At 60.1% G+C, this 41,931-nt stretch carries 43 protein-coding genes and 4 pseudogenes; 28 read left to right on the top strand and 19 right to left on the bottom strand.

All coding sequences use genetic code 11. The annotated features are described in order from the left end of the window. Nucleotides 1–144: 144 nt before the first annotated feature. On the bottom strand, nt 145–1,122 hold the full coding sequence (locus V2B23_RS28460) for a hypothetical protein (RefSeq protein WP_430953320.1): 978 nt from the start codon (nt 1,120–1,122) through the stop codon (nt 145–147). Nucleotides 1,123–1,295: 173 nt separating this feature from the next. On the opposite strand from V2B23_RS28460, the gene V2B23_RS28455 reads away from it, so the two are divergent. After that, entirely contained in the window at nt 1,296–1,484 is a 189-nt protein-coding gene (locus V2B23_RS28455) for a hypothetical protein (protein ID WP_430953319.1), read from the top strand. Nucleotides 1,485–1,927: 443 nt separating this feature from the next. On the opposite strand, the gene V2B23_RS28450 is transcribed toward V2B23_RS28455, so the two are convergent. From V2B23_RS28450 to V2B23_RS28440, 3 genes are all read right to left on the bottom strand, one after another. Then, entirely contained in the window at nt 1,928–2,092 is a 165-nt protein-coding gene (locus V2B23_RS28450) for a hypothetical protein (protein ID WP_430953318.1), read from the bottom strand. A 510-nt stretch (nt 2,093–2,602) separates the two neighbouring features. Next, nucleotides 2,603–3,511, bottom strand: a complete 909-nt coding sequence (ligD, locus tag V2B23_RS28445; protein WP_430953317.1) for a non-homologous end-joining DNA ligase — start codon at nt 3,509–3,511, stop codon at nt 2,603–2,605. Nucleotides 3,512–3,539: 28 nt separating this feature from the next. Continuing rightward, nucleotides 3,540–4,274 carry an alpha/beta fold hydrolase gene (locus V2B23_RS28440; RefSeq protein WP_430953316.1) on the bottom strand — a complete coding sequence of 245 codons (735 nt, stop codon included), beginning with the start codon at nt 4,272–4,274 and terminating at the stop codon, nt 3,540–3,542. A 502-nt stretch (nt 4,275–4,776) separates the two neighbouring features. On the opposite strand from V2B23_RS28440, the gene V2B23_RS28435 reads away from it, so the two are divergent. From V2B23_RS28435 to V2B23_RS28425, 3 genes are all read left to right on the top strand, one after another. After that, nucleotides 4,777–4,899, top strand: coding sequence for a hypothetical protein (locus V2B23_RS28435; protein WP_430953315.1), 123 nt, complete (start codon nt 4,777–4,779; stop codon nt 4,897–4,899). Nucleotides 4,900–5,388: 489 nt separating this feature from the next. Further along, nucleotides 5,389–5,922, top strand: coding sequence for a hypothetical protein (locus V2B23_RS28430; protein WP_430953314.1), 534 nt, complete (start codon nt 5,389–5,391; stop codon nt 5,920–5,922). A gap of 508 nt (nt 5,923–6,430) precedes the next feature. Further along, nucleotides 6,431–7,471: a DNA cytosine methyltransferase gene (locus tag V2B23_RS28425; protein WP_430953313.1), complete on the top strand. Its 1,041-nt coding sequence runs from the start codon at nt 6,431–6,433 to the stop codon at nt 7,469–7,471. Here the strand turns inward: V2B23_RS28425 and V2B23_RS28420 are convergent. Both V2B23_RS28420 and V2B23_RS28415 read right to left on the bottom strand, forming a co-directional pair. Continuing rightward, entirely contained in the window at nt 7,455–8,162 is a 708-nt protein-coding gene (locus V2B23_RS28420) for an MAE_28990/MAE_18760 family HEPN-like nuclease (RefSeq protein ID WP_430953312.1), read from the bottom strand. The two genes, V2B23_RS28425 and V2B23_RS28420, sit on opposite strands and share 17 nt — an antisense overlap. Further along, nucleotides 8,159–9,256: a DUF262 domain-containing protein gene (locus V2B23_RS28415; protein WP_430953311.1), complete on the bottom strand. Its 1,098-nt coding sequence runs from the start codon at nt 9,254–9,256 to the stop codon at nt 8,159–8,161. Before V2B23_RS28415 ends, V2B23_RS28420 begins: the two co-directional genes overlap by 4 nt. A gap of 1,164 nt (nt 9,257–10,420) precedes the next feature. Between V2B23_RS28415 and V2B23_RS28410 the strand changes: the two are divergent. From V2B23_RS28410 to V2B23_RS28395, 4 genes and pseudogenes are all read left to right on the top strand, one after another. Further along, nucleotides 10,421–11,007 (top strand): annotated as a pseudogene (locus V2B23_RS28410) (helix-turn-helix transcriptional regulator). Nucleotides 11,008–11,113: 106 nt separating this feature from the next. Then, nucleotides 11,114–12,205, top strand: a complete 1,092-nt coding sequence (locus tag V2B23_RS28405) for a sensor histidine kinase (protein ID WP_430953310.1) — start codon at nt 11,114–11,116, stop codon at nt 12,203–12,205. After that, entirely contained in the window at nt 12,202–13,236 is a 1,035-nt protein-coding gene (locus V2B23_RS28400; protein ID WP_430953309.1) for a hypothetical protein, read from the top strand. Before V2B23_RS28405 ends, V2B23_RS28400 begins: the two co-directional genes overlap by 4 nt. Nucleotides 13,237–13,763: 527 nt before the next feature. Further along, nucleotides 13,764–15,581, top strand: coding sequence for a cutinase family protein (locus V2B23_RS28395; RefSeq protein WP_430953308.1), 1,818 nt, complete (start codon nt 13,764–13,766; stop codon nt 15,579–15,581). A gap of 980 nt (nt 15,582–16,561) precedes the next feature. Here V2B23_RS28395 and V2B23_RS28390 read toward each other — a convergent pair. Further along, nucleotides 16,562–16,834, bottom strand: a complete 273-nt coding sequence (locus V2B23_RS28390; RefSeq protein WP_430953307.1) for a cyclic-phosphate processing receiver domain-containing protein — start codon at nt 16,832–16,834, stop codon at nt 16,562–16,564. A 490-nt stretch (nt 16,835–17,324) separates the two neighbouring features. Between V2B23_RS28390 and V2B23_RS28385 the strand changes: the two genes are divergently transcribed. From V2B23_RS28385 to V2B23_RS28375, 3 genes are all read left to right on the top strand, one after another. Beyond that, nucleotides 17,325–17,522 (top strand): hypothetical protein, encoded by a 198-nt coding sequence (locus V2B23_RS28385; RefSeq protein ID WP_430953306.1) that lies wholly within the window; start codon nt 17,325–17,327, stop codon nt 17,520–17,522. 653 nt (nt 17,523–18,175) lie between these two features. Beyond that, nucleotides 18,176–18,424 (top strand): hypothetical protein, encoded by a 249-nt coding sequence (locus tag V2B23_RS28380; RefSeq protein WP_430953305.1) that lies wholly within the window; start codon nt 18,176–18,178, stop codon nt 18,422–18,424. A 192-nt stretch (nt 18,425–18,616) separates the two neighbouring features. Beyond that, the gene (locus V2B23_RS28375; RefSeq protein ID WP_430953304.1) at nt 18,617–18,937 is read left to right on the top strand and encodes a hypothetical protein; all 321 of its coding nucleotides are present in this window, start codon (nt 18,617–18,619) and stop codon (nt 18,935–18,937) included. A gap of 140 nt (nt 18,938–19,077) precedes the next feature. On the opposite strand, the gene V2B23_RS28370 is transcribed toward V2B23_RS28375, so the two are convergent. Then, a complete protein-coding gene (locus tag V2B23_RS28370; protein WP_430953303.1) occupies nt 19,078–19,593 on the bottom strand; it encodes a GNAT family N-acetyltransferase in 516 nt (171 codons plus the stop codon). Between the two features lie 2 nt (nt 19,594–19,595). Between V2B23_RS28370 and V2B23_RS28365 the strand changes: the two genes are divergently transcribed. Beyond that, on the top strand, nt 19,596–19,796 hold the full coding sequence (locus tag V2B23_RS28365) for a hypothetical protein (RefSeq protein WP_430953302.1): 201 nt from the start codon (nt 19,596–19,598) through the stop codon (nt 19,794–19,796). 113 nt (nt 19,797–19,909) lie between these two features. Here the strand turns inward: V2B23_RS28365 and V2B23_RS28360 are convergent, their stop codons facing one another. Then, nucleotides 19,910–20,281: a VOC family protein gene (locus V2B23_RS28360; protein WP_430953301.1), complete on the bottom strand. Its 372-nt coding sequence runs from the start codon at nt 20,279–20,281 to the stop codon at nt 19,910–19,912. A gap of 67 nt (nt 20,282–20,348) precedes the next feature. On the opposite strand from V2B23_RS28360, the gene V2B23_RS28355 reads away from it, so the two are divergent. From V2B23_RS28355 to V2B23_RS28335, 5 genes and pseudogenes are all read left to right on the top strand, one after another. Continuing rightward, the gene (locus V2B23_RS28355; protein WP_430953300.1) at nt 20,349–20,786 is read left to right on the top strand and encodes a MarR family winged helix-turn-helix transcriptional regulator; all 438 of its coding nucleotides are present in this window, start codon (nt 20,349–20,351) and stop codon (nt 20,784–20,786) included. A gap of 236 nt (nt 20,787–21,022) precedes the next feature. Next, a pseudogene (locus tag V2B23_RS28350) lies at nt 21,023–21,151 on the top strand (transposase family protein); the annotation flags it as partial. Nucleotides 21,152–21,341: 190 nt separating this feature from the next. Next, complete coding sequence (locus V2B23_RS28345) at nt 21,342–22,166, top strand: transposase (protein ID WP_430953299.1); 825 nt, start codon at nt 21,342–21,344, stop codon at nt 22,164–22,166. After that, on the top strand, nt 22,141–22,338 hold the full coding sequence (locus V2B23_RS28340; RefSeq protein WP_430953298.1) for a hypothetical protein: 198 nt from the start codon (nt 22,141–22,143) through the stop codon (nt 22,336–22,338). The genes V2B23_RS28345 and V2B23_RS28340 overlap by 26 nt, the downstream gene beginning before the upstream one ends. Nucleotides 22,339–22,353: 15 nt before the next feature. Continuing rightward, complete coding sequence (locus V2B23_RS28335; protein WP_430953297.1) at nt 22,354–22,677, top strand: hypothetical protein; 324 nt, start codon at nt 22,354–22,356, stop codon at nt 22,675–22,677. Here V2B23_RS28335 and V2B23_RS28330 read toward each other — a convergent pair. Next, on the bottom strand, nt 22,646–23,242 hold the full coding sequence (locus V2B23_RS28330) for a TetR/AcrR family transcriptional regulator (protein WP_430953296.1): 597 nt from the start codon (nt 23,240–23,242) through the stop codon (nt 22,646–22,648). The two genes, V2B23_RS28335 and V2B23_RS28330, sit on opposite strands and share 32 nt — an antisense overlap. Nucleotides 23,243–23,313: 71 nt before the next feature. On the opposite strand from V2B23_RS28330, the gene V2B23_RS28325 reads away from it, so the two are divergent. Next, the gene (locus V2B23_RS28325) at nt 23,314–23,730 is read left to right on the top strand and encodes a DUF1707 SHOCT-like domain-containing protein (RefSeq protein WP_430953295.1); all 417 of its coding nucleotides are present in this window, start codon (nt 23,314–23,316) and stop codon (nt 23,728–23,730) included. 189 nt (nt 23,731–23,919) lie between these two features. Here the strand turns inward: V2B23_RS28325 and V2B23_RS28320 are convergent, their stop codons facing one another. From V2B23_RS28320 to V2B23_RS28305, 4 genes and pseudogenes are all read right to left on the bottom strand, one after another. Continuing rightward, a complete protein-coding gene (locus tag V2B23_RS28320) occupies nt 23,920–24,252 on the bottom strand; it encodes a cupin domain-containing protein (protein ID WP_430953294.1) in 333 nt (110 codons plus the stop codon). A 280-nt stretch (nt 24,253–24,532) separates the two neighbouring features. Beyond that, nucleotides 24,533–24,799, bottom strand: coding sequence for a transposase (locus V2B23_RS28315; protein WP_430953293.1), 267 nt, complete (start codon nt 24,797–24,799; stop codon nt 24,533–24,535). A gap of 40 nt (nt 24,800–24,839) precedes the next feature. Then, nucleotides 24,840–25,316, bottom strand: a pseudogene (locus tag V2B23_RS28310) (TetR/AcrR family transcriptional regulator C-terminal domain-containing protein); the annotation flags it as partial. 493 nt (nt 25,317–25,809) lie between these two features. After that, on the bottom strand, nt 25,810–26,028 hold the full coding sequence (locus tag V2B23_RS28305; RefSeq protein ID WP_430953292.1) for a hypothetical protein: 219 nt from the start codon (nt 26,026–26,028) through the stop codon (nt 25,810–25,812). A 644-nt stretch (nt 26,029–26,672) separates the two neighbouring features. On the opposite strand from V2B23_RS28305, the gene V2B23_RS28300 reads away from it, so the two are divergent. Beyond that, a complete protein-coding gene (locus V2B23_RS28300; RefSeq protein WP_430953322.1) occupies nt 26,673–26,810 on the top strand; it encodes a hypothetical protein in 138 nt (45 codons plus the stop codon). Between the two features lie 27 nt (nt 26,811–26,837). On the opposite strand, the gene V2B23_RS28295 is transcribed toward V2B23_RS28300, so the two are convergent. From V2B23_RS28295 to V2B23_RS28285, 3 genes are all read right to left on the bottom strand, one after another. Next, nucleotides 26,838–27,257: a histone-like nucleoid-structuring protein Lsr2 gene (locus V2B23_RS28295; RefSeq protein WP_430953291.1), complete on the bottom strand. Its 420-nt coding sequence runs from the start codon at nt 27,255–27,257 to the stop codon at nt 26,838–26,840. A 229-nt stretch (nt 27,258–27,486) separates the two neighbouring features. After that, nucleotides 27,487–27,834, bottom strand: a complete 348-nt coding sequence (locus V2B23_RS28290; RefSeq protein ID WP_430953290.1) for a DUF3024 domain-containing protein — start codon at nt 27,832–27,834, stop codon at nt 27,487–27,489. Nucleotides 27,835–27,872: 38 nt separating this feature from the next. Beyond that, nucleotides 27,873–29,036, bottom strand: a complete 1,164-nt coding sequence (locus V2B23_RS28285) for an IS30 family transposase (RefSeq protein ID WP_430953289.1) — start codon at nt 29,034–29,036, stop codon at nt 27,873–27,875. Between the two features lie 185 nt (nt 29,037–29,221). Between V2B23_RS28285 and V2B23_RS28280 the strand changes: the two genes are divergently transcribed. After that, nucleotides 29,222–29,770: a recombinase family protein gene (locus V2B23_RS28280; protein WP_430953288.1), complete on the top strand. Its 549-nt coding sequence runs from the start codon at nt 29,222–29,224 to the stop codon at nt 29,768–29,770. A gap of 270 nt (nt 29,771–30,040) precedes the next feature. Here V2B23_RS28280 and V2B23_RS28275 read toward each other — a convergent pair whose 3' ends face one another. Next, nucleotides 30,041–30,634 (bottom strand): DUF1275 family protein, encoded by a 594-nt coding sequence (locus V2B23_RS28275; RefSeq protein WP_430953287.1) that lies wholly within the window; start codon nt 30,632–30,634, stop codon nt 30,041–30,043. A gap of 377 nt (nt 30,635–31,011) precedes the next feature. Between V2B23_RS28275 and V2B23_RS28270 the strand changes: the two genes are divergently transcribed. Beyond that, on the top strand, nt 31,012–32,163 hold the full coding sequence (locus V2B23_RS28270) for an acetyl-CoA C-acetyltransferase (protein WP_430953286.1): 1,152 nt from the start codon (nt 31,012–31,014) through the stop codon (nt 32,161–32,163). Between the two features lie 80 nt (nt 32,164–32,243). On the opposite strand, the gene V2B23_RS28265 is transcribed toward V2B23_RS28270, so the two are convergent. Then, on the bottom strand, nt 32,244–33,401 hold the full coding sequence (locus V2B23_RS28265) for a steroid 3-ketoacyl-CoA thiolase (protein WP_430953285.1): 1,158 nt from the start codon (nt 33,399–33,401) through the stop codon (nt 32,244–32,246). Nucleotides 33,402–33,706: 305 nt separating this feature from the next. Between V2B23_RS28265 and V2B23_RS28260 the strand changes: the two genes are divergently transcribed. The 7 genes and pseudogenes from V2B23_RS28260 to V2B23_RS28230 all read left to right on the top strand — a co-directional run bounded on the left by V2B23_RS28260 (nt 33,707) and on the right by V2B23_RS28230 (nt 41,619). Further along, nucleotides 33,707–34,075: an ArsR/SmtB family transcription factor gene (locus tag V2B23_RS28260; protein WP_233364995.1), complete on the top strand. Its 369-nt coding sequence runs from the start codon at nt 33,707–33,709 to the stop codon at nt 34,073–34,075. A gap of 124 nt (nt 34,076–34,199) precedes the next feature. Then, complete coding sequence (locus V2B23_RS28255; protein ID WP_430953284.1) at nt 34,200–35,060, top strand: hypothetical protein; 861 nt, start codon at nt 34,200–34,202, stop codon at nt 35,058–35,060. A gap of 49 nt (nt 35,061–35,109) precedes the next feature. After that, nucleotides 35,110–37,023 (top strand): phosphoenolpyruvate carboxykinase (GTP), encoded by a 1,914-nt coding sequence (locus tag V2B23_RS28250; RefSeq protein ID WP_430953283.1) that lies wholly within the window; start codon nt 35,110–35,112, stop codon nt 37,021–37,023. A gap of 418 nt (nt 37,024–37,441) precedes the next feature. After that, nucleotides 37,442–39,172, top strand: coding sequence for a SulP family inorganic anion transporter (locus V2B23_RS28245; protein ID WP_430953282.1), 1,731 nt, complete (start codon nt 37,442–37,444; stop codon nt 39,170–39,172). 6 nt (nt 39,173–39,178) lie between these two features. Further along, nucleotides 39,179–39,565 carry a DUF5313 family protein gene (locus tag V2B23_RS28240; protein WP_430953281.1) on the top strand — a complete coding sequence of 129 codons (387 nt, stop codon included), beginning with the start codon at nt 39,179–39,181 and terminating at the stop codon, nt 39,563–39,565. A 246-nt stretch (nt 39,566–39,811) separates the two neighbouring features. Then, nucleotides 39,812–41,029, top strand: a pseudogene (locus tag V2B23_RS28235) (acetyl-CoA C-acetyltransferase). A 242-nt stretch (nt 41,030–41,271) separates the two neighbouring features. Continuing rightward, nucleotides 41,272–41,619, top strand: coding sequence for a zinc ribbon domain-containing protein YjdM (locus V2B23_RS28230; protein WP_430953321.1), 348 nt, complete (start codon nt 41,272–41,274; stop codon nt 41,617–41,619). Nucleotides 41,620–41,931 lie beyond the last annotated feature (312 nt).

The following is a 41,931-nucleotide window of genomic DNA, read 5'->3' as shown; positions in this document are numbered from 1 at the left end:
GTGTCGTCATCTCGGCACCTCCTCGCCGAGCATTCACTCAGCTAGTCGGGCCGAAACACCGTTTTAGAGACAGTCCCTTCCCTTCTCGCCTAACGGGATTCAGCAGGTCTAGAGGATTAGCCCGTGCGCATCTCGCGGACGGTCTTACCCGGCACGTCTGGATTTGCGGTCGTTGCGCCACGGGCCGTGCCACCTCCCGTACATGTCCTCGTGGACCACCTTCTCGCTCAGATCCGTGACCTCGCTCGACAATCCCAGCAGGAGAGGGGTTGCCACGTACTGAACTTTGGGGTTCTTGTTTCGGTGGGGTGCATCTGTTGGCTTACCGCGCCGTTTGATTGCGCATAATCCGACCATCTGCGTGTTCCCAGCGTTGAATTCCGAGTATGCGGTCGAGGTCGTGATGAATGCCGGGTCATAGGGCATGACGATCCGAACTCCCTGCTTCTTGATGTACACGACTGGGTCGACGTTCAGGTCCCCGGTCAGTGTGGGTGTGGCGCCGGGCTCCGGGCAGTTCAGGGTGAATACACGCCTGTCGAACACCAACAGTTGCCCGTTCCTGAGCGACCGCAGGTTGAGATTCTGGGTGAACCGTCGGACAGGGAGTTCGACTTCTCTCATCCGAGTGACAACGGATCCCACTGCCGCGGCAAGAGTGATGATGTTCCGCTGACCGTGCGGTGGGATGTTCGACATATCCGACGGGATTCCGCGGGTTGCCAACAGCGTGTTCAGTCGCGGGACGTTCGCGTAATGCAGAATGTCGATCCTCGGCACGCCCCCGGGTATTGCTTCCTTTCCGGGCTGCGCCGCTGTCACCACGGATCCGCCGGCCAGGCCCTGCCGAGATTGGCTCACATCACGAGCCTGCTGACGCAAACGCTTGAGGTCCGCAGTCGGCGGAGCACCGGACAGGATGAGAACGAGCGTTCCGAACTGCTGGGTGTCGGAAGGGGCTACCGCTCCCTTGAACCACTGACTCAAACTCGATGTACTCAGCTTCACGTTCCGGTTCGCGGCATCCGCGACCAGACTTTTGAGAGTCGGTTTGTGCGCTCGTTCCCAGAGGTCCGTCAGCGCTGCGCCCAGACGCATTTTTGCATCCACCGGCTCGGACATTAGATGTTCCTCTCGAACCTGGTAGTTGTCCGAGTTCCGAGAGTCGGAATTCCGGCGCACCCAATCTGAACAGGCAATTGACAGACTCTAGCGCGGCGGAACATCGCCGGACAGCAGCGTGTGGGAGAGAACTGAAGGCAGCCCGCACACACTGCACCCCAAGGAACCAACTCATGCCACTGCTCGACACCTTCACCCAACTCGGTCACGACGTCATGCCGCACCTGGCGCTCGCATACTTCGCCCTGATCACCGCGATATCCCTGATCGCTGTGTGCGCACGTTCCAAGGAACGCCGTGGCGATGCACTCGCAGTCCTTCGCACACTACTTCTCCGTAACAAACGCAAAGGGCGGCGGTGATGTCCTCGTGTCGTAAAACTGCTCACTGCACAAGCAGGAGCTCGTTCACGCCGCTGAACTGCGAAGACGACACGTCCCCGACCGTTTTCGTATCCGCTGGGGGCGACCTTCCGGCGCAGTGCATGTGTCGACGACAGGAACCACACATGCTCAGAATCGACCTACGGGGTTGTCTGGACAAACAACAGTCACATCACCCCTCTCGCCTAACCTCCGGTACGAGTCGCACAGACATCGAGCCCTTGCCGAAAATAGGCTTTGAACAGGAATGATGACACCTGCTGACCGTTGTGGCGGCCACATTGATACTGGTCGTGATCCACGTAGGGCCAGCAGTGACGCTGGGCATCGCCATCAGCGGCGCGATTGGGCCGCGCACGTGGGCGTGCGGAGAATGTGATCAGATGCCTACGCCAGGCAGTCACGACGCTCGGCGATCACGATCAGCACCGCGACTCGTCTGCCCGGCCAGCCCTGGAGTCGTTGCGTTCATCGAGCACTCGATCAATAACCGACGTCGAGATCGACAAGTCCCGCCCCTCCACCGAGCGGAGGTAGCGGCGGACATCGGTCAACATCGCCAACTCTTCATCGAAACGATCACTCACACAGGCAGTATGCAGCTCGCATCCTCCCAAGAGGTTCACCTGCACTCCCGATACAAAAGTCGGCGATGGCGCATCTCTCCGATCGGCATGTGAAGGGGCAACAAATCGCCCTCTGAGCAGCAGTGACGACACGTCCCCTGACTTCATTTTGGCGTGCTGCTCCCAATCTCGGGCAGAGCGCGGACCGGCGGAATAACCCGGGGCCGGCGTTCGTTGTAGAGGCTGTCGGTGCTGAAGTTCTTTGCCCCGGGTACCACCGAAAGAAATGCCGCTTCGAGCGGCCACTTGCCGAGAGGCGCAAGACTGGCACCGACCCTTTTCAAGCCGCTGGACACCCTCTTCGGGGCCGGCGGCTTCGCCATGTACCAGTCAGAAGGCCAAACGGCACCCCGCACCGCCGAAGTCGCACGGGATTGCTTTCGACAGCGCTATTCGCCATTCCCACGGTAACGGCAGAACCCAGATCCACCCACCTGCGATCATCGGTAATCACTCCTCAAGTTGGACCGATCAGTGACGGCCGGGGAGGTCGACTTCATCGGCGGTCTTGTCGACGCGCAGACCCTTGAATACTGGGTGCCTGAGGCCACCGCCGGTGAACTCCCTGTATTCCACATCGCACACCAAAAGAGGTTCACACCAACGGGCTTCGCGTGCGATTGCTCGTGGTGGCGCGATCGTGAACGGACTGGTGGGGCGTTCAATTTCGAGGAGGCGCTCGCGTAGTTCGCGGCGCTGCCTCGAAGAAAATCCACTGCCGACGGACCCGATATAGATGAGCGCGCCTGAATCGTCGTGGGCGCCGAGGATCAGCGATCCGATGCCTCCGGCCGCACTGCCCGAGCCCTCGACGAATCCTGCCACGATTGCCTCTGCTTTGGCGCGGAGAGGCGTTTTGATCCAGCTAGGAGACCGTTTCCCGGGCTGATACGTCGAGTTGATGCTTTTCGCGAGAATCCCTTCGAGGTGGTGTTTTTTCGCGACCTCGAGCATCGCGGCGCCATCGACGTTGAGCCAAAACGGGGGGACTTTGATGCGTGGGTTCTCGATGCTGAGGCTGGAAAGTGCTTCGCGGCGTTCGAGATACGGCAGTTCGGTGGTCGAGGTGCCGTCGATGTCGAGGACGTCGAAGACGTAGTAGGTGGTCAGGGCATCGTTTCGGAGTTCGGCGGAGGGTGCGCGGACATGCATTCTGCGTTGCAACCGGGCGAACGACGGAACACCCTTGTCGAGGGCGACAATTTCTCCGTCGAGAACGGTTTCGCGGTGACCGAGCACAGCGGCGAGGGCGTCGACGATCTCCGGGAATGACTCGCTGACCCGGTTGCCGTTGCGCGACCACAACGCCGCCGTTTCCTGACCTGTGGTGGCGATCGCCCGCATGCCATCCCATTTTCCCTCCCAGGCCCTTAACTGCACTATCGGTCTTGACCGCCTACCGCGCCGCTTAGTCCCGTCCAGCCTCAACCATCTTCCCCGCGAGAGCAGTGGGGTTAGTGAAAATGACCTCGTGACTTCCGGGCATCTGCACAATTCTGCATAAACCCAACCGACTTGAAAAACGCGGATGCCAGGCGTATTCCCCATGCGGCATTGCGGTGTCTTCAGTGCAGTTCAGATAGGACGCCTTCAAACGGCCGGTGGCGATGAGCTCGTAGAACTTAGTTAACTCCACTTTATCTTCGAGCATTGAAACGGGAGTTGCACATAGGCTTTCGTATGCGCGCCAAGCGGTTTCGTGATCCGCGTCGTTCAGGAATGCCTCGCGCCACACCTCCCAGGGCAACTCGAACATGCCGCCGGAGGACCCGCCCTGCACCATCTCACGGTAGTGCGGCGGAGATTCATCATTGATGCTCTTGCCGCTTTCGAGCACAAACGCATTCCAGAACACGAGTCGTCGAATGCGATCAGGGACCGCCTCGGCGACTTTGGAGACGATAGTGCCTCCAAAACTGTGCCCTACCAGGATGAAGTCCTGGATATCCTTGTCGACGATGTATTGCACGATCGAGTCGACGCCATCCGCGTGCGAGACACTCGGGTCCGACTCACGGAACCCCGCCACGGTCGGCGTGTACACACGATGACCATCCGCTCGAAGACTCTCGGCAACTGGGGCCCAGTGATCTCCTGTATGCCAAGCACCGTGAATTAGTACGAACGTATACGGTTTCGACACCGCCGCCTCCTCGAATTTATGACCACTTCACCGCGACACGGAAAGCCCTTCAATCGCGCTAGGACGGCCACCGAACGAATGGAATGAGTATGTGCGACAAGTCATATTCCCGTCCAATGCGATTGGAGCTGCGAGGTATACCTAGAAGGCATATCTTTCGAGGTTAAACCGCAGTCCATCGCCTACTGGTGAACCTTGCGAGAGTGTTTCCTCAGACGCGGGCAGCCAAGGGACGCCTCACTGCCGAGAGTTGGAGTAGGCGAACACACCAGGCCAGCAACCATGCATTATCAAGAAATCATCCCGCAACACCATTTCCGTGCTCGACCTGCAATGATGCGATCCTCTAGTTCAGTTAAGACGCCAGCGCTCACCGGTCGGGGAATGCCCGAGAGTGGCGAGCATCGGCGGGACCGGCTTTCCGGTCGCGGAGCTCATATATCGAGCGTGCGCGGGTTTAAGCTGGTTTCGCCGGGTTTTCCGCGGTTGAGACAATAGTGGGATGAGCGAGATCGCAGACCCGGACAAGCCCACACGGTGGACGCCCGCCCCGGACAACGGGCAGGCCGGCACCGTTCTACTTCCCCACGGGGATTTGGGCATATCGCTACAAGGGCAGCGATGAGCTGATCCCTCTGAAGAAGCCGGCAGACCTCGAGCCCACTGAGGCCGGCGAGTAACCGACCAGGTCGAATCCAGGCGAGCGAGGCCCTCACCGAGGTGAGGGCCTCGCTCATAGGTGACACAGTCTGGTCGTAAACATGTAAGATGCTCGACTCCATCAGACGAAACATATTGACACACAACAACATTCGAAAACACCCAATAACGAGACTCACAACGCCCCCACCCGACACGCATCACTCCCCCACACCACCGAGCCCGAGCACCCCGCCAGCCCCCACCGCCGGCGCCTAATTCGCCGGCGCCCCACAACACCCACAACAACCACCAGGGACATGTCATCACCCCGAATCACACGCGACCTACACTCGCAATCAGGGCGAAAGAAGACGCTCAACGATCTGATGGCGCAACTCAGACCCGACCTCAGTCGGGAACCGCTCGGCGTCCTCGTCGACTGGCGGAAGGTCAGCAGCGAGGCAGTCCACGCGTGGTCCTGATGTTCGACGTGGAGACCGCCGACGGCATCTCGTTCTGCGGTATCGCAGACGAAGACCTCACGATCACCGAGCTCACCCGACTCGCCCCCGGACAGACGTTGCCCATGCGCTACCTGCCAGCCGTCATGGACCACTACGCCGCCCTCGCCCGAGACGCGGACCCCACCCACGTGCAGGGACTCTACGAGCAGGCGCGGCTGGATCCGGTGTCTTTGGTCAAGGCGACGATCTGGAACGGACGACACCGTCGTGGCTGCTGCCGCGCCGGTCGCCGAGAAGCCTGTGACCCGAAGCTGCTGTTCGTCATCAGTCCCGCAGCCGACGCATGCGATCTGGCGCGACGAAGCCGGAGCGTCAGGCGATACGATTATCGCCCGAATCCGGCAAGGCCGAGGAAGGCAAGGAGTACCGTCGAGGCTGCGAACGTCGATCAACTGGCATCAATGTACGTCGAGACGCTCCGGACCCGTGCACAACTGCGCAGTCGAGATTCGTGGTGTGCATCGAGAAGTCGTAGTCCATGAGAATTTCCTAACGTGTTCGACGACGATGATCAGCAGCCGTCGGTATTCGTGGCCGACCCCTTCAGCGTCGGCGGGCGCATGTACCGGACCTCGTTGCCGCGCCGACTGGGGTGTCGGATTGACCGGTTCGGCGGGTCGCCATCGATTCCGCCCGCGAGTGTGGGCAACTGCAGGCCCAACCGTGACGAGGCCGTCCGTTTCCGTTCACCGCATTGATGAGGGAGTCCTGGAGGTGTTTCGGTCGATGTCCGCTCCCAGGGGCCGCCACCGAATCACTACCAGGCAGTGAAGTGTCCCATTCGCATCTGGATCAACCGATACTGGAATGGGATGTGTACATCTGGGTCTGGCGGTCTACAGGGTGGAGCAGCGGTCGCGGTGCCCTTCCGTCTACATCATTCCCCGGCTTCCGTGTGCCCGTACTGGATGGAGAAACTCGTGATGAGATGATCTATGTCGAAGGTGCGCCCGCGAGTGCACAAATTGTCTAGAGAGACGGAGTACTGATTTGGCCGCCCCTGGTTCAGTAAGAGCCATCGACCTGTTCTGCGGGGCAGGTGGGCTTGCTTGCGGACTACAACGGTCCGGGGTGGACGTCATAGCTGGGATTGACGTCGATCCTGACTGTCAATTTCCGTTTTCGACCAATAATTCAGCCGACTTCTATCTCAGAGACATACGCACTATCAGTGGAGACGAACTTAAAAAAATGTGGGGTCGGGGCGATTCGTTGAAAGTATTGGCTGGATGCGCTCCATGCCAACCATTCTCCAAACTCCGCCAAGCAGGCAAGAAAAGCAAAGACGAAAAGTGGAATCTCCTCCGCGAATTTGGCAGGCTTGTTGACGAAACAAGGCCGGACTTCGTTACGATGGAAAATGTTCCGGGACTTGCAAGTACGGATGTGTTCTCCAACTTTGTCTCCGAATTAATCGCAAACGGATACCACGTCGACCATCGGGTGGTGCATCTTCCCGACTATGGCCTGCCCCAACACCGGAAGCGACTAGTACTTCTCGCTTCGCGTACCGGAGAGATCCAGGTCCCGCGAGGTACCCATAGCGCGGCCGACTATGTCACGGTCAAGGACGCAATCGGCTCAATCGAACCGATCGTCCACGGCCAGCAGAGCCGCTCCGATCCGATGCATCGAACGCAGGCGTTGAGTGAGAAGAATTTACATCGGATTCGCTCATCTAACCCTGGCGGAACTTGGCGTGAGTGGCCCGAAGAACTCCAACTTGCATGCCACAAGAAGGATACTGGGAAATATTATGCCAGTGTATACGGGCGGATGGAATGGGATTCCCCGAGTCCGACAATCACAACTCAGTTTTACAATTACGGCACCGGCCGTTTTGGTCACCCTGAACAAGACCGAGCCATTTCCCTGAGAGAAGGATCGGTTCTTCAGGGGTTCCCACCGGAGTACCAGTTTGTGCCCGCGGGCGAACGAATCACGATCGACAGAATAGGCCGCCTGATCGGGAATGCAGTACCACCGATATTGGGGACCGTAATCGGAAAATCAATTATGCGCGCATTATAGAGCCCAAATAGCCCGAATTATTTATATATTCCTCGAAATGGTTGACAACAACCTCCATATACTCGGCAGCGAGCGTGAATATTTCCCTTAAGTCGGTTACTGTGCTGTCCTGACCGACTTCAGAGAATGCTCGATTCCCGTGAGCCAAATCGTTCCTTACCATGACGAGACCTTCAAGAAGGGTACGATCATTGATCGCTTTCCTCTTGACCCTCGTATGCAACTCAGGAATAATTTCAAACTCGATCCCGACTTTCCGAAGCGCCTTCTCAACATTGGAGTCTGTGCAGTTTCCCGATGGCGCCGAAAAGACAAACTCCGGGATAGAGGTACCACTGGCATCGTTAAGTAGATCCCGGGCAAATACGGCCGCTTTCTCATGGGAACTAGCCATAATTCTATTTCCATACTTTGACACCAGATATAAGTCAAAGATCTCTTGCTTCAAATCTTTAATGGAAGTCGCCGTACCCCTGACTGCAGATGACAGATCCTTTAGACAGACGGACATCGTGGACTCAACCATGTTATATATCATCACGTAGCATGATGCTCTTAATATTCTGAGAGTTTCCCCCTTCGGCGCGTCACCGCTTGCCGCCGTACTTAGCCCCTCTGCCTCCTCAAGATATGCGAGGAGGTTCTCTGCCTCCCCGCACCTTTCCTGGAAAACATCTCTCGCCGCGGTCACGAAACCGATCCCAGCAAACCATCCTTAATAAAGGCAATTCTTTGCCTCAGTCGAGCCCTCGCGTTCGCACCATCGGAACGGACGATCGCACCAAACTCTTCACTATCAAGAAGTTCTTTCAGTTTATTCTTGTCAACCCGAAGGTCGGGGATCTGTTCAAGCGCCTGCTTCGTACCGATCGCGATAGCTTCGTACCGTGTTTTTGGTGTTGCGGCGGCGCGCTCATTTTTCTTGAATCCATAAGGGGTACTCGATGCGATAAACTCCATCGTTCGATTGAATTCCTCTCTCATCGAGTTCGATCGTTCAGGATTTCGAGTTAGTTCTTCGCTCATATTTTTTGCGTATGCAAATAGGTAGTCGGCTACCCTATCTCTGTATCCGTCCAAGTCTCCAGAAAGTGCAAAGAACCGCGAAACGAGCTCTTCCCGGGCCCTGGAGTTCTCTTGCATCTGAGACATCGGGGTCAAGCTCTTGAAGATTTCAGAGCCTGCAAGTTCGGTGACAAGATCCGTGAATGGACCTGGCAGCGCTCCTCGCCGTATCTCGGCCGGATTTGCGCTCTTGCTACCCGTATTGATTCGATCAAAAAGCTCAGCCCGAGCTTGATCATCAGCCTGCTCATCGAGAACAACGCCTCGAATCGTGCGATTCTTCAACTTTCGTTGCCGCGATTCCTTCAGATCATTAAAACAAAATCCACTGACTTTGGTGAGCGATTCCAGTTCGCCAAGACGAAGGTTTCCGTCAAGAAATTCGCTAATCGTTCTGATCCGCTGTGAACCATCTACTATCTCAAGTCGCCCGTCTGCGTTGTTTTCCCAGAAGAATAGAAAAGGAATCGGTAAACCCATCAGAAGGGATTCGATAAATCTGTGCTTGCGATCTTCCTCCCACACATACTCCCTCTGATACTCAGGAATGTAGAAATCATCCGACCGCAGCTTGTCAGCGAGGTACTCGATCGTGTATTCGACAGTGTTGTAGCCAATTTTCCGGGACTCCTCGTCGATCTGCGCTTCAGCAGCCTCTGTGTCGAGGCCAGAAGGTCTCTGACCTGCCGCAATCGTAGTTTGATCAACCTGAGCCGCCATTGATGCCCTCCCAAATCCCGCCAACAAAGCAAGTCCAGCCACTATATGGGTCGGTAGATCCATGCCCGCACGCGAGTGCCGAACCCGACACTTCATTTGGCCACGATCAAATCCTATGAGGCTCCGGACCCAACCTTCAGGAACCTGATGCGGCACTCTCGCACCCCGGAATTCAGGAATCCCACCCGAGGAAAGCGAGAGACAGACCCGCATAGGCGATCTCGAAAAAGTACCTACGCGTTGCAAGAACCCGGAGAAGCCGCGAACCTGACTCTGCGAGCACATCGCACCACTCCAGGACGATCTCGCCTGGCTCACCCAACCCGAACCCGCGGGCCGATGGTGATCCTATGGTCACAATGGCCGAATGACTGTGGGAAATCGTCAGGGAGTACAACCAGTGACGCACGGGCCTCCCCGGATTTCGACGCCCGGCCTGAAAGCACCCACCGCCCCCGGCACTGAGACGACCGAGCACGCACGCCAGCCACGGGCGTCACCCAAGTAGGAAAGCAGCATTCCCGGCGCAAGTAATACAAAACTCAAGTAACAGTTACCGGGCGAAGACTGGCATCCGACACTGAGTGCCATATATGGTTCTTCCGCTCTCGTGACTGCTGAGCCAGTCGCAGGATCGAGCCGTCCCGCCGGCGTGACATCCCCCAGATCGTCGGCGGGACAACATAATCGATAAACGTCGCAATGCTTTTCATCTCCGTTCCCGGCACCCGGACCCATTAAACGGCCGACCATCCACTCTCGGCGAATACGCCTGTCGTCGGTCGACCTCGGTGAGCAGCCAGACGCTTCTGGGACATAGGTCCCTTAAAAATACGTACCGGATGGAATATTATTTTCAGCGCACAGATCTTCCGGGCTGATGTGCTTCAGTCCGAGAAGTCGGTACAGGCCTTGTCGGACCATCCGTAAAATCCGAAGGCCCGACAAGGCCCCGGCATCTACTCGGTCCAGTTCTCGAGCACGGCATGGCCGGCTAGCCAACTGCTGGGCGTTTGTGTGTGCTGAAATGTCGATGATGCGCACGGGTAGCTGAATACGGTTCGGCGCCCTCGACACAGGAGATCCGATGTGGTGACAGATTCGGGTGTGAAGCAAATCGGCGTCGTGGAAGATCATTCCGCAGTGATACTGGGGTTGAAGGCCATGTTGGCCGACCACCCCAATGTGGAAGTCGCGGCAACGGCCCCCACGGTCACAGACCTGCTGAATCAACAGATTCCGTTGGATTTCGTGCTGCTCGACCTACGACTGGCAGACGGCTCCTCCCCACCGCAAACGTCGACACACTGCGAACAGCAGGATTAGAAGCACTGATATTCACCGGCGCCGAAAACCCCTACCTGGTCAGATTGGCAGCGAAAGCCGGCGTGCTCGGCGTTATCCGCAAGTCAGCACCGACAGAGCAGGTCGTCGACGCCATCGCCGCAGCCGCCGCCGGCCACCCTGTGGCAACCACAGAATGGGCCGCTGCGATCGACGGCGATCCGGACCTAGGCGACGTCGGACTCAGTCCGCGACAACAAGACGTCCTGACCTTGTACGCCTCCGGGGAGAAAGCCGACCGCGTAGCGCGAATGACCGGCCTGACCCCGCACACCGTCAACGACTACCTCGCGCGTATTCGCATCAAATACGCCGACGCGGGACGGCCGGCCCGAACGAAAACAGACCTCTACAAACGAGCCGTCGAGGACGGGTGGCTTCCGGTGCCGGAGCATCCGGTCCGATGACGCATCAGATACCCCTTCTTCCACAGTCTGTCGCTCGAACCGAAGACACCGACCGGATCTTGCGGATGTTCGCCAGATTCACCAGCATCGGATACGCCGCGTATCTGTGATCTTGTGGCCCTCGATCACCGAGCTCGCACCGCGCATGGACCCGTGGTGGACGCCGACCATCGTTGTGGTCGTGTTCGGATGCGGACTCTTACCAGGCGCATTGTCGTTCCACACCGATACACAGGCGATGCGCACCTCCGCCGCCGTCGCGGCGACAGTGTTCCTGCTTGCGGTCGCCAGTTGGCCGGCGACATGGAACGGACCCGACCTTCCCGCCAGTGACGGCGTCTGGCTCGCCGCGTTCCCCGGGTTGGCGAGCCTTGCTGCAGTACTGGCATGGCCGATACCGGTTGCATTCGTTCACCTGGCGATCGGATGCACCACTGTTCAGACGATCAATCTCGTTGCCCGCGACGGCGCACAAGCAGGGATGTTGATCCCGGAGATCGCGTTCGCGATCATGTTCTGCACCTTGTTCGTCGGAGGCGCCGCGATGGCGCTGCGAACCGGTCGACTTCTCGATGCCACCACCGACGAGACATACGCCGCCGCCGCTGACGCGGCGGCCCAACGCGCTCGCATCGTCGAGCGTGAACGCTTCGACGCGCTCATCCACGACAACGTGCTGTCCACACTTCTGGCCGCCTCACACGGCCAGCCACACCATCTCGTCCGAAGCCTTTCGGAAACGACTCTGGCAGAGCTCGACCATCTCCGAACCGGAAGCGAACCAGGACAACCGTTCTCACTCGCGCACGCTCTCGTTCACCTGCGAACCGCGGCCGCCGACGCTGACGATCAAGCCCCGTTCGACGTGATCCACGCCGATGCCGCACCACTGCCGTTCCTGTCTGCCGAGTGTGTTCGCGCACTGGGATCGGCATTGTCCGAGGCCCTGCGCAACTCTCGCCTCCACGCCGGCCCGGATGCCCTGCGGACAGTCACTGCGACGGTGACCGGCTCGGGAATCCGAATCGAGGTCGCCGACAACGGTTCCGGGTTCGTCACCTCCTCAGTCGCGCCCCACCGACTCGGCATCACCGTCAGCATTCTCGGCCGAATGCGCGCCATACCGGGCGGCTCGGCACACGTGGACACACATCTCGGCGTCGGCACAACAGTGCACCTGGGATGGGAATCCGTATGACGCACCACGACAACGATATTCACGACGTTCGAGAACTACTGGGCCTGCGCACCATCGCAGCGAAAATCGTGGTCACCGCGTACGCGGCGACGTTCGCCCTCGTCGCATGGTCCACGAACCCGCCCGGCGGCGGATGGTTCGAATTCGCCGCGTGGATCATCGTCAGTATCGGGGCGCTCGGACTCATCCTGGTCCCCGGCGACCCACTGTCGATCCTGGCTACTGCGTACCTGACCGTGTCCGTACCGATTGCGGTCAATCTGATCTTTGCCGTCGCCCCGGTGCCGATCGACGGGCTCCTGCAGTTGTGGCCGCTGGCAGCGTCGACGGCGATCTACACCTACATGTGTGTCCGGGGGCGCACCGTCTGGGCGTGGATCGGTATGGCCATCGTCCTGGCCAGCTGCATGCTCTGGGCGGAACGGACCGGTCAAGGCGCCATGTACGGGCTGTCGATGTCGGCGATCAACCTCGCGCCGCTACTCATGGCGACCTTCTTCGCCTGGACCATCCGGCCGGCCGCACGCGAGATCTTCGCCCTACGCCGGCAAACGACGCTGCGCGCCGCGGCCGAAGCGGCCGACACCGCCGTCCTCGACGAGCGCGATGCGCAACTCACACGCCTCGACGACCTCGCCCGCCCGCTCCTCGAACGCATCACCGGCGCCCACCCACTGAACGAGCAGGAACGCCTCGACTGCCAACTCCTCGAAGCGCACCTGCGCGACACGTTGCGAGCCCCGACTCTCGTCGTCCCCCACATCGCCGCCGAAGCGCGTGCAGCCCGTACCCGTGGTGTCGAAGTCGTCCTGCTCGACGACCACGCAATGGACACCGCACCCGAAGAAGTACGAGAGCGCATAGTCGCCGCCGCCGCAGACGGCCTCGCCCACACCCCAGCCGGGACGATCACGATCCGCATCCTTCCACCCGGCCGCAAGGTCCTCGCCACCCTCGTCCACAGCACCGGCGACACCATCGTCCGACTCGAATACGGTCACGACGGTCACCCCCTCGCCCCACGCATCTGATCCCACCCGACTGCTCTCAGCAACTGTGCCCCCATTTTTGGGGTCTCGGCGTCTCGGCGCCACCGGCGGAATCCGTTACCGTTTGAACCCACTCTCTGCGGATCGGATGGTCGGTTTCAGCGGGTGGCGCACCACCCGAACACCGACACGTTCTTCTGGACCGACCACGCACTTCGAGATCGCGCCCCAAAGCGCGCCTCAGCCGACAAGGAACCCCATCATGCGCACACTCTGCACACTCCGGTCGACGCCACTGGGCTCGATCCAGTCAAGAGCCAGCAAACACCCAGCGGGTCGCGCAACAGTCACCAGGACTACCGCATGAACAGGTGAAAACTGAGCTACGGCGCCGCAAGGAATCACTCGAAGGACATGCGCGGGTGGCGACAGAGATTCCCGACGCGCAGCACTTGTCGCTTCCCGCGTAAAGTTCAGCAAACTTCAACTGGCCAAGATAACGCTAAGAAAAAGTATGTGCGCCCTACACCGAGTGGCGTGTAGGGCTAGTCGACCTGGAGGTTTCGAGGATGGTCCGCAAATGGCAGGCAACAGTACTGTCGGTGGCAACAGCCGTCATCGCGTCAGTCACGGTGCCACTATGGGCCGCGCCCACGGCCTCGGCCGCGAACTCGGACTGCGTGCCAGTTGTGGTGATCCCGCTGCGCGGAAGTGGCGAGACCACAGTAGGTATGACGAGCTACCCCGATCAGGTCGGAGGCGGCTGGGAAGGGCCGACTCTCACCAAACTGCTCGGGCCCGCTGCTTGGGGCGGCTATCTGCGTGGGGCCCCCATCCTGGACGTACCGGCTCCGGGCGGAGCACTGGGCGAGCAGGGATACCCGGCGGTACCGGTCGTGCTCATGGAGGACGGCATTATCCACAACGCGAACGAGGTTATTGCATCCGCCAACGAGGGCGCGGGTGCGGCGGTGGCGGTGTACAACCAGTTCAGTCAGGCGCCGGGGTGCGCAGCTCCGAAGGTCGTGTTCGTCGGGTACTCGCAGGGCGCGATGGCAGCTCGGCGTGCAGTGAACTTGGTCAATATCCTCAACCCCGGATCCTCCCCAGTTGCAGGGGTCTTCTCGGTCGGCGACCCGCTGCAAAAAGCTGACGCTGACGGTGTTTTCGGGAGCGGCTCGGACGGTCAGGGCGTGTTTCGGACGCTGCTCGGCGACACCGATGACGAGTTCTACTCACTTCCTGGCCTCGACCGGGTGTCGATCTGCCACGACGACGATGTCATCTGCTCGGTTGAGCCGCCGTTCTCGTACGACACACATCTGACGTACTTCAACGACCGCATGAACTTCGTGACCAGCGCCGGTGCGGCGCCGTCGTCCACGAGCGAGGTCGAGTACATGTCGAAGGCGCTGCAGGCCACAATCACCAAGGCCCGCCTCGACTACGGAATGGGACCGAAGATCGAGCCGGTCAAGGACGTGTACGGCGTCGGTGATTCGGTCACCGCGACCTACAGCCTGGATCGGCCGGCGGTATCCGGCGATCGCTTGAGGATGTACGAGCTGTATCTGGCGCTCGTTCAGTGCCAGGTCGGGATGGGTATGGCCAACCGAAGTGCAACGCCGGCACCGGATGCGCTCGACATTATTCAAATCAACGCCAACGGGAAGCGGCTGACCAGCATCGAGAGCCTGCTCGGCTACAGCGAACCGATCGCGCTCGCCCCCGGCGCGACATCGGTGTCGGTGCGCATCACACTGAACAACGCCGCCCTCAAGAGTGCAGCGCTGACGAAGTTCCAGCCCGGCCCGCTCTACGCTGACGAAGACCGCTTCGACATCAACAGCAACGATATCTTCGACGGCACCGAAGCTTACGCGGCCTACGAACATGTGCTGTCGGGCCGTTGTGGTGGGCTCGATGCCACCGGACCGGGAACGAACTGGTTCGCCGGCATCGTCAACGACGACAACGAAGTGGTGCAGAGCTGGCAGGACTCGCCACCACTGAGACTACGGCTGCTCCCCACCGGATCCCCCGACGCATCTCCTGGATACGCCCGCGGACAGGCGCTGCGCTTGAACATCACCGGGCTTGTGGGCGAGCGCGGCTACAGCATCTATTTCGAATCCGATCCCGTCCTTCTCACCACCGTCACCGCTGACAACGACGGCACCGTCACGACGGACGTCACTATTCCCGGCGACGCCGAACCTGGCCGGCACCACATCGTGGTCCGCGAGAGTGACGGCAGTGAGGCCGCGCGCGTGGCCTTCGATGTGAACGCGGATACCTCACCGGGTCCCGTCGTCAACATCCCGATCGAAGGTGACGAAACGACAACCGAACCACCAACGGCGGGCAGCGCAGGCTTTGGCAGCTAAAAACCCTGAAAGGTCTTCAGTTGCGATCTATTCACCGACGGATCAACGATCCACTGCCGGTGAACCCGTGGCACACCGAAAACCTAGATGTAAAAGCAGTGCACCGATCATGGGCCTCGTCGGCGATCTGGGGGTGACGCCGACGAGGCCGAGCGCCACACCCGGGTTCGGGTCGGGAATGCGGTGACGCCATAGACGACCGCACAACCTTTACCCCTGGATCGGGATGTGTGAACAACGGCCGAAAACTGGTTCTGGCCCAATTTTCGTGATCAATTTTGAATACGTCAGTTGCTGAGGAGCTGCGGCCATGCTCCTGCCCGCGGCCCCTCAGCGGCTGTATCCAGGCCGTTCCCCAGGTGGCGGCCCACTTCGCGAACAACCAACGGGAGCGACCACTCGCGTCCGAGGTAGATCAACTATGCACGGGCGCATAGGTTTCCCGCCAACAAAGCTGGAAGATCACTCCGCTGGCGAGAGCTTTCAGAAACCCAGTCTTGTCTGACAGGCTGCAACTTGGCCCACCCGACCCGCCCCGAATGGGTAGTCACGCACCTGACCTAGGTACCATCGGGTAATCACATTTCCAGGTTCGATGTCGATCACGAAAAGATCTTCAGCAGAACAGGATTGGTCGGCGATTGTCGACGGCAACTTAAGAATGGTTCAGGCCTAATTCCAGCCCGTCGTTGACACCGGTACCCGCGGTAATATTCGGGCCACGATTCCGGAAACTGAATGGATCTCCCTGGCTGACGACGCGCCGAAGTCGACAACATCGACACGCAGATACTGATATCACCGGCAGCCACACCAACCAAATCGATCGCGGCGCCGCGTGGTGCGAACGAATTGCACGCAAGTCACAACAGTTTTCAGAACACCAGAACGATCATCGACCGCCATTTCCGCTCCTGCCGGAATGACACGCAACGAGGCGAGCTATCACGAAAGGTGCGCTGAAACCTTGTCAACAGTCGTCAACACGTTCCCGGCTTGCATCGGTCGATCATCTTGTTGAGCCATGCGGCGCCTACGGGGTTGGCGCGATGCACCCGAATCTCCTGTGGCCACACGCCGTTCTCACACATCCATCGAATAATCACTCGGGCAGTGTCATTGCCGCCCAGGTCGTGAGCGAGAGAGAGTCGTCGCACCATACCGAAACAGAGTGCATCGATCGCCCCTGAACTCGTCCTCGCCCACGCCCACCCAACCGGTGGGGGCTCTGAGTCGTCGACCCAAAGGTTCATGCTGCAGTCCTCTTGTCTCGTCAACTCGCTTTGTCAGTAAGCAATCCCGGGCGGAATACACAGACGCAAGTGCTGTCAGCCTCGCCGCTCGAGAGCAGTTCGTCCGCCTCAGCCTAGGACGTTCAGCCCCGCTGTAAGCAATTCGGAGCCGAGACTCACCCTTGTCGACACTCGAAGCAACAAGCAACAAGCAACCAACACACTCTGAGTTGGAGTCCCCCGAGTCCGGCACGCCTCAGCGTGGCCTTCCAAGCCCGGCGGCGCCGCTGGCACACGGATCAGGGATACAGAACACCTGAATCAGTGATAGAAGACCGGGTCGATGTGCGGGAGATCCCACGTGAACCGAACACGCAGACTTCCTGCGTAATTCGATACCGCTCATACTGTTGATACGCACATCGTTGATAGCACACGACATTTCGGCGCAGAATACCCACTATGAGGTCGTCGGCCGCACGACTGAGGAACGACCCGAAGTGGAGTGAAAATGTCGAAAACAAATGCAGTAGAGACTCTTTCACGATGGACTGACGCGGGAGCGATGTGGCGAGTTCTCGACCGGACCCCTACATCGATTACCGTGTCGATGTGCCGCTGCGACGGCGACGAAGAAATGGAACGCCTGACCACTACCGACCCCGAACTTCTCGCCTGGATCGGCGACCGACAGACCAGCAACGAATAATCAGCCCACCACCGGACGCTGCAGCGGACACGAGGCGGTAACGAAGACTGTCACGGGCATCCAGGGAAGGTATCCCAGCGAGGTCATCCCGGAAACTGCTAACGCCACGCGCAATTGTCAGTCACACAACATGACGAGGATTTTCATATCCGGTGGCACGGTCGACGAAACCCGAAAGCTGGTGTTTCAGAGCCCCTCGCAGGGTGAATCCTGACGGCGGTGATGTTCTCCCTTCACAAGACGACCGCCCAAGCCCCTCTCGGACCGCCGCCAGGTGACTCCACAGAGATCCGAAACCGCACACGTCGTCACCGACAATGACGGCCCCATTCGAAACGGATCCCGGGTCGTGTGTAACGTTCCCTACCAACAAATGGATAACTAGAATATTGCTGACACATGGTACACGCGGGATGAGAGATCACTGATCGAACTCGACAGAAAACAGCAGGAAACACACAGCCAACAGTAAATCGCCCCTCACCAGGAACGATTCGCACCGGAGCCGAGAAGAAGGCCTAAGCATCGATCCATTCGCACAGACCGTGGCACCCTCACACAGCGTCGGATCGGCTATCACTGTGACCGGAAGCCCGCACCGGTCGATCCGGGAACACAACATCGGCGCAATCACCTTCGAAAGGCGAACACCCATGCCCGCAGACCCTGCGCACCACGCCGCGTTGCTCGCGGCGTACCTGGCGCAATTCGACCTCGCCACCGACCGCGCGTCGGAGGAGAGCACACACCCCGGATACGCCGACGTCCCAGACACCGACCGCGCACAACGACATCAGGACTACCAACGAGCGTTGCACTGGGCGCAAACCTCCACCTTCACGGACATCGTCGTCGACGAACTCGAGACGATGCGCCGACGCTACGGATTCCCACGCCGATAACCCACAGAAAAAGTGGCTCACACCGGCAGTGCGATTTCGATCTCTCCGACAGCGCTCAACCTCAATCACGACCGGTCTGTCTGATTTGATGCTCAGGTGAAGCGAACTTTGGTCTTCCTTGCAACTGCAGCCGCAGTACTACTCTCCTCGTGCTCGGACACCACCGACAGACCTAGGGTTAACCCCACCGAAATGGCGACAAAAGCTACCTCAGGAAACCTGGACGAATACGCGGCCAGTATCAAAACGTCCATTCTCAACGGGGCCGGACTCGACACCACCACACAGGCATGCGAACAGGGCATCGACTGGATCTGCTACATCTCAGAGATCACATCAAGCACAGAATCTGCTGCGACCGTCACCGTGCAGATCGTCGAATCCGACAAAGAATTCGGAAGCACAGTCGCCCGCGGCGTCTACACCCTCGCAGGCGCCACACATCCGCAACTCGAACGAATCCAAGTCAACAATGCCACCGACGACACCATCGCCGACGAAAACTTCACATAGCATTCCAGCCTCAGCTGCAACCACGATCTCCCCCCACCGATCTCGGCCCTGCGTTCATGTCACGGCATACCGCCGGGGCTCGCCTGCGGATGCGCAGACGAGCCCCAAAGATCGCCGGGTTACCAGCCGGACGGGAGTGTTCAGATGTCGCCGAAGGCGCCCGCGTAGCGGATGACGCCACTGGGCACGGGTTCGGTGCCCAGGCTCAGCACCATCAGCGCGTCGTCAGGGACGGACATCTTCATGGTGACGCCGTGGGCGGCGGCGCGGGTGAGCCCGAAACGCGGGTAGTACTCCGGATGTCCGAGGACTGTAACGAAATGCTCACCCCTCGCCCTGGCGGCCTCGAAAGCCGCGCGGATCGCGGACGATCCGACGCCGGTTTTCCGGTACTGCGGCAGGACCGCGCACGGTCCCAGGCACAGCGCCGGGGTATCACCGATGTGTGCACGGGTCAGCAGAACATAGCCTACGAGGGCGCCGGCGTCGTCGAGAGTGACCAGCGACAGTGCGTCGCTCCAGGCGGGGTCCTGGCGCAGAGCGTCGACGAGGTCGGCCTCCTCGGCGGTGTCGAACGCGGCGAGGTTGATCTCGCGGATCGCGGCGATATCGGCGTCGGTCTCGGCGCGAGTGGTCCAGTCGGTACGAGAATTCATGATTGTCCGCGCTCAACAGTATTCGGTTCTGCCCCGAGTCCAAGACGTACTTCGAGAAGAAGAAAGCCGAAGGAAAACGCGGAAATGCCGCGGTCATGGCCCTCGCGAGACGCCGAACCAACGTGTTGTGGGCACTGATCCGTGATGAACGGATCTGGGAACCGCGCAACTCCGCGAGCACTGATTCAGCGATAGCCGTATGACCAGAGCCGACTGCCCCATGACAAAAACCTGCCCAGACGCCATCTGGACTGGCGCGCAATAGGTTCAGGTTCCAGTGGTCCAACGAACTAGTTAGTGATTGTGCGAGCTGGCTTTAGCCAGTATGCATTGTGATGACATATCCCGCAGGGTCCCGGAAAGCGAAGGTATCTCCAAACGGGCTGGCGAAGGGAGGCGTGACGATGTCAACTCCTTCTGCCGCGAGGTGGTCGTGGAGTGCTCGCGCGTCTTCGCACGCGAACCACAGCGCGACGCCCAGGCCCGGGAGGCCGGCTGCCAGATCCGTGCCTGGCGATGGGCCCCGCACGCCGAAGGCGATCGGTGATGTCGCGAACACGACCGCTCCGGGCGGTGACTGAGGCGCACGCACCATTCCGACGATGTTTTCGTAAAAACTTGCAGCTCGTTCCACGTCCGCTACTTGGAGGGCGAGGAAGCTTGGTCCGGTCACTGTTGTGATTGCCACTGTGGTGTCCTATCTGATCAATTCTCGTCAAGTTGTTGACGAGCCGAATGTATGTCAAGATGTTGACGTGAGTCAAGTGGATGTTGACACCTCGATCGGATACGCCCTCAAGCGCACGACCTCAGCGCTGCGAGCAGCGCTGGACGAATGTTTGCGAGACCTTGAGCTAACCGTTTCGCAATACTCGAGCCTGGAACTGATTTCGTCACGACCCGGTTTGTCCAATGCGGATCTCGCGCGGGGCGTGTTCGTCAGCCGACAGGCGACACACCAACTCTTGGGCGGGCTCCGGCGACGGAACCTCATCGAGGTGATCGGCGAGGGCCGTGAGCAGAAGCTGCTTCTCACAGCGGTCGGCGCAAGTCGACTCGAGGAGGCATCGGCAGCCGTCGCCTCCATCGAGGAACAAATGCTCGGCGGATTGGATCGAAGCCGTCGAAAATTGCTTCTCGACAGTTTGAATGCATGCGCATCGGCCCTGACCACACCCCCCGAGGCTGATTAGAACGTCCACGGACACGGTTGTTGACGACGGTCGAAAACTGGTTCTGGCCCACTTTCCGTGACGGCTCCACCTTCTCGCCGCGTGTCGTTCGGACAGGACTTGGACCGTGCGGGAGATGATCATTCTGGTGTCCTGAGAACTGTTGTGACCTGCGCGTCCTTCTTCCGCATCTGGCGAGTATCGACATCGATTCGGTCGATGCGACCGCAGGCGGAGTTCGTATTCGGGCGTCGCCGTTGTCGACTTCAGCGAGCTGCCCGGCTTGCAGTGTTTCCTCGAAACGCGTGCACAGTCGGTACGAACGCATGCTCGCCGATACCGCTATAGCTGGCCGATCGAGTTACGCCGTCTTGCAGGTGCGTCGATTTCTGTGCTCGAACACCGGCAGTGACCGACGCACATTTGTCGAGCAGATCGACGGACTGACCAAGGCCTACGCACGAACCACTCCGCTGCTGCGCGAAATCCTCGAGAAGATCGCGCTGGCGTTGGCCGGACGAGCCGGATCGAGGTTGGCGTCTGCGGCTGGGAGTTTCCGTCGGACGTTCCACCCTGTTGAGGCTGGTCCGAGCGCTACCGGATCCACCCACGACCACTGTCGAGGTGCTCGGCGTCGACGACTTCGCGCTGCGGAGACGACATCGGTACGGCACGATCCTGATCGACATGGATACTCACAAACCTGTCGACGTTCTCGCCGACCGGAAATCCGAAACAGTCACCAAATGGCTCACCGAACATCCGGGCACCACGGTGATCTGCCGCGACCGCGCCGGCGCGTATGCCGAAGCTGCCCGTGCCGAAGCGCCCGAGGCGATCGAAGTCGCCGACCGCTGGCACCTATGGCGCAATCTTGCCGAGGCAGTGGAGAAAACCGTTGCAGCCCATCATCATTGTCTACGAATGGCCGAGACTGAGCCTGAACCTTCGATCGAACGCACCGCGTCGGAGCAACGGAGGATGGTCGCCGAACAGGTACACGCCACCCGTCAGGAGAGTTCGATACTCGCTGTCGCCGCGAAACTCCGATTCGAGGCGGTCGCGGCCCTCAAGAACAAAGGCATGGGAATCAGATCGATTGCCCGGCAGCTTGGGTTGGCGCGGGAGACCGTTCGTCGTTTCTACTACGCAAGCAGTGTCGATGAATTGTTGGGAGCGCCGCGAGCGGGCCGGCCAACTACGCTGGACAGGTTCGCCGAATACCTGCACGAGCGCTTCAACGACGGATGCACCTCCGCTACTGCACTTTACGAAGAACTTCAAACATTGGGATATCGCGGCAGCTACAGCTCCGTCCGCGACTACTCGAGACCGCTTCGTTCCATCGGCGCTGCGCCGGCCAGAAAGCAGATAGATGAGCGAGAACTACATCCCACGTGAGCGGTCCAAGGTGGAAGCAGCGGCATACCAGGCGACGAAGCACACGCGAGTGATCACGGATGCGGATCTCGTTGCGGTCGTCGAGGCGCTGACCGGCGCCTCGGTACCGCAGGCTCCGCGAGCCGACATCGCTTTTCCGATGCCTGGCGATCCGGACGGCATCTTCAACTGATCGACGTGAGGCGCCATGATCCTGAGTGCGGGCATTGTCGCGCAGTGGTTGTCAGGGCTCGATGCCCGAGCAACCACCACCGCGTACGGGGGCGGCCCCGACTCTCTCGAGTTGAGTCGGGGCCGCCGCTTGTGTTCGTTCGGTTATTCGGTGTCGAGGGCGACTCCCATCGATCGGGCGACCTCGACACCGATGGCGACCAGCTCGGCGATCATTTCGGGGTTGACTCGAGTTGAGGTGGAGTATCTGCTGCAACGAAATTCGGACGTCCGCCGCAACTTGATCGTCATACTCGTGTGGCTGGGCATCAGGCTCCAGGGCATGGAAGGAGTCGTTTGATTGCAACGTCCAATGCGGCCACCGCCTCCAGTTCCCTGTCCCGGTCGTACAGCATCGTCAGCGCGAGACCGTCGCTCAGTGCAATCAGTGCATCGGCCACAGCAGAAGTTTCGACGTCTGCAGAAAGAGAACCTTCTCGCCGGCCCTGAGCGAGATACCCGGTGAGCGCTGCACGAATTTCCGTGTCGACTGCGATGGCGGCTTCGGAATAGGGTCGGTGCCCGATCGCTCGGACTGAAAATTCCGCCCAAATTCGGGCTTCGGCTCTTCGTTCGGCGTCGAGTGGAAGCGTGGCGAGCAACCAGCTCCGCACTACGTCGACCAGGGCTCCGGTGCGATCGACTGAAAGGATCCTCGCTTGCACCCGCTCACCCACGAGTTGCATTGCGAATTCAAGCATTTCGTCCTTGGTGCGGAAGTACTTCTGGATTGCACCGACGGAACAGCCGGCACGTTCAGCGACTGCTCGGATGTTTGCTCCTGCGAGGCCTTCGTCGGCGATCAATTCCAGCAGCATGTTTCCGACGTGTCGCCGGCGCTCGGTTGGGTCGTATGTCTGGGGCACAGCATTGAGCATAGAATACAAATGTATTCTATGCTCAATGCTGTCAGTTGCGAACGAACGGAGTACGAAAAATGTCCGACTACACGCCAACTCGTCGAGCTACCGATACAGAGCGCCTCGATGCAACGCTTCACCTGACGGACGCCTTGACCAGGGGCGCCTTGGACGGCGAGGAGTACAACGATCGGATCGAACTCGTAAACAGCGCTCGGTCGATCGACCAAGTCACAGCCACGCTGGTCGACTTGCCTCCCTTACTGCCTGCCTCCACCGCGAGCGAGGAACGCAAGAGAGACGATCTACGAGAGTGGCTCAATGAGTGGCAGTACTGGCTAGGCGGTTCGGTGCTGATGGTCGGCATCTGGGGAGTGCAGAGTTTCATGGACGGATCTGCGATCAAGTTCTGGCCGGGAGTTCCTATTGGAATATGGGCTGTCGTACTCATCGCGTGCGTGTTCTGGCCGAGCGACGACCACGAAAGTAGTTGACCAGGACGAGGCTGGACGACGCATGTTCCGAAACTCATGTCCAATACCGATGGTTCATCAAAATAGATCATCGACGAGTTGTGGAACACCATTGCTTGTGAGGTACGCCCAGTGTCAGTTTCAGAAGTCGACTGCACTGGTTCAATAGACGTGTGCACCTCAGCAAACCACGAGACTGGTCGGCGATGGTCAGGGAAGCTTCGCCACGGTCATGAGCACTACCGAATCTTCGATCGACTCCAGGGAATGCGGTAGTTGCGGCACTACGAGCAGATCGCCGCGCCGGCCCTCCCACGAGACGTCCCCCGCTCGGAGTTGCACACGTCCGAGGAGTACTTGCACTGTCGCTTCGCCTGGGTTCTCGTGTTCACTGAGTTCCTGGCCCGCTGTCAACGCGATCAGAGTCTGACGCAGGACGTGTTCATGACCGCCGTACACGGTGTGTGCGGCGCGTCCGCTTGTGGCCGATGCCGCCTTCTCGAGTTGTTCGCGGGCGAGTGCTTCCAACGATCGTTTCATCATGGAGTGTCCTTTATTCTGTACGTGTGGATCATTAAGACTGTTCGAGCAATTGGCGTAGGGCGGAATCCCACCGGGCTTGAGGTGATTCCTCGGCTGGAGTGTCGATCCGCACCGTAGCAGTGAAGTCACGTGAGCGGCTGTCAACGGTGCCGACCCGAACCACTCGTGGAAGTCGAGTCGCACAGCCTGTGTCTGTCAGCTGCATTCGAATTTTGATCACTTTTCCCCACGCTTGGATTCAAGGAGTGCGGGCTAGATGCTGTGGATGTTTCGCTCGGTTTCACGCTTGGTTTTCTCCGTTCGCAGGAGTGCGGCCTCGGCCCGGAGCCGGGCGGTTGCTTGTTGCGGTGTCTCGCCGGGGCGGGCCCCGGCGCGGTGGCGGTACGGATATGCGGGTCGGGATTCCTGCATTCTTCAGCCATGTGGTCAGGGAGCCGTGGGATATGCCGAGATCGGCGGCGATACCGGCCCCGGTCGCGCCGTCGGTATCGCGGTACAGCTCGACTGCGTCGCGGCGAAACTCTTCGGAGTAATTCTCTTTGGTCATCGGGTCAGATCTTCTCGCTTTCCCTGGTCTGAGGCCAGGATCAAGCGTGTCGATCACACGGGGTCAAGGCCCGCCGTCGCCAGACCCTCCAGAAGGCCAGACCCTCCAGAAGGATTGCCAGACCGCGCTCGAGTTCATCCTGCCCGTCGTGGTGGGCCATGATCGTAGCCATCGACCGCAGTCTCGGGAACTCGGCGAGCGGAATCCGAGGCAGACCGAGTCGCAGGAGATCGTCAGCCTCCTCGGGATTTTCGACTATTTCTTGAAGCTCGTTGAGAATGTGCCCGTTGCGGAAACCGAATACCGCTCTGTAGATGTGCAATGCGTCTTCGGGGGTGAAACCGGCGCGTATCAGCAGTTCCAGAATCGCCTCGAGGTAACGCAGCGTCCCCGGAGGGCGCAATCCGAGCGGCGTCGACAACGGACGGGTGACCAGCAAAGGAACTACGTTGGGGTGCGCGAGCGCGAGGTAGCGATACTCATAGGCAACCGCGTGCAGTTGCCTCTCCAGTTTCCCCTGTGCCCGACAATCAAGACGACGGGACGAAACCTACCGGCCGAGGTGGTCGTGAGGGTGGGGCGAGATGGTCCTGAAAGTTAGTCGACGGGGACGACGGAAAGGAAAGCTCACCGGCGCAAGCGTGTGAATGCGGCGCGCCGGTGAGCTCAGAGCACCGCACGAAATACGGTGCCCCTTCCCTACTGCCACCATCCGACCGTGGCAGCCGGTTGGCGGATTAAGCGCGACAGCCCCACGCCAGTGAAAACGCCGCATCACACGCATACCCCCGTAGGCCGGCACCGAAAACGCCGGCGTCAGCATATTTCTCGCCGGCCATGCAGAGCATGGTGAGCACAATTGCCCAGTTGTTATCCCTCCAGCGGTTGCCGAACTTCAGGCCAGACATGTTGTAAGTCCCGCTCGATCGAGCGGATCGCCACTTTGGAGGACACCACTCTCGAACCCGGCGCACACACCGCACTTTCCCTGTGTGCGGGAACGCGTGAGCTCAATCCGGCAAACGCCGCAACTCGGCCAACGTGAGTCCGAGGACATCGAGCCGCGCCATGATGCTGCGCAGACTCGAATGGTCGGAGACAAGACCGAAAAGCGTGGTGAAGCCGCCTACTGAGCGTCCTACCTGCAGCTGCGGAAAAGCGGATTTCACACGATCCGACACTTCTCCGTCGATCAGAAATTGGTACCGGGTAGGAAAAATCGGTGACATCGACGTCCTCTCTCTCACGAAAAGGCCCCATAGTGCCTCGCCTTCTCACACGAGGGGAAACCCTTCCGAGTCCTTTGCCCGCAGAATACCGATCGGAAAATCATCGAGCACCGTACCGACACGCGACGACGATGATCCGTTGCACCTTGCCCGACTCGCCGTGCAATCAACGGCGCCAGTACCGGCGTGGTCCGTAAAGTTCCTGCTGCATCACCGCGCCCCCGAGCGGTGATGCGCACGGCCCGCTGCAGTGAACACTCACCTGCACTGCAGCGGGCCCCCATACACGCGATACACAGACAGAGGCTCTGAGTCGCCCGGTACGACGAGGTCAAAACGCACGCCTAATCCGCAGAACCCTCTGAACGCGATTTAATTACTGGACTCTTGTGTCAATCAACTCTGACCGACACAAAACGCCGGTAGTTTCCACTACTCGTCTGCGCGCGATTGATTTATCTCGAATTCGAATCAACTGAACACCCATGCGATGCCGACGAGTGGACCCGTCGGATTCTCTGCCAGAATCAGATCTATGTCCGATTCGGAAGCTCCACGCACTAATCCCATCGCGGGGGTTCCCGGGTCACGGTGATCCCGACCTTCGAATCCAGTCCGGCGACACCGAACCCCAGGTCGGTACCGTGATCGAGGACTACGCCGATACCGTCATCGACAACTCTGACCTGGGACGGGATTGGGCACCGGTACTGCGGTGGGCAATCGCCCTCGACGACGGCCGACTGGTCTTCGCCGCCGAGGGTGGCCTCGAACTCGCCTGAATCATTACCTCTCTCACCCGAGAAGAATCACGGAATAGAAGTACGACACACGTTGGGTGTCAGTGAAAAAATACGCTGTTCACAAACCTCAATGTGCGGCGTCGAAAGCATCGATAACGTCGGCTTTGATCCGCCCACGTGGGAGACGTCGAAACCGTTATTGCCGGCCCACTCCCGAATTGCTTTCAGTTGCTCGACAGATCGACCAGAGCCCGACGCTTTGACCGCGGCCGAGGTTTTCTTACGGGGCTTGCTAGCAGAGGAGACCTTCTCTGCAGCTTTGATGTACGGAGCGAATACCGCTTCGATCTTGTCGGCATTGGTGGGGCGTAGATCGATCCGATAATCAGCTCCCTGATAAGAGAAGGTGACTTCGTGTCCTAATCCGGTGTCGATGGGTTTTCCGTCGAGATCGTCGATAAGTTGGCGAATAAATATTTCGGCCACAGGGAAATCCTCTTCGTTGCGTGTTGGATTAATTTCCAGTTCATATTATTCGCGGTATCCGATAATTCAGGACACTCCTACCGCCACGCCGACTACCCACCCGCCGGCGGCCCCGGACGAGCCCGTGGCGGTCTCGGCGATCGATCGGCCCCGATTTTCGGCGTCGTCGAACGGCGTTTCATAAACGGTCTTGGTCTCAATAGGTCAACGCATCACCGACGATAACGGATCAGCCCCAGAAGATCGGATCGCCAGCGTTTTCGATGTGATCGAGTAAATCCTGAATATGAGGGCTCGGCTCCAAGAACTGGTAGCGGTGAAATTTGAGGTCCCGGTCCCGCCAATACAACGCCCACAACCCGGTTTTCTTCGTGAAATGCAGCCGGGCGATCGGAAACCGCGTCCACTCAGGGCCGAGGTCCTCCCGCCACGGCGGCCGGCATTCGCAGATCGTCAGATGACGGGGTGCGATGTCGCATTCGACCCGAATCTCATGACGCAGACGATCGGGAACCCTACTGGCGCAATACTTCACGACCCGCGCGACATCGAGCTCGGGAAGACCGGTGGCAGCCATGCCCCCCATCATGCCAACCGCCATCGGCGCCGGCTTCGCTATCCGGTTGCACAGGAACCGAGCACCTGTTCTTCTCGCTGGCGTGGACTGTCCCAGCCGAGCACACGCCGAGGACGATCGTTGAGTCTCGCCGCGACCCTATTCAGGTCATCTTGGGTGAAACTGCGCAGGTCAGCGTTCTTACGCAGGTACTGCCGCAGCAACCCGTTCGCGTTTTCGTTCGTCCCTCGTTGCCACGGATGGTGCGGGGCGCAAAAGTAGACGGGCATCTCGAGCGCTGCGGTGATGCGCTCGTGTTCGGCCATTTCCCGTCCCCGATCCCAGGTCAACGAACGACGCAGATACGCCGGTAACCTGCCCAGATAGGCAATCAGCGCATCCGCGACCGTCTCGGCCCGGTACCCGTCCGGCAATGCCACCACATGCACGGCGCGTGATTGCCGATCTACCAGCGTCGCGACCGCTGACGGGCGGATTCCGAACACGAGGTCACCCTCCAGGTGCCCGGGCTCACTACGATCGTTTGCCGCAGCTCCTCGAAGATCGATCGAGACCATATGTCGTATCCGCCCACGACCGTGGGAGCGTTTCTTCCCGCGTGGTCGACGTATCGGTCGATCGGTACGCAGTTCGTGAAATGCAGTGCTGTCGAATACTTTCCGTGACGGTATGTAGAGGCATCGGTAGATCGTTTCGTGTGAGACCCACATCTGTGGATCGCCTGGGCGCTCACGCCGAAGCCAGCCGGAGATCTGTTGCGGTGACCACTGCTCATGGAGTTTGTCCGTGATGACTGTCCGCAGAATCGGCCGCACACTCAGGGTCGACATTTTGGGGCGGCGAGCGCGGACATAAGCGGCGGTATCGGCGTCTATCGCCCCGTAGTTCTCGCGCCCACCGTTGCGGGCGATCTCGCGTGCAATCGTGGACGGTGATCTTCCGAGTTTCTCCGCGATCGTCCGAGCACTCTCGCCGGCGGCGATTCCTCGCGAAACTTCTTCTCGTTCGACTGCGGTGATGTGGCCGGCCCGCCGTGCTCGTGGGACCGGACGGATACCTCCGGACTCCCGTAGGAAGCGTCGAATTCGAGGCATTGTTTCTCCGAGGATCCGCTCGATTTCTCGTATCGATTCTCCACGGCGATGCAGATCCCAGATCAGGTTCTCCTGTTCCACTGTAAATCCGAGTGCCTTGCTGCCCATCCATGCCTCCACGATCGCGCATCATCTCATCAGTAGTGATGCGTTGACCTGTTGAGACCAAGGTCGTATTTGAAACGTCGAAGGCGATTTTCGATGAGCTGGGAGAAGATCTGTTCCAAAACTCGTGTCCAAAACTAATGGTTCATTATTCGACGTGTCGGTGAGTTCTGGAACACTGCTGCCTCATGGGTGAACTTTTGGGCTACGCGAGGGTCTCGACTACCGACCAGACCAATGATCCGCAGAGCGACGCTCTGAGCACTGCCGGCTGTTTCAAAGTCTGGACCGAAACCGCCTCCGGTGCAACCACCACCCGACCGCAACTGAGCGACCTACTTTCCCATCTTCGCGAGGGGGACACATTGGTGGTGTGGCGACTGGACCGGTTGGGTCGCTCACTCCCCCATCTGTTGCAGACGGTAGAAGATTTGGCGGCTCGCGGTGTCGGATTCAAATCGTTGACCGAAGCGATCGACACCACCACCTCCGGCGGCAAACTGATCTTTTCCATCTTCGGTGCTCTCGCCGAGTTCGAACGCAATCTCATCCGGGAGCGGACTCAGGTCGGTCTCGCTGCAGCCCGAGCCCGCGGCCGCACCGGTGGCCGGCCGCCGAAGATGACGTCGACGAAACTCGCACAAGCACAACGGATGCGAGAGAACGGAATGCACCTGACCGACATCGCCGAAATCATCGGCGTCGGCCGCACCACCCTCTACCGGCACCTGAAGTGAAGTAAGCTCCACCGCCCAGGGACGATCCGGAATCAACTTTTTCGAGAGACCTGGCCGGCTTCTCATCTAGCAACACGGTGGAAGTCAGAATGCTCCACAGGTATCAGTGAAACCGGCGATCCCTGCCCGGGATGGAGGCAGGCGGCCGACCAGGTGCACACCACTCGTCAGGAGAGCTCGATCCTCGTCGTCCGCACGAAGAATCGTTTCCAGGCGGTCACGACTCTCAAGGATGAAGGTTTGGGAATCAGAATGACCGTGTATCCGACTTTAATCGTGAGTATCAAGGTCGGTGGAGGCCTGCGATGCGAATGGCGCATAAGTGAGCGCGATAGCAGCTATTGCGCCTGCCAGAGCTACCCACAGTCCGGCGCTGGCAAAAACTCGGTATGCGAGTGCTCCGATGACAGCGCCTACAGCGAAGGCAACAGAGAGCTGCATCCTACATACGAGTCGTCGATTTGCATGGCGAGACAACACTCTTTCAGTTATGTACTGGATAGTCGTCACGAGTTGTCCGTCAGTGTTGATCAGAGTGCTTGCGGCGCCGGCGGCAAGCGTTACAAGGAACCCCACGACTGCCGCCGTGGACGAGATCGTGATGGCGACTCTGGTCGCTGCAAGCAGAATAATTGTTACCGCCAAGACCCGCGCTGGCCGCTGCGGTCGTTGACGGATGAGCAGTGTTGCGATGACGACGCCGGAGACGAACCCTGCCAGTACGCTGGCGACGGTTACCGCCAGTGCAGGGATATTTACCGACCAGGAACCGGTCTCGGTGATGGTTGCGTTGTCGGACGAAATGAAGGTGCCACCGACCAGAAAGATCCCGAAAACGTCGAGGAATCCGACGTAAGCGTTCATTGCTATTTCGAATGAGGATCGTGGAAACGGGCTTTCACTCACGATGACGCCACCCGAGATCGAGCGCCAAGTCAGGTGCTCTCTTTGCGCGGTTGCATTGGTCTCCAAGACCTTTCGGCCTCTTGTAGGTTGTGTCGCCGAATCGTACGGTGAATCTGACGTGGTTCAGAGAATACGCCCGTCCTCCGATGTGGATCTGGAGACTCGGGAGAGGTGTTTCTGGTGGGCGCCCGCTCCCTCAACCAGGCTCGGCACTAGGGTGCGTTTACCAAGCATTTGCTTGGTTAGAGAAGGGGTGACGCCGTGGTTTCGGCGCCGTCTCCGCGTCAGCGCTGAGGAAAGTGGCTGCGCGGGCCAGTGTGGAGGAAAGGTTCTCAATGCCTGAGGCATACATCATCGACGCGGTACGCACAGCAATCGGGAAGAAGGGCGGCGCTCTCTCTGCCGCGCATCCCGCGGATCTGGGTGCCGGCGTCATGACACATTTACTCGAACGCACCGAGATCGATCCGCACTCCGTCGACGACGTCGTCTTCGGGTGCGTCGATGCAATCGGACCGCAGGCAGGAAATATCGCGCGCACGTCCTGGTTGGCAGCTGGACTTCCGGTCGAGGTCCCCGGGGTGACCGTCGACCGTCAGTGCGGTTCGAGTCAACAAGCCGTTCACTTCGCCGCCCAAGCAGTGATGAGTGGCACTTCGGACCTCATCATCGCCGGCGGAGTGCAGAACATGAGCCAAATTCCCATCGCATCGGCGATGACAGTGGGGCAACAGTTCGGGTTCGACACACCGTTTCACGGTTCGGTGGGTTGGCGCCGCATGTACGGCGATCAGGAGATTTCCCAGTTTCGTGGCGCGGAGATGATCGCCCAGAACTGGCAGATCAGTCGCGACGAGATGGAGCGGTGGGCGTTGCAGAGTCATGCTCGGGCCAAGCTGGCGATCGAGAAGGGTCATTTCGAGAACGAAATCGTCCCGGTGGGCGACTTCCGTGTTGACGAATGTCCGCGAGAGACCAGCCTCGAAAAAATGGCTGCCTTGCCGTCACTGCTGCCAGATGGCCGGATCACCGCGGCCTCGGCAAGTCAGATCAGCGACGGGGCCAGCGCGGTGCTCATCGCGTCCGGCGCAGCGGTGGCACGTCATTCACTGACTCCGCGAGCGCGCATTCATCATCTCAGCGCGAGGGGTGCGGACCCGATTTTCATGCTCAGCGCGCCTATCCCCGCAACCAAGTACGCACTGGGCAAGTGCGGTTTGAGTATCGACGACATCGATGTGGTGGAGATCAACGAGGCGTTCGCCCCGGTGGTCTTGGCGTGGATCAAGGAAACCGGTGCCGATCCGGCGAAGGTCAATGTCAACGGCGGCGCGATCGCTCTGGGCCACCCACTCGGAGCGACAGGAACCAAACTGTTCGCGTCGATGCTCAACGAGCTCGAGCGCACGGGGGGCCGTTTTGGTCTTCAGACGATCTGTGAAGGTGGCGGGACCGCGAATGTGACGATCATCGAACGCTTGGGATGACATCGGTCCTTGGCTGCACTCCGTAGCCGAAACAGCATGGGTCGCCCGATGATCACGTGATCATCGGGCGACCTCAACTATCAGATCCGTTCGATGATCGTTGCGGTCGCCAGCGCCCCTCCGTTGCACATGGTGATCAATGCCGTTGCGGCGTCGCGTCGTTCGAGCTCGTGCAGTGCCGTTGCGATCAACCGGGCGCCCGAGCTGCCCACAGGATGTCCGAGAGCGATCGCGCCGCCGTTGACGTTGACTTTGTCCATATCGGGGCGGTGGACACTGGCCCAGGACAGGACGACGGAGGCGAATGCTTCGTTGATTTCGAACAGGTCCAGATCGGCAATGCTCATCTGTGCCCGTTCCAGCACTCGTTGTGTGGCTTGGACCGGCCCGTCGAGATGAAATTCGGGCTCCGCACCGACGAGGCACTGCGAAACGATCCGGGCTCGTGGGGTGAGGCCGAGTTGCTCGGCGCGGTTCTGATCCATCAACAGGACTGCGGCTGCGCCGTCGGAGATCTGCGACGAGGTACCTGCAGTGTGAATTCCGCCGGCAATGATCGGGTTGAGGGCGGCCAGTGCGTCAGCGGTCGTCGCCCGCAGACCCTGGTCCTTCTCGACCATCGCATAGTCGGTGTTGGGCTCCGAGGACTGGACAGGTGCCATGACCGGCAACACTTCTGAGTCGAATCGGTGTTCGTCCCATGCCTGTCGCGCCTTTTCCTGGGATTGCACGCCGAATGCTTCGATGTCGGCGCGGGTCAGATTCCTGCGGCGGGCGATTCGTTCGGCTGCCTCGAACTGGTCGGGCATGTCGATATTCCACGAGAGTGGGCGGCGCGGTCCGGCGTGCTCGCCGACGTTGGCACCGAGAGGTACTCGGCTCATTGCTTCGACGCCGCAACCGATCCCGACGTCGAGTGCGTCGGTGGCGATCAAGCCGGCGATCAGATGGGTTGACTGCTGGGCTGAACCGCATTGGCAGTCGATGGTGGTGCATCCGGTTTGCCAGGGGAGACCTGCGTGCAACCATGCGGTTCGCGTCACATTGTTGGACTGTTCACCGGCCTGGGTGACGCAACCGCCGATGACTTGTTCGACGATCATCGGGTCGATTCCGGAGCGGTCGAGCAGCCCTCGTTGGGCTGCCCCCAACAGCTCGGCGGCATGCAGACCTGACAGCCAACCTCCACGTTTTCCGATGGGAGTTCGGACGGCCTCTACGATCACGGGATTTCCCATATTTGTCGTACCTCCTGATGTAACTCGAATATTAGAACTTGTTTGTCTAGTTGAACTTCGACGAATAAAGCTATACCACAACATATTTCAACAGCATCGAGCAGTTGGACTGAAACATGTTTCGACAATCGCAATCGACCTACTCGCCACAAAACCTGCGATACCGACGGAGACTCACGCAAATTGCTAAGATTCGCAAGTACCACAACCCGTGGGGACTTCTGCACTCGATCGCAGGAGCAGGACAGCGGCGCGCGCCGAACACGAAGCGTGCCGGCTGTCCAACTCGAATGACAGGAGGCGTCGTGGTCGTGAACTCGCGCCAGCCGCTTTATCAAATGAAAGCCGACTTCTTCAAGACCTTGGGGCATCCTGCACGCATTCGCGTATTGGAGCTTCTGAGTGAGCGCGAGCACGCCGTCTCGGAAATGCTGCCCGAAGTGGGCATCGAGGCGGCAAATCTGTCTCAGCAACTGTCGATCTTGCGCCGCGCAGGTTTGGTCACAGCACGCAGGGAAGGCTTGTCCGTGTCCTACGCCCTGACGTCTCCCCGCATCGCCGACCTGTTGACCACCGCCCGGGCCATCCTGACGGGCATGGTCGCCGGCCAAGCCGAGATGCTGGTCGAAGAGATTCCGGAACCGCCCGCGTTGGCGGGCAAGCACAACAACTAACTCGCAGCACTCGCCGAAGCTTCGCCTGCACTTACCCGCTAGTTGCGAAATTTCTAAAGTGCGTACATTGTAGAAGAGATGAACCGAAGCGTCCGGCGGATCGATCCGAAAGAGGTTGTCAACGGTGACGAACAACAACGACGTCCAGTCGGACAACGGGCTGTTCATCGGTGTCGATGTGGCGGTTGTCGGGGTCTCGGCAGCCAAATCTCATCGCGCCGGGGCCAGAACACGATCACCATGGGAGGCCATGGAGGACTATGTGGCCATGATCGCTGATCGGACCGCTCTGCACGCGGTCCGATTGCCCTTAACCACCGCGGATGTCAACACCGTCATCGCCCGCGTCCTGGGCTTGCAACCGCGGATCTCCGCAGCATTCGTCGTCGGGCTGGACGCGAACGCAGCGGTAGCACTTCACCAGGGCGTGGCCGAACGCGGCGGTCCGCTTGTCATTACCGAAACCGATGTTGTGACAACAACTCTGACGGCTAGGACGATCTCGACCCTGAAAAATCTCGAGGTCGGCCCGCGTGTCGGGCAAGTCGTGATCACCGGGGCCCATCGGGCTCCGATGCTCGGGCAGGCTCTACTGATGTCGGGTGTCGCCGGCATCAGTAGTTGGCGTACGAGTGACGCACATCAGTTCCCGTTGCACCGTCTGATGGAACACAACGATGTTCTCGTCGATCTCGATCGCTGCGGGAGAGATTCGGTCACCGCGAACCGAGTGGTCGCCCTCCCCTACGAGAGCTTCGACCACGGCGCCGTGGTGCTTCCGGGTTTCCTGAGTGTGTTGTGCGGCCACGGCGTGTCCGCTCTGACTGTGGAGATGATCGCTGCGTGCGCCCGCTCCCTGGCACTGATCACACCATCGGGGTGCACTCTCCCGTCGCCGGATGAGCGAATGCTGCTCTCGTCCATCGCGCGACAGGTGACAAAATCCCTCGGCCACACCCCTCCCTACAGCACTCACCAGCACTGATCCAGCTTTTTCGCGTAGCCGCTCGGACGGGCAGCCGTGCACCGAACATATGTCAGGAGACACAGTGACAACCCATATCGACTCCGGTCCGATCGTTGCCCACAGCACTCGGTCCGACATTGCGGCCTGGGTCGCGGAGATCGCGGATCTGACCGCACCACGCAATGTGGTGTGGTGCGACGGATCCGACGAGGAATGGAACCGGCTGACCGAAATACTCGTTGACAAGGGCACTTTCGTTCGATTGGAGCAAAAGCCGAACTCGTTCCGGTGTGTATCCGACCCCGAAGACGTCGCCCGGGTCGAGGACAGAACGTTCATCTGTTCGCAGTCGCGTGATGATGCGGGGCCGACGAACAATTGGATGGATCCGCTCGACATGAAAACGGTCATGACCGAGCACTACCGCGGTGCTATGTCGGGCAGAACCATGTATGTCATCGCATTCTGTATGGGTCCACTCGACGCCGCCGAACCCAAGTTCGGGGTGCAGATCACGGACTCGGCATATGTCGCGGTGTCGATGCAGGTCATGACTCGATCCGGCACACAGGCCTGGGATGCTCTCGGCGGCGGCGCCGAGTACGTGAAATGCCTGCATTCGGTCGGAGCGCCCTTGTACGACGGTCAGCTCGACGTGCCGTGGCCGTGCGATCACACCAAGTACATTTCTCATTTTCCCGAGGAACGCACCATCTGGAGCTACGGTTCCGGCTACGGCGGCAACGCGCTACTCGGCAAGAAATGCTATTCACTGCGCATCGCCTCGAAGATGGCGAAGGACGAGGGCTGGCTGGCGGAGCACATGCTCATCCTCAAGCTCACTTCCCCGCAGAACTCCGTGCGATACATCGCGGCAGCGTTCCCGTCCTCGTGTGGCAAGACGAACATGGCCATGCTCGATCCCACCCTCGACGGATGGACAGCGGAAACCATCGGTGACGATATCGCCTGGATGCGCTTCGGTGACGACGGGCGGCTCTACGCCGTCAATCCGGAAGCCGGTTTCTTCGGCGTCGCCCCGGGTACCAGCACCGAAACCAATCCCCACGCAATGGCGACGATCGACAAAGGGAACTCGATCTTCACCAACGTGGCGCTGACCGATGACGGCGACGTGTGGTGGGAAGGAATGACCAAGGAACCACCGGCGCATCTCACCGATTGGCGACAACGTGACTGGACACCGGGATCCGGTACACCGGCGGCACACCCGAATTCGCGGTACTGCACCCCGATTGCTCAGTGCCCGACAGTTGCCCCCGAATGGAACGATCCAGCGGGCGTTCCGATCTCGGCGATCTTCTTCGGCGGGCGGCGCGCCACCACCATCCCCCTGATCACCGAATCCTTCGACTGGCAACACGGGGTGTTCCTCGCCTCGACACTCTCGTCGGAGACCACGGCCGCCGCCGCCGGAGAGGTCGGCGTCGTGCGCCGGGACCCCATGGCGATGTTGCCGTTCCTGGGCTACCACGTCGGAGACTACTTCCAACATTGGCTCGATATCGGATCTCGCACCGATTCATGGAAACTGCCGAAGATCTTCTACGTCAACTGGTTTCGCCGCGGCGACCACGACGAATTTCTGTGGCCCGGTTTCGGGGAGAACTCTCGGATCCTCAAGTGGGCACTCGAACGCATCGAGGGTACCGCTGACGCCGAGGTGACCCCGATCGGCAATGTACCGACCCTCGATTCGTTGGATCTGACCGGTCTGAAACTTCATCGTCCGACCGTTACCGCTGCTCTGGCAGTCCATCCGACCGAGTGGGCATCCGAACTCCCCCTGATCGACGAGTGGTACGCCACGATCGGCGGAAACACGCTCCCCGATGCGCTCCGCGAAGAGTTGCGTGCACTTCGGCAACGGCTATCCAGCTTCGACTACGAGCTCACAGACGCTATTCCCACACGTGACAGCGATTTCCGGCGAGTGCGCACGCACTCCGACGATCACTGATCCCCTCGAGCTGGACTTCCAGCGCCTCGCACGTCGAACCTGCTCGCGCCGGAAGTCCTTTCGGAAGATCCCGATCCGGGTCATGACTCCCTCAACCGCCCGGATCGGGATCTTCTTCCGAATGCCCCCAGTCCATTCCCAGCCGGCTGCGACGGTAAACCTGACTTACGAGTACGCCGCCGCGCCCAGAACAGCAGTCGCCAACTGGTGCTCACCGCACCATGGGCACACATCGCTCCCCGTAGGCACTGCAGACCGGCGGCACAACCAGGTACATCCCCGGCATTGCAGCAACGGCGCACACAGCAGCCCGCGTAGTGGCGTTACACGCATCACTACTCCCTCCATCTGATTACTTGCTAATGTTAGCAAGTAATCAGACTGTATTTCGCTTTCTTCTCGCAGTACCGAGGACCTTATGACCGAAACGCCCGCATCGAATTCCACTTCGGCACCTGAGAACACGCTCGGTCGAGCCGCCCAGGCCGTGCGGGACCTGTTGCCCCGGTGGAGTGAATGGAGTTCATCGCTGCGCGCTCCCGGCGCAGACCTGTTGGCCGGCCTGATCGTCGCCCTGGTTGCGCTTCCTCTGGCCCTGGGATTCGGCATCTCCACCGGACTCGGCGCAGCCGCCGGCCTGACCACCGCGGTTATTGCCGGAGCGGTGGCCGCGGTGTTCGGCGGATCTCGCTTCCAGGTATCGGGCCCGACCGGCGCCATGACTGTCGTCCTGGTCCCCATCGTCCACGAATACGGCGGATCCGGTGTGCTCGCAGTCGGGCTGATCGCCGGCATCGTCCTGATGATCCTGGCATTTGCCGGAGTCGGACGGGCTGTCCGCTTCATGCCGGCACCCGTCATCGAAGGGTTCACCGCCGGAATCGCCGTGGTGATCGCGCTGCAACAGATACCTGCCGCGTTGGGTATCACCGACGCCGAGGGCGACAAGGTGTGGCGTAGCGCGGCGGACGCAGTCGCCAAATTCGCCTCACACCCGTCGATCCTCACACCCGTGACCGCACTCGTAGTGGCCGTCGCCATCCTCATCGGTGGACGCTACCTGCCCAAAGTTCCCTTCTCTCTGGTCGCAGTCGCGATCACCACACTCGCTGCGCAACTGTTGCACCTCGATATCGCCCGCATCGGTGAAATCCCTTCCGGAATCGCCGCTCCGACGTTGAACTTCCTGCACCTCGGGGACCTCACCTCACTGCTGGCCCCTGCACTGGCAGTAGCCGCGCTGGCAGCGCTCGAGTCACTGCTGTCGGCGACCGCGGCGGATTCGATGGGCGTCGGGACCCGCCACAATCCCGACCGGGAGCTGTTCGGACAGGGTTTGGCGAACATCGCCGCGCCCCTGTTCGGCGGAGTCCCCGCCACCGGCGCAATCGCCCGCACCGCGGTCAACGTCCGTTCCGGTGCTCGTAGTCGCCTGGCCGCACTGACCCATGCGGTCATCTTGGCCGCGATCGTCTACCTGGCATCGACCCTGGTCGCCGAAATACCCCTGGCCGCCCTCGCCGGCGTTCTGCTCGCCACGACAGTGCGCATGGTCGAAACAGCCTCGATCATTGCCATCGCTCGCGCCACCCGCGCGGATACCGCGGTCATGGGGGCGACGTTCCTGGTCACCGTCGCACTCGACCTCGTCACCGCGGTAGCGGTCGGTGTCGCGTTCGCGGCGATTCTGGCGCTGCGCGCTGTCGCCAAATCGGCCAAGATCGAGCAGGTCCCACTCGACGATGACGGACATCAGAGCGAAGAACACGACCTGCTCCGCGAACACATCGTCGCGTACCGCATCGACGGCGCATTGTTCTTCGCCGCAGCCCACAGGTTCCTCCTGGAACTAGCCGACGTCTCCGACGTCAAGGTGGTCATCTTGCGGATGTCACGCGTGACCGCTATCGATGCCACCGGTGCCATCGTGCTCAAGGACGCCATCGACAAACTCGAACACCGCCACATCACCGTGCTGATCTCCGGCATGAAATCCGAGCATCTACGGCCGCTCAAAGCCTTGGGCGTCTTCACCACCAAGGACAGCGAACGCAGGCATATCTTCTCCGACACACCCCGCGCCATCGAGTACGCCCGAATGCTGGTGCTCCCCAGAAGCCATTACACGTCGATGAATATCGAGGAATGAATCATTATGTCCCAGAACGGAAATCTCTCCCATCCCACCTTCGCCCAGCATGTGAAATACCTGGCGGGGCGAACGTTGCCGGACGAGTTCCTCCCGTGGGTGATCGAGGACATCACCGGCCGCGGCGCATCCCGCCGCTACGCAACCCGGTGCATCGTCCCATTGCTCCCTATCCTGGCCGGTTTGTTGCTGATTCCCGGTCCCTGGATCATCCGAATCAGCATGGTGCTCCTGCTGTTCCTCCCCTTCGTCTACTTCCTTCTCGCCTTGAAGAAGATCTATCTGCGGCACCGGTTGGTCAGCCACGGGTTGAACCCGTCGCTCCTCGATGTGCACGAGCAAAAGAAAATGGACGAAGAAAAACAGGCCTACGAGTCTCGCTACCGTCCATGAAGACATCGAATCAGTCATTCCCCCAACGACATGACGATCTCGGGGTACACGGTCAACTCGAACGAGGCGTCTGTTGAACCAACCACAGAAATCCCTGGCATCGGCAATGCTGTCCGCCGCCGCCGTAGTACTGGCGATGATCGGAGTTTTCTTCCTCCTCACCTCGTGAGTGGCACTGACCCTGCACAAAATACATCGCGCCGCGCCGTCGGCACGACAATCGGCTGACCCCAGACTGGAGAACGAATGTTGAAAACACCCACTGTCATCGTTGCCGGAGCCCGCACCCCGCTGGGTCGACTCCTCGGTTCCTTGAAGGACCTTCCGGATCCGATCTGGGCGCAATCGCCATCAAAGGCGCACTGGACAAGGCCGGTGTGGCTCCCGAACAGGTCAAGTACGTCATCATGGGCCAGGTTCTGACCGCCGGCGCCGGCCAGGTACCGGCCCGTCAGGCTGCCGTCGCAGCCGGAATCCCGATGAGCGTTCCGGCCCTGAGCATCAACAAGGTGTGCCTCTCCGGTATCGACGCCATCGCCCTGGCCGATCAGCTGATCCGCGACGGAAAACGCGACGTCGACATCATCGTCGCCGGCGGTCAGGAATCGATGAGCCGTGCACCGCACATGCTTGAAAAAAGGCCGCGAAGGGTTCAAATACGGCGACGTCACCATTCGCGACCACATGGCCTACGACGGCCTGCACGACATCTTCACCGACCAAGCGATGGGACTGCTCACCGAGCAGGTCAACCAGCAGGACGACAGCCACATCACCCGCGCGGAACAGGACGCATTCGCCGCGGCCTCACACCAGAGGGCGGCCCGCGCCTGGAAAGACGGACTCTTCGACAACGAAGTTGTTCCGGTCTCCATCCCGCAGAGCAAGGGCGATCCCATCGTGTTCGCGCAGGACGAGGGCATTCGCGCCGACACGACGGCAGAATCGCTCGGCAAGCTTCGTCCCGCCTTCAGCAAGGACGGCACCATCACCGCCGGCTCCGCCTCACCGATCTCCGACGGTGCCGCCGCCGTGGTCGTGATGAGCAAGTCCAAGGCCGAAGAACTCGGATTGACATGGATCGCCGAAATCGGCGCCCACGGCGCCGTCGCCGGACCGGACTCCACTCTGCAGTCCCAGCCCGCGCGCGCCATCGCCAAGGCCTGCGCGAACGAAGGCATCGACCCCAAGGATCTCGACCTCGTCGAGATCAACGAAGCCTTTGCAGCAGTCGGCGTTGCGTCGACGCGTGAACTCGGCCTCGATCCGGCCAAGGTGAACGTCAACGGCGGCGCTATTGCTGTTGGGCACCCGCTTGGAATGTCCGGCGCGCGCATCGTCTTGCATCTGGCTCTGGAATTGCAGCGCCGCGGCGGCGGAATCGGCGCCGCGGCACTGTGCGGCGGCGGCGGCCAGGGCGACGCACTGATCATCCGCGTCCCCAAGACAGGCAACAAGACGTAAGCGTCCACGTGCCCACGGCAGACGAGTCACAAGAACCCGGCAAGTTCCGTCGGTATATCGCGTCCGGTGGCGGGCACGTCGACTCTGCCTCTGCTCGGGACAGCCGGAACGATCTCCGCCAACATGCATCACGCCACCAGATTTTTCGGCCGACGACGCCGCGCTCTCTGCTCCGTAAACCTGACGAGATGGTTCACGAAATCGAAAAATCAGTATGCCGACCGATCACAGAGGATGTACCCGTGAATAATTCACTGCCGCCGTGCCCACAGTGCTCCAGCGAATACAGTTACGAGATAGGGGCGCTCTTCGTGTGCCCCGAATGCGCTCACGAATGGACATCTCACCAGGGATCGCAGATGGTCGACCGGTCCATCGTTGTCGACTCCGTCGGAAATGAGCTTTCCGACGGGGACGCGGTTATCGTTGTGAAGAACTTGAAGGTCAAAGGCAGCCCGGCAGGAATCAAAGCTGGAACCAAGGTGCGTAACATACGCCTGGTTGACGGTGCCGACAACCATAATATCGAATGCAAAATCGCCGGAATAGGGTCGATGCAACTGAAATCCGAGTTCGTCAAGAAAGCATGACAGCCCCGTCGATGTCACAGGGCGCTGAGGAATTCTCGTGTCCATGATCCGGGTGCATGTGGTCTTCGCCGTTCTCGCGGGCCTGGGTCTCGCAGTTGCTGCACCCTACGCTCTCTGGCTTGCACGGCATCGCCATACGATGGTGTCGGCGGTGAACGGTAGTGGGTACTAGCGTGTTTCGGGTTTGCGATGATAACTGTCGCGGCGATCGGCATTGCCGTCACCGGCATCTAGCTGTATGAGGTACGGACGTTAGTTACGCGGTGCCGGCGGTAAGCGGCAGGCGGTCGTCCTCCGCGTGCTGAATGCGGT

Origin of the sequence: Rhodococcus sp. 24CO, from assembly GCF_050586165.1 — a bacterium.
Taxonomy (GTDB): domain Bacteria; phylum Actinomycetota; class Actinomycetes; order Mycobacteriales; family Mycobacteriaceae; genus Rhodococcus_F.
This window is presented reverse-complemented; position numbering and strand designations above follow the sequence as displayed.

Excerpts from the sequence above, each read along its gene's own strand:
- V2B23_RS28460 (WP_430953320.1), bottom strand. The coding sequence starts at position 1,122 with ATGTCCGAGCCGGTGGATGCAAAAATGCGTCTGGGCGCAGCGCTGACG.
- V2B23_RS28455 (WP_430953319.1), top strand. The coding sequence starts at position 1,296 with ATGCCACTGCTCGACACCTTCACCCAACTCGGTCACGACGTCATGCCG.
- V2B23_RS28435 (WP_430953315.1), top strand. The coding sequence starts at position 4,777 with ATGAGCGAGATCGCAGACCCGGACAAGCCCACACGGTGGACGCCCGCC.
- V2B23_RS28415 (WP_430953311.1), bottom strand. The coding sequence starts at position 9,256 with ATGGCGGCTCAGGTTGATCAAACTACGATTGCGGCAGGTCAGAGACCT.
- V2B23_RS28400 (WP_430953309.1), top strand. The coding sequence starts at position 12,202 with ATGACGCACCACGACAACGATATTCACGACGTTCGAGAACTACTGGGC.
- V2B23_RS28395 (WP_430953308.1), top strand. The coding sequence starts at position 13,764 with ATGGTCCGCAAATGGCAGGCAACAGTACTGTCGGTGGCAACAGCCGTC.
- V2B23_RS28390 (WP_430953307.1), bottom strand. The coding sequence starts at position 16,834 with ATGAACCTTTGGGTCGACGACTCAGAGCCCCCACCGGTTGGGTGGGCG.
- V2B23_RS28385 (WP_430953306.1), top strand. The coding sequence starts at position 17,325 with ATGTCGAAAACAAATGCAGTAGAGACTCTTTCACGATGGACTGACGCG.
- V2B23_RS28380 (WP_430953305.1), top strand. The coding sequence starts at position 18,176 with ATGCCCGCAGACCCTGCGCACCACGCCGCGTTGCTCGCGGCGTACCTG.
- V2B23_RS28375 (WP_430953304.1), top strand. The coding sequence starts at position 18,617 with ATGGCGACAAAAGCTACCTCAGGAAACCTGGACGAATACGCGGCCAGT.
- V2B23_RS28370 (WP_430953303.1), bottom strand. The coding sequence starts at position 19,593 with ATGAATTCTCGTACCGACTGGACCACTCGCGCCGAGACCGACGCCGAT.
- V2B23_RS28340 (WP_430953298.1), top strand. The coding sequence starts at position 22,141 with ATGAGCGAGAACTACATCCCACGTGAGCGGTCCAAGGTGGAAGCAGCG.
- V2B23_RS28335 (WP_430953297.1), top strand. The coding sequence starts at position 22,354 with ATGATCCTGAGTGCGGGCATTGTCGCGCAGTGGTTGTCAGGGCTCGAT.
- V2B23_RS28325 (WP_430953295.1), top strand. The coding sequence starts at position 23,314 with ATGTCCGACTACACGCCAACTCGTCGAGCTACCGATACAGAGCGCCTC.
- V2B23_RS28320 (WP_430953294.1), bottom strand. The coding sequence starts at position 24,252 with ATGATGAAACGATCGTTGGAAGCACTCGCCCGCGAACAACTCGAGAAG.
- V2B23_RS28315 (WP_430953293.1), bottom strand. The coding sequence starts at position 24,799 with ATGACCAAAGAGAATTACTCCGAAGAGTTTCGCCGCGACGCAGTCGAG.
- V2B23_RS28305 (WP_430953292.1), bottom strand. The coding sequence starts at position 26,028 with ATGTCACCGATTTTTCCTACCCGGTACCAATTTCTGATCGACGGAGAA.
- V2B23_RS28290 (WP_430953290.1), bottom strand. The coding sequence starts at position 27,834 with ATGGCTGCCACCGGTCTTCCCGAGCTCGATGTCGCGCGGGTCGTGAAG.
- V2B23_RS28285 (WP_430953289.1), bottom strand. The coding sequence starts at position 29,036 with ATGGGCAGCAAGGCACTCGGATTTACAGTGGAACAGGAGAACCTGATC.
- V2B23_RS28280 (WP_430953288.1), top strand. The coding sequence starts at position 29,222 with ATGGGTGAACTTTTGGGCTACGCGAGGGTCTCGACTACCGACCAGACC.
- V2B23_RS28275 (WP_430953287.1), bottom strand. The coding sequence starts at position 30,634 with ATGAACGCTTACGTCGGATTCCTCGACGTTTTCGGGATCTTTCTGGTC.
- V2B23_RS28270 (WP_430953286.1), top strand. The coding sequence starts at position 31,012 with ATGCCTGAGGCATACATCATCGACGCGGTACGCACAGCAATCGGGAAG.
- V2B23_RS28265 (WP_430953285.1), bottom strand. The coding sequence starts at position 33,401 with ATGGGAAATCCCGTGATCGTAGAGGCCGTCCGAACTCCCATCGGAAAA.
- V2B23_RS28250 (WP_430953283.1), top strand. The coding sequence starts at position 35,110 with ATGTCAGGAGACACAGTGACAACCCATATCGACTCCGGTCCGATCGTT.
- V2B23_RS28245 (WP_430953282.1), top strand. The coding sequence starts at position 37,442 with ATGACCGAAACGCCCGCATCGAATTCCACTTCGGCACCTGAGAACACG.
- V2B23_RS28240 (WP_430953281.1), top strand. The coding sequence starts at position 39,179 with ATGTCCCAGAACGGAAATCTCTCCCATCCCACCTTCGCCCAGCATGTG.